This is a genomic window from Achromobacter sp. 18P8.1.1 (assembly GCF_057799415.1).
This window is the reverse complement of record NZ_JBYOKH010000047.1, coordinates 1-52324: the sequence shown is the minus strand read 5'-3', so window position 1 is coordinate 52324 and position 52324 is coordinate 1. Positions and strand designations below refer to the sequence as shown.

Genomic DNA, 52324 nt, shown 5'->3' with positions numbered 1-52324 from the left:
GCGGGGCCATCAGCAAACCACTCCCTGCAAGCGCGCAAGCGACCACTGCCCCGACGCCCCACACCGCGTATGCCGACTGCAGCCGCCCGCGCGGCTGCAATCGGCGGGCAACGCAGCACTCGGCATTAAGCACAGATCTAGCAGTGCCCCAGGCCGAGACGGCGACAGCTCGTCGGCGGTGTCGGCATGACGGCGCGCAACCTTGATGCGCCCGAGGGAATCCGAAGGGAGCCGAAGGCGGACGAGGATGACAACGGGGGAGTCCGGAGCGAACGCTCCGGACCGCAATCGTGGGCGCGCGCCGGCATGGCGACGGCGACGATGGGCGACCTACGAAGCCACCCCAGCCGCCACAAATCCCCCTCAGCCAAGGCCGTTTTGCTTGAACCAATCCAGCATCCGCGTCCACGCCTGCTCCGCTTCCGCCTTCCGATAAGACGGCCGATAATCCGCATGGAATGCGTGCGGCGCCTCCGGGTACACGTCGATTCTTGACGCCTTTGCCGGCGCCGGCCCCTTCGCCAGTTCGATCCGCATGCGGTCCACGTCGGTTAGCGGGATGCCGGCGTCTTTGCCGCCGTACGCCCCCAAGACCGGCGCCTTCAGCTCATTCACCAGGCTCAGCACCGACTTCGGCTTCAGCTCGCTGGGCTCGCCACCAAGTTGGCCGTAGAACGCCGCGCCGGCCTTGAGTTTCGGGTTGTGGGCGGCGTAGAGCCAGACCTGGCGGCCGCCCCAGCAGAAACCTACGATGCCCAGCTTGTCCGCATCGCCGCCGTTGGCCGCCGCCCATTTGGCGGTGGCGTCCAGGTCGCCCTGGACTTGCACATCAGGCACCTTGCCGATGATCTCGGCCTGCAGCTTCGGGATCTCGGTGTACTTCGACGGGTCGCCCTGGCGCGCGAACAATTCGGGCGCGATGGCCAGATAGCCCAGATGGGCCAGCCGGCGGCACACGTCCTGGATGTACTCGTGCACGCCGAAAATCTCGGACACCACGATCACGGTCGGCAGATTCTTCTTGCCTTGCGGCGCCGCACGATAGGCGGGCATCTTGCCGTCCGTCGTGGGGATGTCGATCTTGCCGGCGGTGAGCCCCTTGGCGTCCGTGGCGATGGCGGTCTGAGCCACGGCGGGCCCGGCCGCAAGCGAGAAGCCCGCGGCGACCGTCGTGGCGATGAAGCCTCGACGGTCCAGCCGCAGCGGCGGCAACAGGCTGTCGAAGTGCGCGTCCTGATCTTTCATCGAAAATCTCCTGGCAAAAGCGGGGCCGGGGACGCAACGCGTACCCTCTGGCGGCCCGCCGGGTTCACTTCAGGGAGAAGTCCACGCGCGAGGGCTGCCCCTCGTCCTTGATGCCGTCCGCGTCCAGCTGCGGCGCAACGATGAACACACGGTCCGCGAGTCCTTCCTGGGCTTGCAACTTCTCATACACCGCCTGTGCGCGTGCATCGGCCAATTGGCGCAACTGCTCGTCGCCCACCGGCGCCACGCTGCGCAGCATGGCTTCCATCTGATCCGCCGGCACGGACTTGGCCATGCCGATGAAATTGCGCGGTTTGTCCTTGATGTCGGCGTCGTCATAGACGTCTTCCAGGTACTTGGCCCGCTCGGCGGCAGACACCTTCACGCCCGCCGCATCCGGCTTCTTGCCGCGCGGCGTGGTGGCCGCGGCCTTGGCGGCGCGGATCTGGCCTTCGACCCAGGCTTGGCGCAGGCCTTCCATGTCGGTCTTGGGATCAGCGCGGCCGCTGATGTCCATCTTCAGCGCCGGACGGTCCGTCAGCGCCTTGGTCAGCGTGTCGATGCGCTGCTGCGAATCTTCGGTCAGCACCGCGCTGCCCGGCTTGAACTCGACGTAGGACAGTTCTTCGCCGCCGCCGAAGGCCGAGGCCAGCAGGCTGAACGGCGACGTCACGGCCTTGACCACCAGGTTCAGCAGCACGCGCACGACGATGCCGCCGACCGAGAATTCAGGGTCGTCCAGCGAACCCGAGATCGGCAGGTTGATGTCGATGTTGCCGCGCGAGTCCTTCAACAGCGCCACGGCCAGCAGCACCGGCAACTTGGTGGCGTCCGGGCTGTTGGTCTTATCGCCAAAGGTCAGCTGGTTCAGCACCACGTGGTTGGACGCCTGCAGCGCGCGGTCCTTGATCTTGTATTCCAGGTCCACCGAGAGCTTGCCGCGCTTGATCGGATACCCCACGTACTTGGCCGAATACGTGTTGAAGCGCGGCAGGTCCACGCCCTTGGCCGAGGCCTTCAGGTCCAGCGTCAGGAACTTGGCGAACGGCTGCACGATGCCGCTAATGGACAGCGGCGCCGTGGTGTAGACGCGGCCCGTGACCTTGACCTTGGCCGGTTGGGGATTGGTGGACGACACCGCCGTGATCGCGCCTTCGATCGCCGACAGTTCGGCCACGTAATTGGGTTTGACGAAGCGGTCGGTGAAGGTCATGCGGCCGCGCGACAAGGTGACGCTGTTGACCGAGATATCCGGCATGCCCGCGCCTGTGCTGCCTTTCGCGGCAGGAGCCGGCGCGGGCGCCGCGGCCTGACGGCCCGGCGTCTGCGTGTCCTGCGTAATGGAGCCGCCGGCCTGCCCGGGCGCGGCCACCAGGTCCATGACGTTCAGGCGGCCCTGCGCATTCAGCAGGATGCGGCCGTAGAAGTCTTCCAGCGCGATGTCGCCCAGCTTGGCGCCGATCTTGTCGCCCGCGACCGAGATGTCCATGCCGGAAAAACCCAGCCGCTTCCAGTTCAGGAAGTCGTCGTTGTTCACCTTGTCTTGCAGGTCGACGCCCGTGACCTCGACGCCGCCCTTCCAGTTGACCTTCATCGGCGCGCTGCCGGCTGCGGCGGTGAAGGCCACGTCGCCCTTGGCGCCCAGCGTAATGGCGCGCACGGTGGCGTTCAGGCTGGAGGCCGCATAAGGCGCGAACGTCGCGACATTGAGCTCGGACAGGTCCACCGACGATTTCAGCGTCAGCGGTTGCGGCGTGAACATGCCTTTCAGGTCCAGCTTGCCGTTGCCCTGGATGCCCGAAGCGGCCAGGGTGAAGTTGCTTTGCCCCGGCCCCATCGCCAGCCGGTCGGCAGTGACGTGCAGGCTCTGCAGCGCGACGTCCAGCGCAGGCTTGAGCGATTCGTCGCGCGCCTTGAACTGCGTCAGGTCGGCCTGGACGGCCGTGGCAGAGGCGTCCACCGCGCCGTTCTTCTCCAGCACGTGCACCTGGGCGGAGGCGCCCAGGCGGCCGTCCAGCAGCACGATCGGGGCCGCACTGCGCACGGCCGGCGCCAAGGGCGCCAGGGCCACGTTGCCCAGCCGCACGCCCAGTTCCAGCGACAACGGCTTCAAGACCAGCGGCCCCTTGGCGCGGATCCAGCCCCCATCGGTACTGTTGTCGACCGTCAGCCACAGGTTGACGGGCTGGTCCTTGACCTCGGGGATCGCGACGCCTTCGACGGTCACGGCCATGCCGGTCATGACGTAGTCCAGCTTGCTGATCGCATCCGTGATGTAGAGCTCGCCCTCGTGCAGGTTGAAGGCGTCCAGCGTGACCTTCCATTCCTCGGGGGCCGCAGGCGGCGGAGGGGCGGCGGTGTCCGTGCCCGGTGCGGCGGGCGTAGCGGGTGCGCCTGTTGTGGCGGTGTCGGGTTTGGCCGGATCGGACGTCGCGGCACCCGGCTTGGCAGGGTCCGGCTTTGCGGCATCCACCTTGGCGACCTCGGTCTTTGGCGCCACCTTCAATCCGACGTCCCGCTTCAACTTGTCGGCCACGGGCGTCTCGTTGGGCGCCACGCCGCCCAGTTCCTTCAGCTTGGCCACCACGTCCTGCCAGTTCAGGTGCTGGTTGGCGTAGCGGCGCACGTGGATCTGCGGCGCCCACAGGCCCACTTCGCCCACATATACCTGGCGCGCGATCGGCTCGAGTTCCAGCCGGGTGACGGTCAGGGCGCTCCAGGCGGCCAGGCCTTCGCCTGCCGTGTCGCGCAGATCGAAGCGCCGCAGGCCCAGGTCGCCCACCACGCGGATCTTGGGCGCGGCGTCCTTGGGCTGCTCGAACACGACTTGCAGGTTGGAATCCAGCAGCGCGCTTTCCAGCTTGAAGGGCAGCGGCATCGGCCAGACGTCGGCCCACTTTTCCAGTTGCAGGCCGTTGAACGCGACGCGCAGGGTCGACGACGGCACCTTGTCGAACGGGCGCGCCACGCCGGTCAGGTCGAACGGGCTGCCGTTGATGCGCAGGTGCAGCCGGGGCTGCACATCGATATCGGTGGCGTAGCCGAAGTTCGAGATGAACGGCACCCCGACGCCCAGCTCGTCCACCACCTGCTTGCGGCCGGTGACCTTGTCGTCCAGCGTGATGCTGCCGCCCTCGATCACCATGTTGTTCAGGGAAAAGCGCGGCAGGCCCTCGTCCGGCTTGGGCGGTTCGTCGGGCTTGGCGGCCGACATTTCGGCCACGCGTTGCTGTATGTCAGAGAAATTGAATCGCGTGACGTCTTCTCGGACGATGGCGATGTTAGGCTGGCGCAGCGTCAAACGATCGACAACCGGCGCGAACCAGAACAGGGAGCTCCAGGCGGCGCTGGCATTCAGTTCGGCCAGCGTCAGCAATGGCGTCTGCGAGCCGGGTTGGGCTATCGCCAGGTCGCGGGCGCGGACGGTCAGGGTGAACGGATTGAAGGTGATCTTGCCGACGGAAACCTCGCGGCCGATCATCTTGGCCACATCCCCGGTCAGGACGTTTTGCAGCACTTTGGGGACTTGCCATGCGGCAATGCCGCAAAGAATCAGCGCGACCGCAACGATGCCCAGAAGAATCTTGCCGGCGCGCCGGGTAAACCGAAGCTTTGGGCTCCGCAAGGGCATCGCGAGTCTCCTGATACGAGTTGAAGGCGATTATCGCGCCCCGGTTAGCGCTCGTCTATCATAGGCGTAACAGCGGGCCCTCCCGGCCAGCCGGGACCGCTCTTTTCAAACATTAACAATTCTCGATCCCGATTCCCATGCCACCATCCACCCCCACCTTGAGCCACCTGGATGAAGCCGGCCAGGTCCGCATGGTCGACGTCATTGCCAAGACGGATTCCGAACGCGTCGCGATCGCGACCGCCAGCGTGCGCATGAATGCGGTGGCCTACGGCCTGTTGACCCAGCCGGGCCAGGGCAAGGGCGAAGTGCTCAATACCGCGCGCGTCGCCGCCGTCCTGGCCGCCAAGCGCTGCGCCGAGCTGATTCCGCTGTGCCACAGCCTGCCGCTGGCGTTCGTGGGCGTCGACTTCTCGCTGGACGACGCCGCCCACCGCATCGACATCCTGGCCACCTGCCGCACCAGCTACAAAACGGGCGTCGAAATGGAAGCCATGATGGCGTGCAGCGTGGCCGCGCTGACGATCTACGACATGTGCAAGGCCGCGGACAAAGGCATCGTGGTCGAACAAGTACGCCTTAAGTACAAGGCGGGAGGAAAAAGCGGTGAATGGCGCAACGATTGATCTCCTGTACTTCGCCCGCGTGGCCGAACTGGTCGGCAAGCGCGCGGAAAGCTGGCCCCTGGACGGCGAGTCCACGGGTGCGCAACTGCTGGCCGCGCTGGGTGAACGCTACCCCCAGCTGGAACCCGCCAGCCGCCTGAAACTGGCCATCAACCAGACCCACTCCAAACCGACGGCCCCGATCCGCCCTGGCGACGAGGTCGCGGTGTTCGAACCCGTCACCGGAGGGTGAACGCCATGATCAGCGTCCAGGAAGCCGATTTCGACGGCGCCGCGCTGACCGCCGAGCTGCGCGAGCGCGCGGGGGCCGGCGTGGGCGGCATCGTCACCTTCGTGGGGTATGTGCGCGACTATGCGCCCGACTCGCCCACGGAAACGCTCTTTCTAGAGCACTACCCCGGCATGTGCGAGCGTGAGCTTGAAACCATCGCCGAAACCGCGCGGGCACGCTGGAACCTGGACGGCACGGTGATCGTGCACCGGGTTGGCGCCTTGTCCCGCAACGCCCAGATCGTGTTCGTGGCGGCGGCCAGCGCGCACCGCGGCGACGCCTTCCGCGGCTGCGAATACATCATCGACGCGCTCAAGACCCGCGCGCCCTTCTGGAAGCGCGAAACGCTCTCGGGCGGCAGCAGCTTCTGGGTCGAACAACGCCAATCCGACCAGGACCGCACGGATGCCTGGGATGAAGACTCTGCTTCAAAGAAGGAACACCCATGAGCGAAGAAATCCCCGTTTCCGTGTCGCTGGCCTGCGCTGTACTGACCATCAGCGACACCCGCAGCGCCGGGGACGACACCTCCGGCAACCTGCTTGCCCATAGCCTGGCGCACGCGGGCCACCAGTGCGTGCGCCGCGACATCGTCCGCGACGACATCTATCAAATCCGCCGCGTCATCAGCGACTGGATTGCCGACCCCCAAGTGCAGATCATCCTGACGACGGGCGGCACGGGCTTTTCGCATCGCGACCACACGCCGGAAGCCATTCTGCCGCTGCTGGACCGCGAAATCCCCGGCTTCGGCGAGTTGTTCCGCCAGATTTCCTACACCGAGATCGGCAGTTCCACCATCCAGTCGCGCGCGTTTGCGGGATCGGCCAACCAGACGCTGATCTTCTGCCTGCCTGGTTCCAACAATGCCTGCGAAACGGCCTGGGCGCAGATCCTGCGCGAGCAGCTCGACAGCGGCCATCGGCCGTGCAATTTCGCCACGCATTTCAAGCCCAAACAAGAAGACAACTGACCCATGCTGGATTTTGACCAAGCCCAGACCCTGCTGGCCAATGCCGCAGGGCCGTTGCAGCGCCATGAAGACATCGGCCTGAACGACGCCGCCGGCCGCGTGCTGGCGGCTGACCTGACCGCCACCGTGGACATTCCGCCGGCCGACAACAGCGCCATGGACGGCTACGCCCTGCGCGTGGCCGACTGGCGTGCGGGCGGCCGATTGCCCATCCAGCAACGGTGCTATGCAGGCGACGTGCCCGAACCGCTCAAGCCCGGCCACGCGATCCGCCTGTTCACCGGCAGCCTGCTGCCGGACGGCGCCGACACCGTGGTCATGCAGGAAGACACCGTCGAAGCCGACAACCAGGTGGAGATCACCCGCCAGCCCGCGCCCAACCAGCACATCCGCCGCCGCGGCGAAGACACGATGACCGGCACGCCGCTGTTGCCCGCCGGCACGGTGCTGCAAGCCGCGCATGTGGCGCTGCTGGCCTCGCAGGGGCTTGCCCGCGTGTCCGTGGTAGCCCAGTTGCGCGTCGGCATCCTGACGACCGGCGACGAGCTGGTGCCGCCGGGCACGCCCCGCGCGCCCGAACAGATCTACAACTCGAACGGCCCGATGCTGGCGGCGCTGGTGCGCGGCCTGGGCGCCCTGCCCGTGCACGTGCTGCATGCGCGCGATACCGAAGCGGATCTGCTGGCGGCGTTCAAGACGCTCTTGGCCGATTGCGACCTGGTGCTGAGCGTGGGCGGCGTGTCGGTCGGCGAACGCGATCTGGTCAAGCCGGCCCTGGCTACGCTGGGCGGCGAACTGTCGCTATGGAAGGTGCGCATGAAACCGGGCAAGCCGGTGGCGCTGGCGCAGATCGGCGGCAAGCCGGTCGTCAGCCTGCCGGGCAATCCGGTGTCGGCGTATGCCGTGTTCGCGATGCTGGTGTCGCCGCTCGTGCGGCGCATGCAGGGCCGCGACGAGATCTTCCCGCCGATCAGCCTCCTGCCCCTGCGCACGGAACATCCGCGCCAGGACAGCCGCGAGGAATTCCTGCGCGTCCAGCGCCGCGTGGCCGACGACGGCAGTGGCGAACTGGTGGCCTACGGCCATCAGGGCTCAGGCGTGATCAGTTCGATGCCGTGGGCGACGGGCCTGGCCCGCCTGCCCGCCGATGTGCAGGTCAACGACATGGACCGCGTGCCCTACTACGACCTGCGTCACTGGCTGGCGTAGCGTTCGGCCACGGCCAGCTCTTCGGGCGTATTGACGTTCATGAAAGCGTCGGGCGCGTCGTCAAAGCGTGCCTCGACGCCGCCCGCCCGGGCCTGCCACAGGCCCACCTTGCGGTCGCCCCCCAGCAGATAGGCCCGCAAATCCGGCAGCAGCGCCGTGCGCACCGCCATGCAGGCGCTGTGGCGCTGGCCGTTGGCGGCGGCATACGCCAGCGGCGCCCGGGCCGATTCGGCCGCGCCGATCAGCCGCGCGGCCAGATCAGCCGGCAGGAATGGCGTATCGCAAGGCACGACCACCAGCCAGTCGTCTTGGGCGGCAGCGGCAAGCCCCGCCGCGATGCCCAGCAGCGGCCCCTGGAAGGCCCCAAGCTGGGGTTCGCCGTCTTCGACCACCTGTCCGTATTGCGCGTACCGGGCCTGATGACGGTTGGCGCTGATGATCAGCCGGCCCACCTGCGGGGCCAAACGGCGCGCCACGTGCGCCACCATCGGCTGCCCGTGCAGCAGCACCAGGCCCTTGTCTTGCTGGTTCATGCGTGCGCCTTGGCCGCCCGCCAGGATCAGGCCGGCAACACCTGCGCGCATTGATGCGGCGTCAACCACCGATGTAGCTCATTTCGACTTTGCGGCCCGGGTCCGGCTGGGGAGCCGCCGCGTTGCGGCCGCGCAGTTCGGAGTAGTGGTCATTGCGGGCGCCCCAGATGCCCGACACGATGCCGGCCAATTCGGCGTCGCTTGCACCTTCGCGTAGCGGCGCGCGCAAGTCGTGCCCTTCATGCGCGAACAGGCACAGGAAGAGTTTGCCTTCCGGCGACAGGCGCGCGCGCGTACAGCCGCCGCAGAACGCGTGGGTAACGCTGGAGATGACGCCGATTTCGCCGCCACCGTCCCGGTAACGCCAGCGCTCGGCCACGCGGCCCATTTCGCCGCTTTGCACGGGTTCCAGCGGATGCACGGCGCCGATGCGGTCCAGCACTTCCTGGCTGGGCACCACTTCAGCGAGGTTCCAGCCGTTGCTGTTGCCCACATCCATGTACTCGATGAAACGCAGGATATGGCCGCTGTGGCGGAAGCGTTCGGCCATGGGCAGGATCTGCCCGTCGTTCAGGCCGCGTCGCACCACCATGTTGACCTTCACGGGCGCCAGCCCCGCGCTGGCGGCAGCATTGATGCCTTGCAGCACGTCGTCCGGCGTGAAGCCGCTGTCGCTCATGTCCTGGAACATGGCGGCGTCCAGCGCGTCCAGGCTGACGGTGACGCGCGTCAGCCCCGCCGCCTTCAAGGCGGCGGCCTTGCGCGCCAGCACGCTACCGTTGGTCGTCAGGGTCAGGTCCAGCGGACGGCCGTCGGGCGTGCGCAACTGGGCCAGTTGGCCCACGAGGTTTTCGATGTGTTTGCGCAGCAGCGGCTCGCCGCCGGTCAGACGGATCTTTTCCACGCCCAGCTTCGTGAAGATGCCGGCCAGCCGGCTGATCTCTTCAAACGACAGCAAGTCCGAATGCGGCATGAAGGTGTAGCTGCTGTCGAACACTTCGCGCGGCATGCAGTAGGTGCAGCGGAAGTTGCAGCGGTCCGTGACCGAGATCCGCAGGTCGCGCAGCGGACGCGCGCGCAAGTCCAGCGCGGGCTGCCCGGCCGGCGGCAATTCGCCTGGTGCGGGCCAGGCCGCGCGGTCGGACCGGCGGTCGGCAAGGAAAATCACTTTGCTCATGGGGTCATCATATCCCGGCAGCGGCTTGAAGCCCCTACGCGAACGCCTCTTCCAAGGTTTGTAACCGCCCGGTATCCCGGGCGTCGTAGCCGACCAACTGGCCGACATAGCCCACGTAATCGGGGCTGCGCATGATGGACAGCAGATCCTGCATGGCGGGCGTCTCCAACGACGACTTGCGGATGGCGAAGAAATAGCGCTCGCGCACCAGGGGAATGAAATCCAGGCCGAAGCGGCAAGCGGCCGTCTCCACCCCCACGCCCGTGTCCGCCATGCCGCTGGCGATGTGCGCGGCAATGGCCATATGGGTGAACTCGTTGGTTTCGTAGCCCTGGACCTCGCCGATCGACACGCCGGCGCGCTGCAGCATCAGGCCCACCAGATAGCGGGTGCTGGAGCCGATCTGGCGGTTCACGAAACGGACGTCCGGGCGCGCCAGGTCCGCCATGCCGCGGATCTGCTTGGGGTTGCCGGCGGTGACGAAGAGACCCGTATTGCGCACGGCCAGATGGATGAGCACGTATTCGTCCGCATGCAGCCACTGCGCATAGCGCTCCATGATGGGCGATTCGAAGTCGCCCAGCGGCACCTGGAACCCCGCCAGGTCGCACTCATGGCGCTCCAGCGAGGCCAGCGCCTCGATCGCGGTGCGGTAGCGCAGTTCCAGCCCGGGCTTGCGGCCGCTCATGTGCTGCATCAGCGATTCCACGGCGAAGCCATGGCTGGCGTGCAGCCGCAGGTGCGGGCCGCTTTCGGGCAGCAAGCGCTCCAGTTCTTCCTGCAATTCCGAGGCCATGCTGTCCAGCGTGGGCATCAGCCGAGCCTCGATGCGGCGGTTGGCCCACAGCAGGCGCTGCGCGAACGGCGCCAACTGCGTTCCCTGACGCCGATTGGTGATCAGAAGCTGGGTGCCGAAGATGCCTTCGAAACGGCGCAGCACGCCCCAGGCATGCCGATAGGACAGGCCGCAGGCCCGACAGGCGCCGGCGATGTTGCCCGTGGCGTCGATCGCGGCCAGCAAGGCCAGCATGTCTTGCAATGGCACCGGCGCGGCATCGTCGTCGCCGCCCAAGGTCCATTGCGCCCGTAGGCCGATCCGGAACTTATATGTCATTTATTTCTTATTGAAGGCGATGAAGTACGAGGCTAGAGTACACAAATAATGCGGTGGACGGGTTCTTTTTATGTTTTAAAAAGCATATTAAAACTCACAAAACGCCACCCGACACAACGACCCCGACGAGGGGCCCAGCACTACTGGAGGAGACCACCGTGCATCAGCGCGAGGCAAAATCCGACTTGGCGTCCAGCGGCGGAGCGCGGGGCGGCAAACTGGCCCTGGCCGCGGCCCAGGCATCGCCCACCCCCGCCATTGCGGCCACCGCCCGCATCGTGGCCCGGCTGAAAGACCTGCCCGGCCCCTTGCTGCCGGTCCTGCATGAGGTCCAGCATGAATTGGGCTGTATTCCGGCCGAGGCGGTGCAAACCATCGCCGAGGCCCTGAACCTGTCCCGCGCCGAAGTCCACGGCGTCATCACCTTCTACCCCCACTTCCGCAGCGAACCGGCCGCGCGCCATACGCTTGAAGTCTGCCGCGCCGAATCCTGTCAGGCCATGGGCGGCGAACACCTTGCTGCCCATGCGCGCACCAAGCTGGGCTGCGATTTCCACGCCAGCACCGCGGACGGGAATTTCACGCTGGAACCCGTGTATTGCCTGGGCCTGTGCGCGCAATCTCCCGCCGTGATGATCGACGGCCAGCCGCATGCCCGGGTCACGCCCGACAAGCTGGACCGGCTGCTGACCCGCACGCTGGAGGCTTCGTCATGAGCGCCCCCGTCATCATCTACGTGCCGCGCGACGCCGCGGCGCTAGCCATGGACGCCGACGTGGTGGCGCGCGATATCGAACGCATCGCCGAGGAGCGCGGCCTGCCCGTGCAAGTGGTGCGCAATGGGTCGCGCGGGCTGCTGTGGCTGGAACCCATGGTGGAGATCGCCACGCCGGACGGACGCGTGGCCTACGGCCCGGTCGCGCCCGAAGACGTGCCTGCGCTGTTCGATGCCGGCTGGCTGACGGGCGGCGCGCATGCGCTGCACCTGGGCCTGACCGAAGACATCCCATACCTGAAACACCAGGAACGGCTGACCTTCGCCCGCGTCGGCGTGATCGATCCCCTGTCCTTGCAGGATTACGCCGCGCACGGCGGCCTGGCGGGGCTGAAGCGGGCGCTGGCGATGGAACCGGCGCAGATCGTCGAAGAAATGGTCACCTCGGGCCTGCGCGGCCGCGGTGGCGCGGCGTTTCCTACCGGCGTCAAATGGAAGACGGTGGCCGGGTCGCCCAGCGACCAGAAATACATCGTCTGCAACGCCGACGAAGGCGATTCGGGCACCTTTGCCGACCGCCTGCTGATGGAAGGCGACCCCTATGTGCTGATCGAGGGCATGACCATTGCCGGCCTGGCGGTGGGCGCGACCTACGGCTACATCTACGTGCGCTCGGAGTATCCGCATGCCATCGCCACGCTGGAGGCCGCCATTGCGCGGGCGCGCAGCGTGGGCTGGCTGGGGCGCGACGTGCACGGCAGCGGCCGCCAGTTCGACCTGGAAGTGCGCACGGGCGCGGGCGCCTATATCTGCGGCGAGGAAACCTCCCTGCTGGAAAGCCTGGAAGGCAAACGCGGCGTGGTGCGCGCCAAACCGCCGCTGCCCGCCATCTCGGGCCTGTTCGGCAAGCCCACCGTCATCAACAACGTGATCTCGCTGGCCACGGTACCGATCATCATGGCCAAGGGCGCGGCGTACTACCGCGACTACGGCGTGGGCCGTTCGCACGGCACGCTGCCCTTCCAGCTGGCCGGCAACTTGAAACAAGGCGGGCTGGTGGAAAAGGCTTTCGGGCTGAGCCTGCGCGACCTGCTCTATGAATTCGGTGGCGGCAGCGCCTCGGGACGCCCCTTGCGCGCCGTGCAGGTGGGCGGCCCCTTGGGCGCCTATCTGCCGGAATCGCAATGGGACGTGCCGCTGGACTACGAAGCCTATATCCAGATTTCGGCCATGATCGGCCACGGCGGGCTGGTGGCGTTTGACGACACCGTCGACATGGCGCGCATGGCGCGCTATGCCATGGAATTCTGTGCGATCGAATCCTGCGGCAAATGCACGCCCTGCCGCATCGGTTCCACGCGCGGCGTCGAAACCATCGACAAGATCGCGGCCGGCGGCGCCGACACGAAACAGCGCGAACAGCAGGTCCACCTGCTGCGCGATCTGTGCGACACGATGATGGGCGGTTCGCTGTGCGCGCTGGGGGGCATGGCGCCCTACCCGGTGCTGTCCGCGCTGAACCACTTTCCGCAGGACTTCGGCATCGAGTCCTCGCAGTCTGCCGCGCACGCGGCCTGAACCCGAGAGACCGACATGCTAGAAACCGTCATCAAACGCGACCGCGACCTGGGCACGCCCGAACGCGTCTCGGAAAAAACCGTCACCCTGACCATCGACGGCCAGGAAATCAGCGTCGCCGAGGGCACGTCCCTGATGCGCGCCGCCGCCGAGGCCGGTATCAACATCCCCAAGCTGTGCGCCACCGACAGCCTGGAACCGTTCGGTTCCTGCCGGCTTTGCCTGGTGCAGATCGAAGGCCGCCGCGGCTATCCGGCCTCGTGCACCACCCCGGCCGAAAACGGCATGGTGGTGTACACCGAAACGCCCAAGCTGCACGACCTGCGCCGCGGCGTCATGGAACTGTACATCTCGGACCATCCGCTGGACTGCCTGACCTGCCCGGCCAACGGCGACTGCGAACTGCAGGACATGGCAGGCGTGGTGGGCCTGCGCAACGTGCGCTACGGCTACGACGGCGCCAACCACCTGAAGGCCAAGACCGACGACTCCAACCCGTATTTCAGCTACGACGCGTCCAAGTGCATCGTCTGCAACCGGTGCGTGCGCGCCTGCGAAGAAACGCAGGGCACGTTTGCGCTGACGATTTCGGGCAAAGGCTTCGAGTCGCGCGTGTCGCCGGGGCAGGACCAGCCGTTCCTGGACAGCGAATGCGTGTCCTGCGGCGCGTGCGTGCAGGCCTGTCCGACCTCTACCCTGCAGGAAAAGACGGTCATCATGATGGGCCAGGCCGAGCACTCGGTCGTGACCACCTGCGCCTATTGCGGCGTGGGCTGCGGGTTCAAGGCCGAAATGAAGGGCCAGGAAGTCGTGCGCATGGTGCCGTGGAAAGACGGCCAGGCCAACCGCGGGCATTCCTGCGTGAAGGGCCGCTTCGCCTGGGGCTACGCGACGCACAAGGAACGCGTGCTCAAGCCCATGATCCGCAAGCACATCACCGATTCCTGGAAGGAAGTGTCCTGGGACGAGGCGATCAACTACGCGGCGTCCGAATTCCGCCGCATCCAAAGCCAGTACGGCCGCGACGCGGTGGGCGGCATCACGTCATCGCGCTGCACCAACGAAGAGACCTGGCTGGTGCAGAAGCTGGTGCGGGCGGCGTTCGGCACCAATAACGTCGACACCTGCGCGCGGGTGTGCCATTCGCCCACCGGCTACGGCCTGAAACAGACGCTGGGCGAATCCGCCGGCACGCAGACCTTCGATTCGGTCATGCATACCGACGTCGTCATCGTGATGGGCGCCAACCCCAGCAGCGGCCACCCAGTATTTGCATCGCGCCTGAAGCGCCGGCTGCGCCAGGGTGCGCGCCTGATCGTGATCGATCCGCGCCGCATCGAACTGGTGAGCTCGCCGCACATCAAGGCCGACTTCCACCTGCAGGTACGCCCCGGCACCAACACGGCGCTGCTGTCGTCGCTGGCGCACGTGATCGCCACCGAAGGATTGATCGACGAGGCCTTCGTGGCCGAACGCTGCGAGACCAAGGCGTTCAACGAATGGCGCGACTTCGTGTCGCTGCCCGAGAATTCGCCCGAAGCCATGGAAGAGATCACCGGCGTGCCGGCGCAGGCCGTGCGCGGCGCGGCGCGCCTGTTCGCCACCGGCGGCAACGGGTCCATCTACTACGGCCTGGGCGTGACCGAACACAGCCAGGGGTCCACCACCGTGATGGGTATCGCCAACCTGGCGATGGCCACCGGCAACATCGGCCGCGAGGGCGTGGGCGTGAACCCGCTGCGCGGGCAGAACAACGTGCAGGGCTCGTGCGACATGGGTTCGTTCCCGCACGAACTGCCCGGCTACCGGCACATCTCTGACAACGTGGTGCGCGCCCAGTTCGAAAAGGATTGGGGCGTGACGCTGCAGCCCGAACCCGGCCTGCGCATTCCGAACATGTTCGAAGCCGCGCTGGGCGGTTCGTTCAAGGGCCTGTACTGCCAGGGCGAAGACATCGTGCAGTCCGACCCCAACACGCAGCACGTGGCGGCGTCCCTGGCGGCGATGGAGTGCATCGTCGTGCAGGACCTGTTCCTGAACGAGACCGCCAAGTACGCGCACGTGTTCCTGCCGGGCTCGTCGTTCCTGGAAAAGGACGGCACCTTCACCAATGCCGAACGCCGCATCTCCCGCGTGCGCAAGGTGATGGAACCCAAGAACGGCAAGTCGGACTGGGAAGTGACGGTGGCGCTGTCGAACGCGCTGGGCTACCCCATGAACTACAAGCACCCGCGCGAGATCATGGAAGAGATCGCCCGGCTGACGCCGACGTTCTCGGGCGTCAGCTACGAGAAGCTGGACAAGCTGGGCAGCCTGCAGTGGCCCTGCAACGACAATGCGCCGGAAGGCACGCCCATCATGCACATCGACGCCTTCGTGCGCGGCAAGGGCAAGTTCATGATCACCAAGTACGTGCCCACCGACGAACGCAGCACACGGCACTTCCCGCTGCTGTTGACCACGGGCCGCATCCTGTCGCAATACAACGTGGGCGCGCAGACCCGACGCACGCCAAACGTCATGTGGCATGGCGAAGACGTCTTGGAACTGCATCCGCAGGACGCCGAAGACCGGGGCGTGGCAGAAGGCGATTGGGTGGGCATCCAGAGCCGCGCGGGCGAAACCGTGCTGCGTGCGACGCTGACCGACCGGGTGCAGCCGGGCGTGGTATACACCACGTTCCACTTTCCCGAGTCCGGCGCCAACGTCGTCACGACGGACGCCTCCGACTGGGCGACCAACTGCCCCGAATACAAGGTGACGGCCGTGCAGGTCACGCGCGTGTCCCAGCCTTCGGAATGGCAGCGCCAATGGTCGCGCTTTGCCGACATCCAGCAAAAGCTGCTGCGCGAGCGATCGCGCGAAAGCGAAGCGGCGCTGACCGGGAAGTAACCCCCTGCCGGCCACGACCGCCCTGGATGCCATGACCACGCCCCCGTCCTCCCGCCCCGATTGCACGCAGACCCAGGTCAAGCGCGTGCGGGGCGGCGCCATCGCCCCCGCCGCCGAAACCGACTTCGTCGCCGAGGAAACCCCGGTGGCGCTGGAGTTCAACGGCATCAGCCACGCCACGATGCTGGCCACGCCTGCCGACCTGGAAGACTTCGCCGTGGGCTTCGCCCTGTCGGAAGGCATCATCGACGGCGTCAGCGACGTGCGCGGCATCGACCTGCTGCCGCAATGCGACGGCATCGTGATCCAGCTGGAAATCTCCAGCGCCTGCGAGGTGCGGCTGAAAACGCGACGCCGCGCCATGGCCGGACGCACGGGCTGCGGCTTGTGCGGCGTGGAAACGCTGCCGGAAGTGCTGCGCCCCGTGGCGCCGGTGACGAACGGAGCGCCCGTGCGCATCGCCTCGGTGCTGGCGGCCATGCGCGACATGCGCGCCCGCCAGGCGCTGCACGACATCACGGGCGCCACCCATGCGGCGGGCTGGGCCGGCGCCGACGGCGCCGTGGCCCTGGTGCGCGAAGACGTGGGCCGGCACAACGCGCTGGACAAGCTTGTCGGCGCGCTGGCGCGCCAGGCCATGCATGCCGGCGACGGCATCGTGCTGGTGTCCAGCCGGGCCAGCTTTGAAATGGTGCAGAAGACGGCGGCCGCCGGTGTGGCGGTGCTGGCGGCGGTATCCGCCCCCACGGCGCTGGCCATCCGCCTGGCGCGCGACGCCAATGTCAGCCTGGTGGGCTTTTTGCGCAACGACGACGCCACGCTCTATTCCCACCCCGACCGACTCATCCCCTGAACCGGACCCCGACACGCAATGGAAATTGGCAACCTCATCCGCATGGCCAACCGCATCGGCCAGTTCTTCGACGCCATGCCGGACCGGCACGAAGCACTGGAAGGCGTGGCCAACCATATCCACAAGTTTTGGGAACCTCGCATGCGCAACGAGCTGCTGGGGTTCCTGGAGCAACGCCCCGACGGCGATGCCGGCGAAGAACAGTTGCATCCCCTGGTGCTGGACGCGGTGACGCAAAACCGCCAGCGCCTGACGCCCGCGCCCCGCGTGGGATAGCCGGGAACCACCGCTTTACCGCAGTCAGCAAGCAGTGACGGATTCAAAAAGAGGCCGCGCCACCGTTTCAGTTCCGGTTGGCGCGCGCTATAAAGCCGCACCCCTGAGGAGACGACATGGAAAGCACCGCCACCCTGGACCTGCCCGGCTCAAGGCCGGGTTTTTTTGACAAAGAACGCACCATCGCCGGCCCGGGATTCTCGCGCTGGCTCGTGCCGCCGGCCGCCCTGGCCATCCATTTGTGCATCGGCATGGCCTACGGTTTTTCGGTCTTCTGGCTGCCGCTGTCCAAAATGGTGGGCGGCGCCAAGCCGCTGGCCTGCCCGGCCGACATGAGCCTGGCCGCCGAGCTGTTCACGACCAGCTGCGACTGGAAGATTTCGACCATGGGGTGGATGTACACCCTGTTCTTCGTGCTGCTGGGCTGCTCGGCCGCGCTGTGGGGCGGCTGGCTGGAACGCGCCGGCCCCCGCAAGGCCGGCGTGGTGTCGGCCCTGTGCTGGTGCGGCGGCCTGGTCATCTCGGCGATCGGCGTGTATCTGCACCAGATGTGGATGCTGTGGCTGGGGTCCGGCGTCATCGGCGGCATCGGGCTGGGGCTGGGCTATATCTCGCCCGTCAGCACCCTCATCAAATGGTTTCCGGACCGTCGCGGCATGGCGACCGGTATGGCCATCATGGGCTTCGGCGGCGGCGCGATGATCGGCGCCCCGCTTGCCGACCTGCTGATGCGCCACTTCGCCACGCCGACCTCGCCGGGGGTCTGGCAGACCTTCGTGACGATGGCGGTGGTGTACTTCATCTTCATGATGTCCGGCGCGCTGGGTTACCGCGTGCCGCCCACGGGCTGGAAGCCGGAAGGCTGGACGGCCCCGGCCAAGCAGGCCAACAACGCGATGATCACCAAGGGCCACGTCCACGTGAAGCGCGTCTGGGGCGTGCCGCAGTTCTGGCTGGTGTGGCTGGTGCTGTGCCTGAACGTGACGGCGGGCATCGGCATCCTGGGCATGGCGTCGCCTTTGCTGCAAGAGGTGTTCGGCGGCGGCCTGATCAACAAGCCGGAGCTGGGCTTTGCCCAATTGGACAAGGACCAGCTGGCCGCCATCGCCGCCATCGCGGCGGGCTTCACCGGCCTGCTCAGCCTATTCAACATCGGCGGCCGCTTCTTCTGGGCAAGCCTGTCCGACAAGCTGGGGCGCAAGACGACCTACCTGATCTTCCTGGTCCTGGGCTTCGTCCTGTATTCCGCCATCCCGTGGACCGCGCACATCGGCGCCCTGGCGCTGTTCGTGGCGGCGTTCTGCGTGATCCTGTCCATGTACGGCGGCGGGTTCGCCACGGTGCCGGCCTACCTGGCCGACCTGTTCGGCACGCAGATGGTGGGCGCCATCCACGGCCGCCTGCTGACGGCATGGTCGGCGGCGGGCATCTTCGGCCCCGTGCTGGTGAACTACATCCGCGAGTACCAGCTGTCGATCGGCGTGCCGCGCGCGCAGGTCTACGACATCACCATGTACATCCTGGCGGGCATGCTGGTCGTGGGCTTCCTGTGCAACCTGGCGATCCGGCCGGTGAACTCGAAGTACTTCATGACCGACGAGGAACTCGCGCAGGAAAAAGCGCTGGCGCACGAACGCGCGGCTGCCGCCGAAACCCATGGGGTCGGCACCTCCACGTTCCGCACGCCGGTTGCCCTGGTGCTGTTCGCCTGGGCATGCGTAGGCATTCCGCTGGCCTGGGGCATCTGGATCACGCTGCAGAAGGCGGTCGTCCTGTTCCACTAGAAGCCGGTCCGGCCGCGCGGCGCCTTGGGGCCTCTTGAGGCGCCGGGCAACGTCCAAGGGCGCGAAACTGCTACATTGGCAGCCCGCGCCCTTTCTTTTTATCTCTTCTGCCCATGATCCTGCCCCGTCCCCCCGTCTTTACCGGAGCGCCGTATTGACCGCCCCTGAATTGCACTGGGAAGAAAACAATGTCCCCCATTCCGCCCGCTGGCGCTCTGAAACCGGCGCGACGCCGCCCAAGCGCGTGGTGGTGGTGGACGACACCCTGACCGCGGACATGGCCTATCGCCAGGCCTGCGAAGGCGTGGGCCTGCTGTGGCGCGGCGACTTCCAGAACGCCCGCCTGCTGCTGCAGGCGATGACCCGGCGCGTGGACAAGCGTCCCCGCAAACCCGTGGAAACCTTGCTGGAAGCATTCAACCAGCACCGCCAGATCCAGTCGCAGCGCGCCCGCATCCTGGGCATGCTGCTGATTCCGTTCGACGCCGGCCACGGCATTTCGCTGCGCCGCGCGCCTGACGCCCGCCAAGCCTGCGAAGAAGTTCACGGCCCGGCTGACGAACCTTATGTGGCGTCGCTGCGCGAATTGCTGGGCCTGATCGGCGCCTTTGAATGGCGCAAGAAGGGCGTGGAGATTCCCGCCCTGAACAACCGCATCCATCCGCACTACGGCGTGTTTTCCCCGCTGCGCGGCGAATACGTGGAACTGGTGGCTAACACCCCGATGCCGCGCGGCGGCGTCGCCTTCGACATCGGCACCGGCACCGGCGTGCTGGCCGCGGTAATCGCGCGCCGTGGTGGCAAGCGCGTCATCGCCACCGACCAGGATCCGCGCGCACTGGCTTGCGCCCGTGAAAACCTGGAACGCCTGGGCCTGGCCAAGCAGGTCGACGTGGTCGAAGCCGACCTGTTTCCCGAAGGCCGGGTATCGCTGATCGTCTGCAACCCGCCGTGGCTGCCCGCCCGCCCCAGCTCCCCCGTCGAGCATGCCGTCTATGACCCCGACAGCCGCATGCTGCGCGGTTTCCTGAACGGCCTGACCGCCCACCTGACGCCTAACGGCGAAGGCTGGCTGATCCTGTCGGACCTGGCCGAGCATCTGGGCCTGCGCACCCGCGAACAGTTGATGGAAATGATCGAGACGGCCGGGCTGCGCGTCATCGAACGCATCGACACCCGCCCCACGCACGCCCGCGCCAAGGACCCGAGTGACCCGCTGTACGCGGCGCGCTCGAAGGAAGTCACGTCCTTGTGGAGATTGGGCGCCGCCGCCTGATCACTGCGAGGCGCGCCGCGCAAGCGGCATGAAAAAAGCGGACCCGAAAAATTCTCGGGTCCGATTTTTTTTCAGGCTTTCCCGGCTGCCACGTTCACGCTGATCGCGATGATGAACACGTTGAAAAAGAACGCGATCACGCTGTGCATCAGCGCCATGCGGCGCACGCGCCGGTTGACGATCTGCACGTCCGACACCTGGAACGTCATCCCCAGCACCAGTGCGAAATACGCGAAATCCCAGTAGTCGGGTTCTTGCGTGCCCGGAAAATCCAGGCCCTTGTGCGTGCCCGAGCGGTGGCCGTAATAGCCATGCGCGTAATGCAGGGCGAAGATCATGTTCATGTACAGCCACGACAGCACGATGGTGGCGGCCGCGGCCAGCATGTCCACCACGCCGCCCGCATTGCTTTCGCCGCGCAGTTCCACCCATAGCGCCACCATCACCATGCAGGACAGCGCCACGCTGCTCCACAGCACGCCCATGCGCCCCACGTCCTGCTGCTTGGCGTGCACGCGCATGGACGCCGGGCTGGCCTGGCCGAACGCGCGGGCCGTCACCACCAGGAACACCAGCGCAGCCGCATCGAAGCCCAGCAGCAGCGCCAGGCTGGGCGAGCGGCCCAGCACGTAGGCGACGCCGCCCGCCACCACGAACAGCAGGCCGCACAGCACCAGCCGCCGGTGCGCATGGAAGAAGGGCAGGCTTTCGACGGACGCCGCGGGGTCTTCGGCTTGCGGATCGTCCGGAATGGGCTTCGTCATGGGAGCTCCTACGCGGCAAGAGCCCTACGCTAACCGATCGCCAGCAAACCCACCAGCGCGCCGCCGAACAGCAGCCACAAAGGATGAATGCGCGTGGCGCTGCCCAGCAACGCCACCACGGCGGTGATCGCCCCCAGCAGCCAGCTGTGCACCGATGCCTCGGTGATCAACGCGGCGCTGGCCGCAACCAACCCGACGGTCATCGGGAAAATGCCGGCCTGGATGACGCCGCGCCACGGGCGGTCCTTGAACCGTTCCCACAAGCCCAGCGCCAGGATGGTGATGAGGGACGAGGGGCCGAACTTGGCGATGGTCGTCACCAGCATGCCCCACCCGCCCGCCACATGCCAGCCGACCAGCGTGACCACCATCAGGTTGGGGCCGGGCGCGGCCTGGCCCAAGGCGAACAGGGCGGAAAAGTCCGCGGCCGTCATCCAGCCGTGCACGTCCACGACCTGACGCTGCATTTCGGGCAGGATGGTGTTGCCGCCTCCGAACGCCAGCACCGACAGCTGGGAGAAGATCAGGGCCAGCGAGATCAGGGTCTGGATCATCGACGTTGCCTCCAGACCAGCAGGATGCTCAGCGGCGTCAGCACCGCCATCGTCGGCAGCAGCGGAATGCGCAGCACGGCGATCGCCACGAAACAGAGCGTGGCCACGACGCCGGCCAGCCAGTCGCGGCGCTTGATCACGGGCACCCCGATCTTGACCGCCATGGAAATCAGCAAGCCCGCGGCGGCCGCCGCCAGCCCGGCGAACAGATGCTGGATGTGGGGATCGTTCTGGAACCGGTCGTACACCATGCCCAGCAGGATGACGATGGCGGAGGGCGCCAGGATCAGGCCCATCAGCGCGGCGAACGCGCCCCGGGGGCCGCGGAACTTCATGCCGAGCGCCACCGACAGGTTGATGATGTTGCCGCCCGGCAGGAACTGGCAGAGTCCCAGCAGATCGGTGAATTCGGACCCGCTCAGCCAGCGGTGCTTTTCGACCACCATGCGGCGCGCCAGGGGCAGTGCGCCGCCGAACGCCGTCAGGCCAAGCATCAGGAAACCGTAGAACAACTGCCCGCAAGTGGGGGGAGGCCGAAGATCGGCCTCGGAGGTGGAAAGTGCTGCATTCATGTTGTTATGGCCGGTCCGGGGACCGGTGGGCGAAGGCCGGCGCGTCGCCGCGCCAAGAGAAAGATAACGAGATGGCAGCCTACTCTTCGCCTCAGATAATGTCTAATATATGACTACTTAACCAATCATATTCATCGCATATGGCATCAGTCGATCTGCGTCTTCTGCGCTACTTCCTGGCCGTGGCCGAGGAATCCCATCTGACCAAGGCCGCGGCCCGGCTGGGCATCCGCCAGCCGCCGCTCAGCCAGCAGATCCGCGTGCTGGAACAGGAACTGGGCGTAACGCTCTTTCACCGCTTGCCGCGCGGCATGGAACTCACCGAAAGCGGCCGGGCACTGGTCGACGACGCGCGCAACATCATCGCGCTGGTGGACCAGGCAGTGGACGGGGTGCGCCGCGTCTCGCAAGGCGAAGCCGGCCGGTTGACGGTCGGCTTCACCGGATCGGCGGCGTTCCATCCCTTCGTGCCGACGGTCATTCGGCGATTCCGCGAAAGCGCGCCCAACGTGCGGCTGGTGCTTGAGGAAAGCAGCACCGGCGAACTGCGCGAAGCCGTCAGCGAAGGCCGGGTAGACGTGGCGTTCATCCGGGGCTCGTACGGACCCGGCCCGGGCGTGGTCGAGGAAACCGTGCTGGAAGAAACCATGCTGGCGGCGTTTCCGGCGGACCATCCTGCGGTCAAGGGCCGCACGCGGCGGCACATCGCGCTGTCCGAGCTGGCCGAGGAGTCCCTGATTCTGTACCGCCGCCACAGCGGCCCCGGGCTGTACGACGCCATCATCACGGCGTGCAGTGCATCCGGCTTCAGCCCCCGCATCGCGCAGGAGGCGCCGCGCATGCTGTCCACGCTGAGCCTGGTGGCGGCCGGGCTGGGCGTGTCGCTGGTGCCCGCATCGCTGCGCCGCGTGAACATCGAAGGCGTGGTGTACGTCAGCGTGACCGATCCGGTCGAGCTGCGCGCCCCGCTGAACCTGATCTGGCGCGACGCACCGCAGTCCGGCGCCACCCGCAAGCTGATCGAAGAGGTACGCCGCCACCGCGAGCAACAAGCGAACTAGGGCCGGCGCTACACTGCCCGGCATCCGCATCCCGCACTTCCGACCATGTTTTCCGAATCCCCTATCGGCATCTACGACTCCGGCGTTGGCGGCCTGAGCGTGCTGCGCGCCATCCGCGACGCGCTGCCCCATGAATCGCTGCTGTACGTGGCCGACTCGGCCCATGTGCCTTACGGCGAAAAAACGCAGGCCTTCGTCGAGCAACGCGCCCAGGCGCTGACCGATTATTTCGTGTCGCGCCAGGCCAAGGCCGTGGTGGTGGCGTGCAACACCGCCACCGCCGCCGCCATCGCGCCATTGCGGCGCCGCCACCCCGACCTGATCATCATCGGCGTGGAGCCCGCCATCAAGCCCGCCGCCCACCTGACGCACAGCGGCGTCGTGGGCGTGTTCGCCACCACCGGCACCCTGGCCAGCCCCAAATTCGCCACGCTGGTCCAACGCGAAGCGCCCGAAGTGCGCATCCTGCTGCGGCCGTGCCCGGAGTGGGTCACGCTGGTCGAACAAGGCGAACTGTCAGGCCCTCGGGTTGAGGCTGCCGTGCGCGCCCCTGTCGCAGAACTGCGCGCAGCTGGCGCCGATGTGCTGGTGCTGGGCTGCACGCATTTCCCGTTCTTGCGCGACGCGATCCAGGCTGCCGCCGGCCCCGGCGTTCCCTTGCTGGAAACCGGTACCCCCGTGGCGCGCTGGCTGCGGCACCAGTTGCAGGAACGCGGCCTGCTGCGCGAGGCTGGCCCGGGCGAACTACGGCTGGAGACCACCGGCAGCGCCCCCGCGCTGGCGACGCTGGCCAGCCGCCTGCTGGGCACGACGCTGGAGGCGGCGGCCACGCCCGAGCGCTGGCGCTGACCCGGCACTGGCAACAGGCGGGCGGGTTGATCCGGCGCATGACCGGGCGGGCAAAACAGGCGAATAATTCGAATACAGTAGAAGCCACCGCCTCCCGCGGCTCGCACACAATAAGGAGACGACGATGAAACGCATCCTGATTCCCGTGGATGGCTCGCAACCCGCCATCCACGCCGTCCAGGCCATGCTGACGGCACGCGCCTATGACCCGGTCGAACGCGTCGACCTGCTCAGCGTCCAGATCCCCCTGAAATCCGGCAAGATCGGCCGCGGCCTGTCGCAAGCCGAGATCGACGCCTATTACCAGGACGAGGGGCGCGCCGCGCTGGAGGAAGCCAGCCGCCTGTTGTCGCAGGCCGGCGTGCCCTTCGAGGCGCGCGTCGAAGTCGGTGCCGCCGCCGACACCATCGCCCGCATCGCCGACGAAACGGGCGCGGATGAGATCTACATGGGCTCGCGCGGCCTGGGTTCGGTCTCGTCGCTGTTCATGGGATCCGTCGCCACCCGCGTCCTGCACCTGACGGAATTGCCCGTCACGCTGGTCAAGTAACGCATCAAGGAGCATCCATGCTGAACATCCTGGTCCCCGTCGACGGCTCCGACAATGCCAACCGCGCCGTGCTGCATGCCCGCCAATTGGCCGCCGGCGCCGCATCCGCACGCATCCACCTTCTGAATGTCCAGACGCCCACGCAAGGGCGCGCCGGCCTGTCGAGGCTGATCACGCAAGACATGATCGACGAGTTCTACGCCCGCGAAGGCCAGGAAGCCACCAACGAGGCGCGCCAGTTGCTGGACGTGGCGGGCGTGGACTACACGAGCCACGTCGAGTTCGGCCATGCCGCCACCGAAATCGCAGGCTATGCCCGCGACCACGGTTGCGCCCGCATCGTGATGGGCACGCGCGGTAACGGCACGCTGGCCAACATCCTGATCGGCTCGGTCGCCAATCAGGTGCTGCAGTTGGCGGAAGCGCCCGTCACGCTGGTGAAGTAAGGCCCGCGCGGGCGCTCAGGCCGAAGGCAGCCACAACGACACCCGCAACCCGCCCAGCGGCGAGCGTCCTGCACGGACCTCGCCGCCGTAGGTGCCGGCCAGATCGCGCACGATATCCAGGCCCAGGCCCGAACCCGGCAACTGTTCGTCCATGCGCACGCCGCGCAGGAAAATGCGTTCGCGCTCGTGGTCTTCGATACCCGGGCCATCGTCGTCGATATGCAGCAGCAAGCGTCCGGCAGCGGCCGGCTCTGCCGTGATCCGCACCTGGCTGGCCGCCCACTTGCAGGCGTTGTCGAGCAGATTGCCCAGCATCTCCTGCAAGTCCTGCTGTTCACCGCGAAAGACCAGCCCCGGGGACATGCCCGCCGCCTCGATGCGCAGGCCGCGCTGCGCGTACAGGCGCTGCATGACACGCACCAGCCCCTGCACCGCATCCAGCAACGGGGCGCGGCCGTCGGCGGCGCCCGATGACGCGGCGGCCCGGGCGCGCGCCAGGTGATAGTCGATCTGGCGATTCGCCATCCCCACCTGCTCTTGCACCAACGAGGCCGGCACGCTGCCGTCGCGCGTCGCCGCGTTGGCCAGGATGGTCAGCGGCGTCTTGACCGCATGCGCCAGATTGCCCGCCTGCGTGCGCGCGCGCTGCACGATCTCGGCGTTCATCGCCAGCACCTTGTTGAAATCGTCGACCAGCGGCTGGATCTCGCTGGGAAAGCGGCCTTCGATGCGGCTGCTGTCGCCCGCGTTCTGCTTGGCCAATTGACGCCGCAGGCGCGCCAGCGGCCGCAACCCGACCACCACCTGGACCACCGCCGCCGCCGTCAGTCCGGCGGCAAGCGCGCCCAGCGCAATGGCCAGCATATGGTTGAAGCGGCTGATGGGTTCGGCCAGCACGCGGCGGTCGGCTGCCACCACCAGCCGCAGCGGCGCGGCGTCGTCTTCCGCCGGAGTCAGAATGCGCGCCACCGCCTCCAGGCCGCGCCCGCCCGGCCCCGCGATGTCATAAGTCTGATCGCCTGCCTCGGCACCCTGCTGCGGCGTGGACGGCACCTCAAGCGTCTGGTCCCACAGGGACCGCGAGCGTGCCGCGCCGGTCATCGCTGGCCGGCCGCCGTCGGCCAGCCGGTCGACTTGCCAGTACAGGCCGGACAGCGGCTGCTCCAGACGCGGATCGTTCGGCGGCGGATCCACCACCGGGCGGCCGTCCGGGCCGGCATTGACCGCCGCGGTCAGCTGATTCAGATGCAAGGTCAGTTCGGCCTGCAGTTGCTGGGTGATGTGCTGGCGGAACAGGCTGGCCAGCCCCCAGCCGGCCAGGGCCACGGACACGAGGATCCAGGCCAGCGTACCGGCAAGCAGGCGCAGCCGCAGCGAGCCCAGCATGCCTTCGCGCACCGGCATCATCCCTGCGCCGCCAGCCGGTAGCCCAGCCCGCGCACGGTTTCGATGGTGTCGGGCGGCAGTTTCTTGCGCAGGCGGCCAATGAAGACCTCGATCGTGTTGGAATCGCGGTCGAAGTCCTGCGCGTAGATGTGCTCGATCAGTTCCGTGCGCGACACGACTTCACCAGCGCGCTGCATCAGCACCGTCAGCACCTTGAATTCGTGGCTGGTGAGCGTCAGTGCCTGGCCGTCGATCGTGACCTTGGCTTGCCGGGTGTCCAGCATGAGCGGGCCGCAGCGCCATTGCGCGCTGGAATGCGACGTGCTGCGCCGCAACAGCGCGCGCACCCGCGCCAGCAGTTCTTCCATGTGGAAGGGCTTGGTCAGGTAGTCATCCGCACCGGCGTCGATGCCGGCGACCTTTTCGTGCCAGTTGTCGCGCGCGGTCAGGATCAGCACGGGCATGTCACGCTGCGCGGCGCGCCACTGCTTCAGCACGGTCAAGCCGTCCATGACGGGCAGCCCCAGATCCAGCACCACCGCATCGAACGCTTCCACGTCGCCCAGGAAACGCGCCGACTCGCCGTCGCCGGACACGTCCACGGTGTAGCCCGCGCCGCGCAACGCCTCGGCCAACTGGCCGGCCAGCGTGGGTTCGTCTTCCACCACGAGTATGCGCATCAGTCCTTGCCCTTGAATTTGATATCGCGGCCCTTGACGGCCAGCAAGGCGCCGTCGCGCGCGTCGATCTTCAGCTTGAGGATGCCGCCGCCGCTTTGCAGCACGCGGATCTCGTAGATGAATTCGTCGTCGTCCTCTTCGAACTCGACCTTGACCACCTGCCCGGGAAAATCACGTTCTACGATATCCAGCACCGCGCCCAGCGGCAAGACCTTGCCGGCTTCCAGGGCCTGGCGTGCGCGCTCGTGGTCGCTATCGCCGGCCAGTCCGCTGACCGGCCCCACGGCCAGCGCAAGCGCCAGCACGCAGGCCGACAACAGGATGCCGCCGCGTTTGCGCCGGGTCGTAAGGGGCTGCCGCAATACCGGACCTCTTGGAAAAATTGGGGGATGGATCATCTTTTATACCCCGCAACGGATGAACCTGACATGAACGGCGGCTTCAGAAAAGGTTCATGCGCCAACCCGAATAATGGGCACAGGGTCGCAACAACGGCCTGCTTTTTTCCCCTTCACCCTAGGAGCTACCCATCATGACGCGTATTCAGAAAACCTTGGCCGCCCTGGCAATCGGCGCTTCCTCCCTGGTCGCGGGCACCGCGGTCCATGCCCAGGCCGCTGCGCCGGCCGCCAACGCCCCCGCAGCCGCCGTCACCCCGGCCTCGCCGATGCTGACGATCCGCCAGGTGTACGACAAGATGGAAGCCGCCGGCTATCGCAATATCTCCGAGATCGAACGCTCCAGCAAGCACGGTTACGAGGTCAAGGCGTATGACCCGCAAGGCCAGCGCGTGAAGCTGTATGTCGATCCGCAATCGGGCGCGGTCACGCGCAGCCGCTTCGACGACTGAATCCGGCGTACCGCAGGCGGGCCGTGTGAGTATGATGGAACGCACAGATAGCCCTGGAGTCGCATCATGCCTGTCCTGCGTATCCTGGCGGCGGCCAGCCTCGCCCTGGCCGCGCTAAGCGCCTGCGGCGAAGTCGCCACCTTGCCCGTCGAAGCCGGCATGGGTCCGACGCCGAAGCTGCCCCCACCCAACACCACCCTGATCCCCACCGTCAATACGGCGAAGGCGGTCGGCTGGATTGCGGGCGCCCAACCCGTGGCGGCGGACGGCCTGGCCGTCAATGCCTTTGCCAGTGGCCTGGACCATCCCCGCTGGCTCTACGTGCTGCCCAACGGCGACGTGCTGGTCGCCGAGACCAATGCGCCGCCCAAACCCGAAGAAGCCTCCGGTGGACTGAAGGACTGGGCGGCCGGCCTCGTCATGAAACGCGCCGGCGCCCGCACCGCCAGCGCCAACCGCATCACCTTGTTGCGCGATGTCGACCACGACGGCGTTGCGGAAACGCGCAGCGTGCTGCTGCAGGGCCTGAACTCGCCCTTCGGCATGGCGCTGATCGGCAATCAGCTGTACGTGGCCAATGCCGACGCCGTCCTGCGCTTTCCGTACGAAACCGGCCAGACGCAGATCTCGGCCGCGGGCGTGAAAGTCACGGACCTGCCCGCCGGCATCAACCACCACTGGACCAAGAACCTGATCGCCAGCCCTGACGGGCGCAAGCTGTACGTCTCGGTGGGGTCGAACAGCAACGTCGCCGAAAACGGCATGGAGATCGAGGAAGGCCGCGCCGCCATCTGGGAAATCGACGTAGCAAGCGGCGCGAAGCGCCTGTACGCCACGGGTCTGCGCAACCCGGTCGGCATGGCCTGGGCGCCCGACGGCAAGACCTTGTGGACCGCCGTGAACGAACGCGACGAGCTGGGCAGCGACCTGGTACCCGACTACATGACGTCGGTGCGCGACGGCGGTTTCTATGGCTGGCCGTACAGCTATTTCGGGCAGCACGTGGATACCCGCGTCACGCCGCCGCGGCCGGACCTGGTGGCGCGCGCCATCGTGCCTGACTACGCGCTGGGGCCGCACACCGCGTCGCTGGGCCTGGCCTGGTCGGGCAACACCCGGCTGCCCGCCCCCTACGCGGGTGGCATGTTCGTGGGCCAGCACGGCTCGTGGAACCGCGACCCGCGCAGCGGCTACAAGGTCATCGTCGTGCCGTTCGCGGGCAATGCGCCCGCAGGCGAGGCCCGCGACGTGCTGACGGGCTTCTTGAACGAAAGCGGGCAGGCGCAGGGCCGGCCCGTGGGCGTGATCATCGACAGCCAGGGCGACCTGCTGGTGGCGGACGATGTCGGCAACGTGATCTGGCGCGTCAGCCCGAAACTGTGACGTTTTCGGAGCCGCCGGCGCAAGCCAATGCCGGCGCCCTTGCGTTCGGTCAAACCCCTTGCGGGTGGCGTTGCGCGTTCTGGCGTACAGTGGGGCGAGAATGTGGTGTCGCCGGTCGGCCGCAGCTTGCGCTGGCCGGAAATTCCGCTCCCCTCGAAACATTGGAGGCATGAATATGATGTTCAAGAAACTCTGCGTCGCGGCGGTCCTCGCCGTCGCGTCCGCCCCGGTCCTGGCCGCCGAGTGCTCGGTCGATATCGCCGGCAATGATCAGATGCAGTTCGACAAGAAGGAAATCACGGTCAGCAAGAGCTGCAAGCAGTTCACCGTGAACCTGAAGCACCCTGGCACCCTGGCCAAGAACGTCATGGGCCATAACTGGGTCCTGACCACCACGGCCGACATGCAAGGCGCGGTGAACGACGGCATGGCTGCCGGCCTGGACAACGACTACGTCAAGAAAGACGACGCCCGCGTCATCGCCCACACCAAGGTCATCGGCGGCGGTCAGACGGATTCCGTCACGTTCGACGTCAGCAAACTTGCCGCCGGCACCGACTACACCTACTTTTGCTCCTTCCCCGGCCACTTCGCGCTGATGAAGGGCACGCTGAAGCTGGTCGACTGACCCACCCGGGGCGGTACGCCGCCCTGACTGTTGCCTGCACGGGCCCCGCGCCCCTGGTTCGCCAGGGTTGCGGGGCCCGTTTCCGTGAGGGGCGCGGGCGACATCGCCGCGCCCCTGCCGCCAACGCGGGAACCTGCCCGCGGCGCGATCCGCCCCCCTACAATGGCCGCTTCCTCGACAACACGGAAAAGGAGCAGGCATGAGCACGGAAAAGGTAGCAATCGTGACGGCGGGCGGTAGCGGCATGGGCGCCGCGGCAGCGCGCAAGCTGGCGGCCGACGGATACCGCGTGGCCATCTTGTCTTCGTCCGGCAAAGGCGAAACCCTGGCGCAGGAACTGGGCGGCCTGGGCGTCACCGGCTCCAACCGTTCGCCTGAAGACCTGGCCCGCCTGGTGGAAACCACCTTGCAGAAATGGGGCCGCGTGGACGCCGTGGTCAACAGCGCCGGCCACGGCCCGAAAGGCCCGCTGCTGGAAATCAGCGATGACGACTGGCATCTGGGCATGGAGTTCTATCTGCTGAACGTGGTGCGCATCACGCGCCTGGTCGCGCCGGTGATGAAGCAGCAGAAATCGGGCGCCATCGTCAACATCTCCACCTACGCCACCTTCGAACCCGAAGCGCTGTTCCCGACCTCGGGCGTGTTCCGCGCCGGCCTGGCCGCTTTCACCAAAGTGTTCTCGGACGAATACGCCGAACACAATGTGCGGATGAACAATGTGCTGCCGGGCTTTATCGACAGCCTGCCGGAAAAGGAAGACCGCCGCGTGCGCATCCCGATGGGGCGTTACGGCACCGCCGAGGAAGTGGCCGACCTGATCGCGTTCCTGGCCTCTGACGCGTCTTCCTACATCACCGGCCAGAACATCCGCATCGACGGCGGCATCACGCGCTCGGTCTGAGCCTCATGCTTTTGGATTAAGCCTCTCGTCCGAATGACGGTATTGAACGCCGCCCGGCGCTTTTAGTACCGTAGGTTTTCGCATTCGACGAGAGGCTTGCGATGACCGTCACCCCAGGCCAGGCGTCGCGCTTTCTGGCGCAAGCCACCTTCGGGCCCACGCCGTCCCAGATCGACGCCGTGGTGCGCGACGGGTATGCCGCGTGGCTGGACGCGCAGTTGGCGATGCCGCCATCGCAGACCCATTTCGACTGGCTGCTGCAACAGAGAAAAAACACCGAAGCCTTCAAGGGCAACGGCATCAACGCCCCCCTGGAATCCACGCTGTGGCGCAAGTTCATCAGCGCGGAAGATCAGGTGCGCACGCGCGTGGCGTTCGCGCTGTCCGAGATCTTTGTCGTGGGGGTGCAATCCATCACGGCGTCGTGGCCGCTGTTCGGCGCGGCGGGTTTCATGGACCTGCTGGCCGAGCACGCATTGGGCAACTACCAGGATCTGCTGACCGCCGTCACCAGGAACCTGTCGATGGGTTGCATGCTGACCTATCGCGGCAACCGCAAGGAAGACCCCAAGACCGGGCGCCACCCGGACGAGAACTACGCGCGCGAGGTCATGCAGCTGTTCAGCATCGGCCTGCTGGAACTAGCCCCGGACGGCACGGTCAGAAAGGTGGACGGCGCACCCGTCGAAACGTACACAAATGCCGATGTCCAGGGGCTGGCCAAGGTGTTCACGGGATGGGACATCAACGGGCCGGAGACGGATGTGGAATTCCACCGGCGGCCGATGGCGCTGAACAACGCGCTGCACTCGATGGCCGAAAAGCGCTTCCTGGGCGCCGTGATCCCCCCGGGCACGGACGGGCACCTGTCGCTCAAGCGCGCCATGGACGCCATCTGCGCGCATCCGAACGTGGGCCCGTTCATCGGCATGCAGCTGATCCAACGGCTGGTGACCAGCAATCCCAGCCCCGCGTACGTCGGCCGCGTGTCGGCGGTCTTCAACGATGATGGGCAAGGCCGGCGCGGCAATCTCAAGGCGGTCGTGCGCGCGATCCTGCTGGACCCCGACGCGCGCAACCCCGACCTGGGCGATCCCGGCTGGGGCAAGGTGCGTGAACCCATCCTGCGCTTCTCGGGCTGGGCGCGGGCCTTCGGGGCGACCTCCACCAACGGCGCCTGGGCCATGCCCGACACGACGGACAACACCATACGGCTGGCGCAAAGCCCGATGCGGTCCGCCACCGTGTTCAATTTCTTCCGCCCCCGCTACACGCCGCCCGTCACGGAGCTGGCCAGACGGCATCTGGTGGCGCCGGAGCTGCAGATCACGGACGAGACCAGCATCGCCGGCTATTTGAACTTTCTGGCCATCTACGCCGACCGGGGCTGGGAAGACCTGCAGACGACCTATGCGCCGGAAGTCGCGCTGGCGCACGATCCGCAGGCGCTAGTGGCGCGCGTGGTGCTGCTGTTGGCCGGCGACGCGTTCAGCGCGCAAACGGCCAGCGCCATCGCCAACGCCGTCACCACCCTGCCCGCCAGCCGGCCGCGCGACCGCGTGCGCGCCGCCATCCTGCTGGTTGCCGCCACCCCTGAATACCTGGTGCAGAAATGACGCGATCCCACGATGCCGACCGCCGCGCCTTTCTGTTGCGAGCCTGCGCGCTGGGCGCAACAGGCGCCGCCGCGCCGCTGGCCTTGAACCTGGCGGCGCTGGGCGCGGCCGCCGCCCAGTCCGCACCGCCCTCGTACAAGGCGCTGGTCTGCGTGTTCCTGTACGGCGGCAACGATCCCTACAACACGCTGGTGCCCTTTGACGATGCCGCGTACCGCGCCTATGCCGCCGCCCGCGGCGACATCGCGCTGCCCCGCGAGGCCTTGCGTGCCACGGCCTTGCGCGGCAAGGTTGCGGCCGCAGGCGGCGGGCAGTTCGCGCTGGCGCCCGCACTGGCACCGCTGGCGCCGCTGTACGAGAACGGCCAGATGGCGGCGCTGCTGAACGTCGGGCCGCTGGTGGTGCCGACCTCGAAGGCCGACTACATCAGCGCCCGCGTGCCGCTGCCGCCCAAGCTGTTTTCCCATAACGACCAGCAATCGTATTGGCAGGCGCTTGCGCCGGAAGGCGCGGCGTCGGGTTGGGGCGGCCGATTGACCGATCTTTTCGCGGGCGCCAATGCGCAGCGCACGTTTACCGGCATCACAGCCGGCGGCAGCACGGTGCTGCTGGCCGGCCGCAAAGTCGCGGGCTATCGGGTGGGCATCAACGGGTCCACCCCGATAGAGCTTCTGTACCGCGACATGTACGGATCCAGCGCCTGCACCGCCCTGCTGCGCCAGCTGATCACGCAACCGCGCGAACACCTGATGGAACGCGAGTTGTCGCGCATCGCCGCGCAGTCCATCAACGCCGATACCCAGCTGCGCGCCGCGCTGGCCGACGTGGCCGTGCCGGGAGATTTCAATTCGCCGCTGGCGCAGCAACTGAAGATCGTGGCGCGCATCATCGGCGCGCGTCAGGCCCTGGGCGCGCGGCGCCAGGTGTTCTTCGTGTCCCAGAACGGCTACGACAACCACACGGGCCTGAACGACACGCATCCCGCGCTGTTGCGGGAACTGGGGCAATCGTTGGCCGTGTTCCAGGCGGCGCTGTCGTCGCTGGGCGTGGCGGACCAGGTGACGACATTCACGGCGTCCGAATTCGGCCGCACGCTGGGATCCAACGGCAACGGCTCGGACCACGGCTGGGGCTCACATCACCTGGTGCTGGGCGGCGCGGTCAACGGCGGCCGCTACTACGGCACCCACCCCGAAATCGCCCTGGACGGCCCGGGGTTCGTCGACAACGGGCGACTGCTGCCCACGCTGGCGGTGGACCAGTTAGGGGCATCGCTAGGCGCCTGGTTCGGCGCCGGCCGCGATGAGCTGGGGATGGTGTTTCCCAATTTGCGGAATTTCGATGCGGACGGTCTGAATGTCATGCGGGCGTGACGTTGGGGGGATCGGCGGGTCGAGTGTATTGGGATGGGGGCATGATGGGTTGCGCGCGTTTGAGAGTGGAGTGCTAGCCGGAGAATCCTCGCGCTTCACCCATCCTACGGTGTAGCGGACGTCGTGGATCTGTAGGATGGGTGAAGCGCGAGGATTCTCCGAATAAGGACGCTGACAGACCACGCGCGTAACCCATCGGCCACCCCCAACCGTGCTCGATTCATCCCTACCCGACCCACGACCATCGCCCTTTTCCCTATGCTTCACCTTCACTTGGGAGAAGAACATGACTTCATACCGGCGGTTGTACATCCCGGGCGCCACCTACTTTTTCACCGTCGCCGCGTACTCGCGCTTCAACCAGGACCTGACGCTCCACGCCGACCTTTTGAAGGCATGCATACGCACCGAGCAACACGCAGCGCCCTTCTCGGTCCTTGCCGCCGTGCTGTTGCCTGACCATCTGCATATGATCTGGCGGCTGCCTGACCACGACGCTGACTACTCGACCCGTTGGCGCAGGATAAAAGCTCGGTTTTCCCGATCGATCCCCAGAGAAAACCGCCATCTCGGTTCCAGCACCAGACGAAAAGGCGAACGAGGGATCTGGCAACGGCGCTTTTGGGAGCATGTGGTTCGTGACGAGGAGGAGCTTTCCTCTTGCATCCGCTACGTGCATATGAACCCAGTCAAGCATGGCTACGTCCAGAAGCCGGAAGCGTGGCCGCACTCGACGTTCCACGCCTGGACCAGGCGCCAAATCAGGGACACGGCCTGCTGACGGCCCCGTCCCCCCCTGGCGCTGGCAGCGCAACCGCTCTATAACCTGATCCATCAGGTAAACCGGCGCCAGCCGCTCTTTCACCCTGATCGATCAGGCCGCCGGCAAATCGGCCGAATGCCAACCCGCCTTTTCCATCGCCCCATGACCCCGACCCACTCCCTGGCGTTGCAGCCCGCCACCGACGACGATCTGCCCTTCTTGCTGACGCTGCGCAAGTCCACCATGCAGGCGCATCTGCAGCGCGCTGGCGCGCCGCTGGATGACGAGCACCATCTGGCCCGCATCCGATACCACTTCGACGACGCGCAGATCGTGTGGCTGGACGGGCGGCCTGCCGGCCTGTTCAAACATTACCGCGATCCGGCCGGCTGGCGCATCGTGCAGATCCAGATCGATCCGGCTTTCCAGGGCCGGGGGCTGGGCCGGCACCTGTTGGAAGGCGTGCTGGACCAGGCGGACGCGGAAGGCGCGCCCGTCACCCTGAGCGTGTTGAAAGGCAACCCCGCCCAACGCCTTTACGAGTCGCTGGGCTTCACCCCCGTCGAGGAGACCCCGCTGGAATTTGAAATGCGTTACGAACCCGGCGCTGTCCGGCCGGCCGGCTGACCTTTGCAAATTCTTTTGGCCTGGGCGGAATAACGCCGCGCCGGCCGGCGTCTGTAGAGGGCAGTCCCCCACTCTCCTATCTACGAGGCACAACATGCGCAATCACATCGCCGCCGCCCTGGTTCTCGGTTCCGCCGCCCTGTTCTCGGCTGGCGCCCACGCCCAGGCCGTCAAGACCCAGGATGGCATCCTGGTCAACAGCGCGGGCATGACGCTCTACACCTTCGACAAGGACGCCGGAGGCAAAAGCGCCTGCAACGACCAGTGCGCCAAGATCTGGCCCCCCGTCACCGCCGCCGCCGACGCCAAACCCATGGGCGACCTGACCGTCATTACCCGTGACGACGGCTCCAAGCAGTGGGCCCATAAGGGCAAGCCCATCTACCTGTATGCCAAGGATGCCAAGCCGGGCGACAAGACCGGCGACAACTTCAAGGAAGTCTGGCACGTCATCAAGCCCTGAGCCGGCCTGCCCCGCCCCGTTGTCCCAGAGACCATGCGCGCCGAAAACGAAGCCCTGATCCTGGCTTGCATCCCCAGCCTGCGGCGTTACGCCCGCGGGCTGACGGGCGACCCCCACCGGGCCGACGACCTGGTTCAGGACACGCTCGAGCGCGCATGGAGCCGCTATTCGCGATGGCAACGGCGCGGAGAACTCCGCGCCTGGATGTTCGGCATCATGCATAACCATTTCATCGACGGCGTGCGCGCCAGCAACCGGCGGGCGGATCAGACCGCTCCGGGCGACCTGCCCGACGTCCCGGTGCGCGCCACGCAGACCGACCACCTGGAGGTGCGCGACCTGGACCGCTGCCTGCAAGCCCTGCCGGCCGAGCAGCGGGAAGTGCTGTTGCTGATTTGCGTGGAAGACCTGTCCTATCAGGAGACCGCCCAGGTATTGGACGTGCCCATCGGCACGGTCATGTCCCGGCTGTCGCGCGCCCGTGAAAAACTGGGCGCACTGATACAAGGGCGCGACACCGTCAGCCGGCTGCATCGCGTGAAATGACATGAACGACAAACACCTCCATCCCGTCCCCGGCACGGGCACCCCCATCACCGAAGCCGATCTGCATGCCTATGCGGACGGCCAGTTGGCCCCTGCCCGGCGCGCGGAAGTCGACGCCTTCCTGGCGGCCCACCCGCAGGATCAGACCCGCGTGGACGACTGGCAGGCGCAACGCCGCGCGCTGCATGCCCTGTTGGATCCGGTCCTGGACGAACCCCTGCCGTTGCGGCTGCCGCTGAAAGCGCCCGCGCGCCATTTCCCGTGGCGCGCCCTGGCTGCCAGCGTGGCGATCGCCGCCGTCAGCGCCAGCGCGGCCTGGATCACCCGGGGCGCGATGGATGCGCGCCACCTGCAGACCGCGCTGGCCACCGCCAGCCCGGAACGTGCTGCTGGCGGCTATGCCCAACGCGCGGCCATCGCGCACGCGGTGTATGCGCCCGACATGGGGCGCCCCGTGGAAGTCAGCGCCGAAAACGAAAAAGGCCTGGTCACGTGGCTGACCAAGCGCATGGGTGCGCCGATGCGTGCGCCGTCGCTGACGCAAGCGGGTTATGAACTGGTGGGCGGCCGACTGTTGCCGGGCGGCGCCGGGCCCGTGGCCCTGTTCATGTATGGCGCGGCCGACGGCCAGCGCCTGACGCTGTACGTGACCCGCGAAGCCGCCGGCGGACAGACCGCCTTCCAGTTCACGCAGGAAGGCCCGGTGCGGGTGTTCTACTGGGTTGAAGGACAGTTCGGCTACGCGCTATCGGGCGCCGTCAGCCGGGATGAGCTGCAACGGGTGTCGCAAGAGGTCTATAAGCAATTGCAGGGGTAAGGGTCATCCTCCCACCCCGGTTTCCCTGGCCTCGTGCAGCATGTGCAGCGTGATCTTGCGCACTTCGGCCTTGCTCATTTCGATATGCGAACGCAGCATGCGCGTGGCCTCGTCCGCGCGGCGCGCCAACACGGCGCGCAGGATGGCGGCGTGTTCGTCATAGGTGGCGTCCACGCGGAAATCCTTGGTGAAGTCCAGCCGCCGCACGATGCGGATCTTCTCGGTGACGTCGCGGTGGATCTGCGCCATCTCGGGGTTGCCGGCGGCGGCTACCAGCGAACAATGGAACGCCTCGTCCAGCTGCGCCACCAGCCTGCCATCCAGGATGCGTTGCGGCGGCGGCACCAGCCACACGTCGGTCAACGCGCCCAGGATGCCGGCGTCGTCCATGTTTTCCCGCGCGCACAGCTTGTCGACCGCCGCCTGCTCAAGCACCACGCGCACATCGTAGAGCGCTTCGAAACGTTCGAAGTCGAACGGCCGCACTTGCCAGCCGCTGCGCGGGCGCGCCAACACGAAGCCTTCGCGTTCCAGCCGGACCAGGCCCAGCCGCACCGGCGTGCGGCTGACGCCCAGCCGCGCCACCAGATCGGCCTCGGTGAAACGTTCGCCCGGCAGCATGCGGAAGTCGAACAGGTCATCCTTGATGCGCTGGTAGACCTGGTCGGCCAGCGACCCGGCCAGCGCCGGCGCCTGCCGGATGGCCGGGCTGACCTGAACGGATTCCAGGCGCATCATCCGGCCACGGTGCAGGTGGCGTCTTCGGCCAGCACGATCAGCGGATCGCCCGCATTCACGGGCTTGCCCGGCACGCAGCGGATGGCCGTGACGGTGCCCGAGGCCGGGGCGATGACGGATAGCTCCATCTTCATCGCCTCGACGACGACCAGCGTGTCGCCCGCAGATACGCTCTGGCCCACCTGGACGGGGATCTTCCAGATGTTGCCGCACATGTCGGCGCTGACCAGCCGTTCGCCGTCGCGCAGCGCTGTCTCGGCCTCGGGTTCGGCGACGGCGAGCTCCACCACCGCATCCTCGGTTTTCCACAGCGCCACTTCGGCGTCGAAGGCGCTCTTCTGGCGCGTCTGGAACACGGCGATGCTATCGGCCTGGTCCTCCAGAAAGCGCTGGTGCGCGGCGAAGTCGAACACTTCCTCCTCGATGCGGACCGTGGCCCGGCCTTCACGGAAGTCTTCGCGCAACACGTCCAGTTCGGCCTCCGTCACCGGATAGAAGCGCACCTGATCGAAAAAGCGCAGCAGCCAGGGCTTGCCGTCCTGGAACACGGGGTTCTTCAGGAACTTGTTCCAGATGGGCAGGGTGCGGCCCACCAATTGATAACCGCCGGGCGAGTCCATGCCGTAGATGCACATGTACACGCCGCCGATACCCACCGTGCCCTCGGCCGTGAAGGTGCGGGCGGGGTTGTATTTGGACGTCAGCAGGCGGTGGCGCGGGTCGATCGGTACGGCGCAAGGCGCGCCCAGGTACACGTCGCCCAGGCCCATGATCAGATAGCTGGCGTCGAACACGATGTCGCGGACATCATCGCGGCTGGCCAGGCCGTTGATGCGCTGGATGAAGTCCACATTGTTCGGCAGCCACGGGGCGCTGGCGCGCACGGTTTCCTGATAGCGCTGCACGGCGCCCAGGGTGGCCGAATCCTCGAAGGCCATCGGCAGGTAGACCACGCGCGTGGGCACTTTCAGCGTGGCCACGTCAGCCAGGCCTTCCTCGATTTCCAGCAGGCGCGCGATCAGCGCGCCTTGCAGGATCAACCGGCTGTCGTAGCGGATCTGCAGCGACCGCACGCCGGGCGACAGTTCCTGAACGCCCGCTATCGGGTGGGCGTTCAGCGCTTCCATCAACAGGTGGATGCGCATGCGCAGCGCCAGGTCGAGCACGTTGTCGCCGTACTCCAGCAGCAGGTAACCGTCGCCCGCCTGGCGGTACGACACGGAGGGGCGCGAACCGGCCGCCGGCAACGCCGCGACGATGGTCTCGGATACCGTCGCGGGAACCGGCGACGGCTCGGTCACAGCAGGCGCCGCCGCCGACAGCGCGGCCACGCTCTGGTCCTGCGCGGCTTCCAGCGCCACGGCCTGCGGGTAGTCGATGCGGACGAAGCGGATGCGGTCGCCCGGCTTGACCTGCCCCACCTTCCAGAGTTCTGCCCGCGCAATGGTGACGGGGCAGACGAAGCCGCCCAGGCTGGGGCCGTCGCGCGTCAGGATGACGGGGCTGTCGCCCGTGAAATTGATGCTGCCGATGGCGTATTCGCAATCGTGGATGTTGGAGGGATGCAGGCCGGCTTCGCCGCCGTTCTCGCGGGCCCAGGTGGGCTTGGGGCCGATCAGTCGCACGCCCAGCCGGTTGGAGTTGTAGTGCACCTCCCAATCGGCGGCGAAGAAGGTCTCGATGGCTTCGGGCTGGAAGAAGTCCGGTGCACCGTGCGGGCCGTACAGCACGCCGATCTGCCACGTGTTGCCGTAGACGGGAATCATGTCGGCCGGCGCTGCCTGCGGCGCGGCCGCGGGCGCTTGCCCGTCGCTCAGTTCCGGCCGCACCACCGGCAGCATGTCGCCCACGCGCAGCGTGCGCCCGGCGTGGCCGCCGAACTGGCCCAGCGCGAACGTCGACCGGCTGCCCAGGTAGACCGGCACGTCCAGGCCGTTGCGCACGGCCAGATAGCTGCGGCAGCCCGACAGCGCGCGGCCGGTGGCCAGCACCTGGCCCGAGCGCACGGCAATGGGCTGCCACATCGGCACCGGCTCGCCGTCCAGCGTGGCAGCGCACTCGGCGCCCGTCAGCGCCACGATGGTGTCGCCATGAAAGCGCAGCGTGGGGCCGACCAGCGTGGCCTCGATGCCCGCGGCGTCCGGCGCGTTGCCGACGATGCGGTTGGCCATGCGAAACGCGTAGTCGTCCATCGGGCCGGAAGGCGGCACGCCGATATCCCAATAGCCGACGCGGCCCGGGTAGTCCTGCACGCTGGTGTACGTGCCGGCCTCCAGCACTTCGATGGCGGCCGGCCGGTAGGCAAAGCTTTCCAGGAACCGCGTGGACAGCTTGCCCGCGCGGAAGCGTTCGTCGGCCACGATCTGGCGCAGGTAGTCCAGGTTGGTGGCGATGCCGTGCAGCCGCGTGCAGGCCAGCGCATCCGCCAGCTTGTCCAGCGCGGCCTCGCGCGATTCCGCATGCACGATCAGCTTGGCCAGCATGGGGTCATAGAAGGCCGGCACCTCGGTGCCGGTGGCGACCCAGCCATCCACCCGCACGCCGTCGGGAAAGGACACATCGGTCAGCACCCCGGGCGACGGCTGGAACTGGCGAAGCGGGTCTTCGGCGTACAGCCGCACTTCGATCGATGCGCCTTGCGGTGCGCGCGACATAGCGGCGAGGTCCAGCGGTTCGCCCGCGGCCACGCGCAGCATGCATTCCACCAGGTCCAGGCCCGTCACGGCTTCCGTCACCGGGTGCTCCACCTGCAGCCGCGTGTTGACCTCCAGGAAATAGAAGCTGTCGCGTGCCGGGTCGTAGATGAATTCCACCGTGCCGGCCGACCGGTAGTTCACGGACTCACCCAACTGTACGGCCGCCGCCAGCAGCGCCTTGCGGGTCGCTGCGGGCAGCAGGGGCGCTGGCGTTTCTTCGATGACTTTCTGGTTGCGCCGCTGCACCGAGCAGTCGCGCTCACCCAGCGCCAGCACGCGACCGGCGCCGTCGCCGAAGATCTGCACTTCCACGTGCCGCGCGTTATCCACATAGCGTTCGATGAACGCGCCGCCGTCGCGAAAGAAGTGCTCGCCCATGCGTTGCACGCTGTCGAACGCCACCGTCAGTTCAGCTTCGTTCTCGCAGCGCGACAGGCCGATGCCCCCGCCGCCCGCGGTGCTCTTGAGCATTACCGGGTAGCCGATGCGCTCGGCCTGCGTCAGCGCTTCGCCCAGGCTGGCCAGCAGGCCCGTGCCGGGTGTCATCGGCACGCCTGCTTGCGCCGCCAATTCACGCGACCGGTGCTTCAGGCCGAACTCGCGGATCTGCAACGGCGTAGGGCCCACGAAGGCGATGCCCGCGGCTTCGCAAGCGTCGGCGAACTCCGCGCTTTCGGACAGGAATCCGTACCCGGGATAGATGGCCTGCGCGCCGTGCTCGCGGGCTGCGGCCAGCAGCAGGTCCATGCGCAGATAGCTGTCGGCGGCTTTCTCGCCGCCCAGCGCAACGGCCACGTCGGCTTCGCGCACGTGCGCGGCGTTGCGGTCGGGGTCGGAATACACCGCCACGCTGCGGATGCCCAGCCGCTTCAGGGTGCGGATGGCGCGGACGGCGATCTCGCCGCGGTTGGCAATCAGAACGGTATCGAACACGATGCGACTCCCTTAGGGTCTGGCAGTTATCGGGGGGTGGCGTTCAGGCTGGCCAGGTAGGCGCGCCAGCCGCCAAAGGCGGTGATGTCCCGCGCACCCGCCAGGCCGCGCGGTTCGCAGATGAATCCCTTGACCAGGCGGCCGTCTTCCAGCTCCAGCGTGCCGATGCCCAGGGGCGCGGGAATCTCGGCGACGAAGGCGCCGAACGCCGTCACCGGCACATCCCAGAGCTCGACCTCGATGGGCGCACCGGATTCGGACTTGACCAGGCCGGGCTTGGGCGGCGTCGTGTTGGCCAGCGCATACAGGCGGTAGTCGGCGGCCGTGCGGGTCTTCTCGGCCAATACCGCATGGCGCGACGACAGTTGGTGGTTCAGCGGCATGCCCGTCAAGTGGGCGCCCACCACGGCCACGCGTATCGTGTCCGCCGGCGCCTGGCTGGCGGCGATGCCGGCAGGCAACGGTGCGCCGGTGGCGCCCAACGGCAGACCACGCTGCGCTTGCCAAAGCTTGCCGAACTGCGCCAGCGCGCGGTCCTGCCAGGCCAGGCCGATCAGCGTGATGCCGGACGGCAAGCCGTCGGCGCGCATGCCCGCCGGCACCGCCAGCGCCGACAGGTCGGCCAGGTTGGCAAAGTTGGTGTAGACGCCCAGCCGCGAATTCAAGGTGACCGGATCGGCCTCCAGTTGGGCGATCGTGTAGATGGAGGGGGATGTCGGCACGACCAGCGCGTCGAATCCCGCCAGGGTCTGATGGATCTGGCGCGTCAGCTCGGCGCGGCGGTACTCGGCCTTGAAGGCGTCCAGCGCGCTGTAGTTCGCCGCCTGCTCCACGATGCCCCGCACCACGGGGTTGATGACGTCCGGCGTGTCCTTCCACAACGCTTCCACGGCGGCGAAACGCTCGGCCACCCACGGCCCTTGATACAGCAGCGCGGCCAGCTCGTTGAACGGCGCGAAGTCGATGGTGGCCACTTCCGCGCCGGTGGCTTGCAAGGCGCGCACCGCATCATCGAAGACGGCGGCGGCCTGCGCGTCGCCAAAGAATTCCAGCGTGGCGGGGATTGCGATCCGGGGCGCCGTGGGCCACGGCAGCGACGCGCCGGCCGGCATGGCGCGCGAATACGGGTCGCGCTCGTCAAAGCCGCCGGCCACTTCCGCCACCAGCGCGGCGTCGGCCACGGTCAATGCAAAGATCGACACGCAGTCCAGCGTGCGGCAGGCGGGCACCACGCCCGCCGTGCTGAACCAGCCCTTGGTCGGCTTCAAGCCGACGATGTTGTTGAACCCTGCCGGCACGCGGCCCGAACCCGCGGTATCCGTTCCCAGCGAGAACGCCGCCAGGCCGCGCGCCACCACCGACGCCGACCCGGAGCTGGATCCGCCGCTGACGTAGTCAGGGTTGAAGGTATTGGCCACGGCGCCGTGCGGCGAACGCGTGCCCACAAGGCCAGTGGCGAATTGGTCCAGGTTGGTCTTGCCGACCAGGATGGCCCCGGCGGCCCGCAGGCGCTGCACCACGGTCGCGTCCTCGCCCGGCGTGTATGCGAATTCGGGGCATGCGGCCGTCGTCGGCCAGCCTGCGGCGTCGATGTTGTCCTTGATGGCGAATGGCACGCCATACAGCGGCAGGCGCGCCAGGTCGCCACCCGCGGCTTCCCGCAGCAGCTGCAGCCCTTCCAGTTGCTCGTCCAGCGTGTCGCGGTCTACCCGCCGTATCCAGGCGTTGTCCGCCGGATCGTCAGGCGTGGCGGCGTAGTGCCCCAGCAGCGTTTCGGGTTGCGCCCCGCCTTCGCGATAGGCGGCCTGCCATTGCGCAATCGTCCAACCGACGGGGTGCTTCTGCGTTGCTGCGGCATTCATGCTGGAATCCTTTCTTGTATACAAGTACGGATTCCCAAGCAATCGCCGTGCCATGTTGGCCGGCTTTTCCGTTTCCCCTCTGAGGCTGCCCGCAAGAACGCGTCAAACGCGGTTTGCCGGCGGGATCAGCGCGGCCACGCGCGCACCGCAAGCGGGCAGGCGCCGCACCTGTTTTGTGCATGCGGCACTGTTTTGATCCGGGCCCGCCCGCCACGCGGCCGCCCTGCGCATTCGCGTAAACACCCCCTCTTCATACAGCGGCATGACCCTGCCTGCGCACTTGGCACGCCTTTTGCTTTGAAGTCCAGGTTGTCGGGTGTTGTTCAGATCGTTCCTGCCGGCCAGGCCGGCACATTCCATCCAGGAGTCACCATGAATCGCAGACTAGCCGTAAAGCAACTGACCGCCTTGAGCCTGTTGGCCATGTCCGGGTGGATGCCGCAGGTATTCGCCGCCGAAGACACCATCAAGGTCGGCATCCTGCATTCCCTGTCGGGCACGATGGCCATCTCGGAGACGTCGCTCAAGGACGTTGCGCTGATGACCATCGACGAAATCAACGCCGCAGGCGGCGTGATGGGCAAGAAGCTGGAAGCCGTGGTGGTGGACCCCGCGTCGAACTGGCCGCTGTTCGCCGAGAAATCGCGCCAACTGCTGTCGCAGGACAAGGTGGCGGTCGTCTTCGGTTGCTGGACCTCGGTGTCGCGCAAGTCGGTGCTGCCGGTGTTCAAGGAATTGAACGGGCTGCTGTTCTATCCCGTGCAATATGAAGGCGAAGAGCTGGAGAAGAACGTGTTCTACACGGGTGCCGCGCCCAACCAGCAAGCGATTCCCGCGGTGGAATACCTGATGAGCGAAGACGGCGGCGGCGCCAAGCGCTTCGTGCTGCTGGGCACCGATTACGTCTACCCGCGCACCACCAACAAGATCCTGCGCGCCTTCCTGCATTCCAAGGGCGTCAAGGACAGCGACATCGACGAGGTCTACACCCCCTTCGGCCATTCCGACTATCAGACCATCGTGGCCAACATCAAGAAGTTCGCCACGGGCGGCAAGACGGCCGTCATCTCCACCATCAACGGCGACTCGAACGTGCCCTTCTACAAGGAATTGGGCAACGCCGGCCTGAAGGCCACCGACGTGCCGGTCGTGGCGTTCTCGGTGGGCGAAGAAGAACTGCGTGGCGTCGACACCAAGCCGCTGGTCGGCCACCTGGCCGCCTGGAACTACTTCGAATCGGTGAAGAACCCGGTCAACGAGGAATTCATCAAGAAGTGGAAGTCCTATGCGAAGGCTAAGAACCTGCCCAATTCCAGCACGGTCGTGACGAACGATCCGATGGAAGCCACCTACGTCGGCATCCACATGTGGAAGCAAGCCGTCGAGCAGGCCAAGACCACCGACGTGGACAAGGTGATCGCGGCCATGGGCGGCCAGAAGTTCAACGCGCCGGACGGCTACACCATCGAAATGGACAAGACCAACCACCACCTGCACAAGCCGGTCTACATCGGCGAGATCAAGGCGGATGGCCAGTTCAATGTGGTGTGGAAGAGCAAGGGCCCGATCCGCGCCCAACCCTGGAGCCCGTACATCCCGGGTAACGAAAGCAAGCAAGGCCTCTAAGGGGAAAAGCAGCCATGCTCATCGCGGCAATCACACGCTTCTTGCGTCGTTCCCTTCTTGCGTGGCTGCTTGCCATGCCGCTGCTGGCCGCCCCGGCGGCCGCGGCCGGCGTGGATCCGGCCCTGCTTGCGCCGCTGGCCGGCGACGACACCGACGCCAAGCTGCAAGCGATTGCCGCGTTGGGCCAACTGCCTGATCCCGGCGCGGCAGCCGTCCTGCAAGCGCTGGGCAATGACCAGCTGTATGCGACGGCCGACGGCCGCGTGCTGATCGGCGCGGGCGGCACGCGCGCCACCGATCCCGCCACCGGCGCGGCCGTTGACCTGCCCGCAGGCGCCGGCACCGTCACCATCAACAACCGCCTGCGCCGCGCCATCGAGGCCGCGCTGGCAGGTTCCCGCTTGTTCTCCGACAAGCCCAATGAACGCCTGGACGCCGCCCGACGCCTGCAGCAGACCGGCGATCCCGCCCGCCTGCCCATGCTGGAAAAAGCGCTGGCGTCCGAAAAGAACGAGGCCGTGCGCGACGCGCTGCTGATCGCGCAGGCCAATCTGGAATTGAAGAGCGCCGACCCGGCCAAGCGGCGCCATGCCGTCGAATTGCTGGGCGCCACCAGCAATGCCGCCTTCCGCCCCACGCTTGCGGCGCTGACGCAGGAACAAGGCGGCGTATACGCCGAACCCGATGCCGGCGTGCGCGAGGCCGCCGCCAACGCCTTGAAGCGGATCGATCGCCACCTGGCCACCATCGAATGGGCAGGCAACCTTTTCTACGGCATCAGCCTGGGCAGCGTGCTGCTGCTGGCCGCGTTGGGGCTGGCCATCACCTTCGGCCTGATGGGCGTCATCAACATGGCGCATGGCGAACTGCTGATGATCGGCGCCTATGTGACGTATGTGGTGCAGACACTGTTCCGCGCCTGGCTGCCGGGCTGGCTGGACTGGTATGTGGTGGCGGCGCTGCCGCTGGCCTTCGTCGTGACCGCGCTGGTCGGCATGGCGCTGGAACGCACCGTCATCCGCTGGCTCTATGGCCGCCCGCTGGAAACGCTGCTGGCCACCTGGGGCATCAGCCTGATGCTGATGCAGGGCGTACGCACGCTGTTCGGCGCGCAGAACGTGGAAGTGGGCAACCCCAGCTGGATGTCGGGCGGGATCACGGTGCTGGGCGGCCTGGTGCTGACCTACAACCGCTTGGTGATCATCGGCTTCGCATTCTTCGTCGTGTTCCTGGTGTGGGTGCTGTTGAACCACACGCGGCTGGGTCTCTTCGTACGGGCCATCACGCAGAACCGGCGCATGGCTGACTGCGTGGGCGTGCCGACCGGGCGCGTGGACATGCTGGCCTTCGGGCTGGGCTCGGGCATCGCGGGACTGGCCGGCGTGGCCCTGTCGCAGCTGGGCAACGTGGGCCCCGACCTTGGCCGCGGCTACATCGTCGATTCCTTCATGGTGGTGGTGCTGGGCGGCGTGGGCCAGTTGGCCGGCACCGTCATCGCTGCGATGGGCCTGGGCGGCGTCAACAAATTCCTGGAGCCCTACGCGGGCGCCGTCATGGCCAAGATCACCATCCTGGTGCTCATCGTGCTGTTTGTCCAAAAACGGCCGCAAGGCCTGTTCGCCCCCCGCGGCCGGAGCGTTGAATGAAACAGACCGCGCTGACCGATCTGAACCTGCTGGCCCGACGCCCCCTGTTCTCGGGCCGCGTCTGGACGGCGCTGGCCGTGGCCGTCGCGCTGCTTGCGTTGCTGCCCCTGCTGAACCTCGTCTTCCCGCCCGGACACGCGTTGCACGTGTCAGCCTATGCCGTGGCGCTGCTGGGCAAGTTCATGTGCTACGCGATGGCCGCGCTGGCGCTGGACCTGGTGTGGGGCTACGCCGGCATCCTGTCACTGGGCCACGGCCTGTTCTTCGCGCTGGGCGGCTATGCGCACGGCATGTACCTGATGCGCGCCATCGGCCGCGACGGCGTCTACCAGAGCAACCTGCCCGACTTCATGGTGTTCCTGGACTGGAAGCGCTACCCCTGGTACTGGTCCTTCACCGAGCACTTCTGGTACGCCATGCTGCTGGTGGTGCTGGTACCGGGCGTGCTGGCGTTCGTCTTCGGCTACTTCGCTTTCCGCTCGCGCATCAAGGGCGTGTACTTTTCGATCATCACGCAGGCGCTGACGTTCGCCGCCATGCTGCTGTTCTTCCGCAACGACACAGGCTTCGGCGGCAACAACGGCTTTACCGACTTCAAGCGCATCCTGGGCTTCGACATCACGGCGCCCGGCACGCGCGCCACGCTGTACTGGATCACGCTGGCGGCGCTGGCAGGCGCCTTGGTCGTGGCGCGCATGGTCACGCAATCGAAGCTGGGCCGCGTGCTGACCGCCGTGCGCGACGCTGAAAGCCGGCTGCGCTTCATCGGTTACGACCCGCTGGGATTCAAGCTCTTCGTCTGGACCTTGTCGGCCGTGCTGTGCGGCATCGCGGGGGCTTTGTACGTGCCGCAAGTGGGCATCATCAACCCCAGCGAGATGTCCACCGAGACCTCCATCGAAATGGTGATCTGGGTGGCCACCGGCGGGCGCGGCACCTTGATTGGCCCCATCATCGGCGCGGGCGCGGTCAATGGCTTGAAGACCTGGTTCACCAGCGTGCTGCCCGAATACTGGCTGTACGCGCTGGGCCTGATCTTCGTGCTGGTGACGCTGTTCCTGCCCACCGGCATCGTCGGCCTGGCCCGCCGCGTGGCGGCCCGCTTCCAGGAGAACAAGGCATGACCAGCACGCACACCGAATCCGCCATGCTGGACGGCGGCCCCAGCGGCGAAGCCGGATACGGCCGCGTCAGCCCCAAAGGCCTGGACACCAGCCACGGCGCCATCCTGTACCTGGAAGGCATCACCGTCAGCTTCGACGGATTCAAGGCGCTGAACGACCTGACGCTGGACATCGGCGTGGGCGAGCTACGCTGCATCATCGGCCCCAATGGCGCGGGCAAGACCACGATGATGGACGTCATCACCGGCAAGACGCGGCCAACGGCGGGCACCGCCTTCTTCGGCCAGAGCATCGACCTTGCGACCTTGAACGAGGCGCAGATCGCGCATGCGGGCATCGGCCGCAAGTTCCAGCGGCCTACGGTGTTCGAACAGCACACCGTGTTCGAAAACCTGGAACTGGCGATGAAGACCGACAAGCGCGTGCGGCCCACGCTGTTCTCGCGGCTGACCGGCGAACAGGCCGACAAGATCGGCGAAACGCTGGACCTGATCAGGCTGCGGCCCGAGGTGTGGCGGCCCGCCGGCCTGCTGTCGCATGGCCAGAAGCAATGGCTGGAGATCGGCATGCTGCTGATGCAGGAACCCCAGTTGCTGCTGCTGGACGAACCCGTGGCGGGCATGACCGACGCCGAGACCGAACGCACCGGCGAACTGTTGAACGAATTGCGCGGACGACATTCGTTGATGGTGGTCGAACACGATATGGATTTCGTCAACCAGATCGCGGGCGACGGCAAAGTGACGGTGCTGCATGAAGGCTCGGTGCTGGCCGAAGGGCCGATGAGCAAGGTGCAGGCCGACCCGCGCGTGATCGAAGTCTATCTGGGGCGCTGAGATGCTGGACGTAAGCACGATCAACCAATACTACGGCGGCAGCCACACGCTGCGCGGCGTATCGCTGTCGGTGCGCCAGGGCGAGTGCCTGGCATTGCTGGGCCGCAATGGCGTGGGCAAGACCACGCTGCTGAAATGCGTGATGGGGGTGCTGCCGGTCGCCAGCGGCGGCATCGCGTTCGACGGCGCGGACATCACGCGCCTGGCGCCCCACCAGCGCGCCGCGCGCGGCATGGCCTATGTGCCGCAGGGCCGCGACATCTTCGCCCGGCTGACCGTCGAGGAAAATATCCTGATGGGCATGGCGACCCGGCCGGCGTCGCGGGCGCGCCGCATCAAGGAAGAAGTGTTCGAGCTCTTCCCGGTGCTGAAAAGCATGCTGTCGCGGCGCGGCGGCGACCTGTCCGGCGGGCAGCAGCAACAGCTGGCGATCGCGCGGGCGCTGGTGGCCGAACCCAAGCTCATCATCCTGGACGAACCCACCGAAGGCATCCAGCCGTCCATCATCAAGGACATCGCCCGGGTGATCCACATGCTGCGCCAACGCGGCGACATCGCCATCCTGCTGTGCGAGCAATATTTCGATTTCGCCCGCGAACTGGCGGACCAGTTCGTCGTCCTGTCACGCGGCGAAGTGGTGGCCAGCGGCGACCGCAGCGCCATCGACGGCGAAGACGTGCGACGGCACCTGTCGGTCTGAGCCTGCGGCGAAATGCCGCAGGCGGGCCGGGATTTCGCGTGCGGACCGCCGATCTGCTCCGATATAATCCGGCTCCATGTGCTTCGCTTCCTTCCTGACCCGCCCCACCTTGTGGATCGCGCTTGCCGCGATCCTGTGGGCGTCGTTGGCGCCGTCGCTTGCACATGCCCTGAGCCTGTCTCCGGGCGGCCACCACGCCCACCGCATCAGCGTCGACTACTGCGCCAGCGAAGGCGAAGCGCCGTCCACCCTGACGCTGGAAGTGCAGCACGACGGCAGCGACGACACGCAGGCCGACGCCCATGGCGACGGCCACCATTGCCCGCTTTGCCGCAACCCTCAGGCCGACGTGGGCATCCTGCCTGCCCCCGTGCCCGTGGTGCCCGCCCCCGTCGGCCGCGCCATCACGTACCCGCCGCTGTTCTTCCTGGCGGCCAATCCCCTTCATGCCTGGAGCGCGGCCCAGCCGCGCGCACCGCCCGCGAACTGAGTCGACGCCGCATTGCCGCCTGATGGCGGCATCTGTCCGCGTCTGCCCGCCTTCGCCGCCGGCACGTTGCGCCCGCGCGCTTTGCGCGCCCGCTCGCGTGCCGTCACCCAGACCCTTGCGACCTGCCTTGTGATCCGTCGTGCCCCGCCTGTCCCAGGCGGCGTACCGGGCGCCTTGGCCGGTCCCCCGGTTCCAGACATGAAAAAGACCACTCGCTACACCCTGCTGCTCGGCGCGCTTGCCAGCGGCTCTGCCCAGGCCCTCACCACCGAACCTGCCGTGGAAACGCTGGCCCCCACCACCGTCTACGGCGCCGGCCAGGCCGACCCCGCCCCCAACGGCCCGATCGATCTGGACGCCCGCGACAGCACCGGCAGCCGCCTGGGGCTCACCCTGCGCGAAACGCCGGCCAGCGTCACGGTGATCTCGCGTGAACAGATCGACGCGCGCGGCTCATTGACCACCCAGGACATCGCGCGCAGCATCCCCGGCGTGGACAACGCGTCGCCCCCCGGCAACGCCGGCGCCGTCAGCTACCGGGGCTTTTCCGGCGGCCAGGTCACGCAATTGTTCAACGGCATCTCGGTGCAGTACGACTCGGTGGCCGGGCGTCCGGTGGACAGCTGGATCTACGATCGCGTCGAGGCCATCGGCGGCCCCTCGACCTTCCTGTTCGGCGCAGGCGCGGTCGGCGGCGCGATCAACTACGTGACCAAGCTGCCCCAGCGCGACACCTTCTACGACGGCCAGTTCCGGCTGGGCTCGTTCGACAGCCGTCAGATCTCGGCGGGATTGAACCAGCAACTGGCTGGCGACCCCGGTGGCCGCGGCCACTATCTGCGCATCGACGCCAACACCGGGTCGAGCCACGGCTGGGTCGACGGCAACCATTCCCGCGCCAGCCAGATCGCCGCCTCGCTGCTGTCCGACCTGGGCGACGACTTGACCCAGACCTTCGCCTTCGAGTACCAGCGCGAGCAGGTCGACCGCCCCTATTGGGGCACGCCGCTGAAAACCGACTCGCGCGGCGTGGTGCAGGGCGCGGGCCGCATCCTGGATGGCACGCGGTTCAAGAACTACAACGTGAACGACGGCCTGTACGAGCAGTCCGTGCTGTGGGCGCGGTCCATGACCGAATGGCGCGCAGGCTCGAACCTGACGCTCAAGAACACGCTGTACTACTACCGCGCCGAGCGCGATTTCCGCAATCTGGAGAACTATCGCTTCAATGCCGGCAACAGCCTGGTATTGCGGTCCGGCGCGCTGTTGCAACGCCACGAGCAAAGCCTGGTGGGCAACCGCGTGGAAGGCGTCGTCCGTTCGACGCTTGCCGGCCTGCCCAGCGACTGGTCGTTTGGCGCCGACATCAGCCAGAACAAGATCACCCGCTATCCCACCAGCCTGCCCGCCCAGGTAGATGCCGTGGACCCCTACGACTTTTCCCCCGGTGATTTCTATGACATCCCCGGCATGACGCGTGGCCACAGCGCCGACCGCGACAACCGCATCCGCACGGTCGCCCTGACGCTGGAGAATCGCACCGAAGTGCTGCCCGGCGTGGCGATCGTGTCGGCCCTGCGCAAGGACTTCATCGACCTGGACCTGACCAACCGCCGCGCCGTCACGGCAGCGTCGCCCGCCAGCGCGTCGCGCCGCTACTCGCCCCTGACCGGGCGCCTGGGCGTGAACTGGGAGGTCACTCCCGAGGCCTCGCTGTATGCGCAGTACGCCACCGCCGCGGATCCCCCGTCGGGCCTGCTGGCCACCGCGTCATTCGCCGATGTGTTGAACAACGACAAGCTCACCACGGGCACGCAAGCCGAAGTGGGCGGCAAGTTCAACTTCTGGGACGGCCGCGGTTCCGCCACGGTGTCGGTCTATGAGATCAAGCGCAAGAACATGGCCACGTCCGACCCGGACAACCCCGGCGTCAGCGTGCCCGTCGGCGCGCAATCGGCGCGCGGCATCGAATTGGCCGGCGGCCTGCAGTTGACGCCCAAGCTGTCCCTGCAAGGCAACGTGGCGTTCGTGGATCCGAAGTACGACGATTTCTCGCAATCGGTGGGTGGCGTCGCGGTCTCACGCAATGGCAATGTGCCGACCAACACGCCCCGCCGCCTCGCCAACGTCTGGCTGGACTACGCCTTCGTGCCCGACTGGAACGCCAGCGTGGCCGCACGCCACGTCGGCCGCGCCTACGCGGACGCCGCCAACACGGTCTGGGCGCCGTCCTACACGGTGTTCGACGCCGCGCTGTCCCACCGGATCAACCGCAACCTGAACGTGACGGCCCGCGTTCGCAACCTGACCGACAAGGTCTACGCCGCGAACGCGACCCCCACGATGTTCTACCTGGGCGCGCCGCGCTCGGTGGAACTGACGGTACAGGCCCGCTTCTGACCGACCGCCATCCAGATGCCATGAGCGCCACCTCGACAAGATCGCCCGCCCGTCCGGCCGGCCCGCCGCTATCCACCCGCGCCAAGCGCTGGCTGTACCTGATCCACCGCTGGGCCGGCATCGTGCTGTGCCTGTTCTTCGCCATGTGGTTCATAAGCGGCGTGGTGATGATGTACGTGGGTTATCCCAAGCTGACGCCGCAGGAACGCCTGACGCACCTGGCGCCGCTGGATGCCGCCGCCATCGCCGTCACGCCCGCCCAGGCGCTGGCGGCGGCAGGCGCCGACG

The 52324-nt window shown here is 67.1% G+C and carries 48 protein-coding genes and 1 pseudogene; 35 read left to right on the top strand and 14 right to left on the bottom strand.

Features of this window, described 5'->3' with window-relative positions:
- Positions 1-363: 363 nt before the first annotated feature.
- Both AC27VE_RS24165 and AC27VE_RS24160 read right to left on the bottom strand, forming a co-directional pair.
- The gene (locus AC27VE_RS24165; RefSeq protein ID WP_488705199.1) at positions 364-1245 is read right to left on the bottom strand and encodes a dienelactone hydrolase family protein; all 882 of its coding nucleotides are present in this window, start codon (positions 1243-1245) and stop codon (positions 364-366) included.
- A 64-nt stretch (positions 1246-1309) separates the two neighbouring features.
- A complete protein-coding gene (locus tag AC27VE_RS24160; protein WP_488705198.1) occupies positions 1310-4876 on the bottom strand; it encodes a DUF748 domain-containing protein in 3567 nt (1188 codons plus the stop codon).
- Positions 4877-5013: 137 nt separating this feature from the next.
- On the opposite strand from AC27VE_RS24160, the gene moaC reads away from it, so the two are divergent.
- The 5 genes from moaC to AC27VE_RS24135 are packed head-to-tail and all read left to right on the top strand — an operon-like array spanning position 5014 to position 7955.
- A complete protein-coding gene (gene moaC, locus AC27VE_RS24155; RefSeq protein WP_280026611.1) occupies positions 5014-5502 on the top strand; it encodes a cyclic pyranopterin monophosphate synthase MoaC in 489 nt (162 codons plus the stop codon).
- Positions 5483-5734 (top strand): MoaD/ThiS family protein, encoded by a 252-nt coding sequence (locus AC27VE_RS24150; RefSeq protein ID WP_006222691.1) that lies wholly within the window; start codon positions 5483-5485, stop codon positions 5732-5734. Before moaC ends, AC27VE_RS24150 begins: the two co-directional genes overlap by 20 nt.
- A gap of 5 nt (positions 5735-5739) precedes the next feature.
- Positions 5740-6222 (top strand): molybdenum cofactor biosynthesis protein MoaE, encoded by a 483-nt coding sequence (locus tag AC27VE_RS24145; protein ID WP_006222690.1) that lies wholly within the window; start codon positions 5740-5742, stop codon positions 6220-6222.
- Positions 6219-6746: a molybdenum cofactor biosynthesis protein B gene (moaB, locus tag AC27VE_RS24140; RefSeq protein ID WP_488705197.1), complete on the top strand. Its 528-nt coding sequence runs from the start codon at positions 6219-6221 to the stop codon at positions 6744-6746. Before AC27VE_RS24145 ends, moaB begins: the two co-directional genes overlap by 4 nt.
- A 3-nt stretch (positions 6747-6749) precedes the next feature.
- Positions 6750-7955, top strand: a complete 1206-nt coding sequence (locus AC27VE_RS24135) for a molybdopterin molybdotransferase MoeA (RefSeq protein WP_280026608.1) — start codon at positions 6750-6752, stop codon at positions 7953-7955.
- Here AC27VE_RS24135 and mobA read toward each other — a convergent pair.
- Genes mobA through AC27VE_RS24120 form a run of 3 tightly spaced genes read right to left on the bottom strand, consistent with a single transcriptional unit; the run spans position 7940 to position 10779 of the window.
- Entirely contained in the window at positions 7940-8539 is a 600-nt protein-coding gene (gene mobA, locus AC27VE_RS24130) for a molybdenum cofactor guanylyltransferase MobA (RefSeq protein ID WP_488705196.1), read from the bottom strand. The genes AC27VE_RS24135 and mobA overlap by 16 nt on opposite strands.
- Before the next feature lie 10 nt (positions 8540-8549).
- Positions 8550-9665 carry a GTP 3',8-cyclase MoaA gene (moaA, locus tag AC27VE_RS24125; protein ID WP_488705195.1) on the bottom strand — a complete coding sequence of 372 codons (1116 nt, stop codon included), beginning with the start codon at positions 9663-9665 and terminating at the stop codon, positions 8550-8552.
- Between the two features lie 34 nt (positions 9666-9699).
- Positions 9700-10779: a substrate-binding domain-containing protein gene (locus tag AC27VE_RS24120; protein ID WP_006222685.1), complete on the bottom strand. Its 1080-nt coding sequence runs from the start codon at positions 10777-10779 to the stop codon at positions 9700-9702.
- Between the two features lie 158 nt (positions 10780-10937).
- Between AC27VE_RS24120 and AC27VE_RS24115 the strand changes: the two genes are divergently transcribed.
- The 7 genes from AC27VE_RS24115 (at position 10938) to AC27VE_RS24085 (ending at position 20153) form a co-directional block, all read left to right on the top strand.
- A complete protein-coding gene (locus AC27VE_RS24115; RefSeq protein WP_488705194.1) occupies positions 10938-11495 on the top strand; it encodes a formate dehydrogenase subunit gamma in 558 nt (185 codons plus the stop codon).
- A complete protein-coding gene (locus tag AC27VE_RS24110) occupies positions 11492-13072 on the top strand; it encodes a formate dehydrogenase beta subunit (RefSeq protein WP_488705193.1) in 1581 nt (526 codons plus the stop codon). Before AC27VE_RS24115 ends, AC27VE_RS24110 begins: the two co-directional genes overlap by 4 nt.
- Positions 13073-13087: 15 nt before the next feature.
- Positions 13088-15964: a formate dehydrogenase subunit alpha gene (gene fdhF / locus AC27VE_RS24105; protein WP_488705192.1), complete on the top strand. Its 2877-nt coding sequence runs from the start codon at positions 13088-13090 to the stop codon at positions 15962-15964.
- A gap of 31 nt (positions 15965-15995) precedes the next feature.
- Positions 15996-16817 (top strand): formate dehydrogenase accessory sulfurtransferase FdhD, encoded by an 822-nt coding sequence (gene fdhD / locus AC27VE_RS24100; RefSeq protein WP_006222681.1) that lies wholly within the window; start codon positions 15996-15998, stop codon positions 16815-16817.
- A gap of 18 nt (positions 16818-16835) precedes the next feature.
- Positions 16836-17093: a formate dehydrogenase subunit delta gene (locus AC27VE_RS24095; protein WP_006222680.1), complete on the top strand. Its 258-nt coding sequence runs from the start codon at positions 16836-16838 to the stop codon at positions 17091-17093.
- Positions 17094-17209: 116 nt separating this feature from the next.
- Entirely contained in the window at positions 17210-18877 is a 1668-nt protein-coding gene (locus AC27VE_RS24090; RefSeq protein ID WP_488705191.1) for an OFA family MFS transporter, read from the top strand.
- 154 nt (positions 18878-19031) lie between these two features.
- On the top strand, positions 19032-20153 hold the full coding sequence (locus tag AC27VE_RS24085) for a methyltransferase (protein WP_006222678.1): 1122 nt from the start codon (positions 19032-19034) through the stop codon (positions 20151-20153).
- Positions 20154-20224: 71 nt separating this feature from the next.
- On the opposite strand, the gene AC27VE_RS24080 is transcribed toward AC27VE_RS24085, so the two are convergent.
- The 3 genes from AC27VE_RS24080 to AC27VE_RS24070 are packed head-to-tail and all read right to left on the bottom strand — an operon-like array spanning position 20225 to position 22043.
- Positions 20225-20917 (bottom strand): DUF1345 domain-containing protein, encoded by a 693-nt coding sequence (locus tag AC27VE_RS24080; RefSeq protein WP_006222677.1) that lies wholly within the window; start codon positions 20915-20917, stop codon positions 20225-20227.
- Positions 20918-20946: 29 nt separating this feature from the next.
- Entirely contained in the window at positions 20947-21471 is a 525-nt protein-coding gene (locus tag AC27VE_RS24075) for a chromate transporter (RefSeq protein ID WP_006222676.1), read from the bottom strand.
- On the bottom strand, positions 21468-22043 hold the full coding sequence (locus AC27VE_RS24070) for a chromate transporter (RefSeq protein WP_315845158.1): 576 nt from the start codon (positions 22041-22043) through the stop codon (positions 21468-21470). The genes AC27VE_RS24075 and AC27VE_RS24070 overlap by 4 nt, the downstream gene beginning before the upstream one ends.
- A 140-nt stretch (positions 22044-22183) precedes the next feature.
- Between AC27VE_RS24070 and AC27VE_RS24065 the strand changes: the two genes are divergently transcribed.
- The 4 genes from AC27VE_RS24065 (at position 22184) to AC27VE_RS24050 (ending at position 24949) form a co-directional block, all read left to right on the top strand.
- Complete coding sequence (locus AC27VE_RS24065; RefSeq protein WP_035212332.1) at positions 22184-23104, top strand: LysR family transcriptional regulator; 921 nt, start codon at positions 22184-22186, stop codon at positions 23102-23104.
- 45 nt (positions 23105-23149) lie between these two features.
- The gene (murI, locus tag AC27VE_RS24060) at positions 23150-23953 is read left to right on the top strand and encodes a glutamate racemase (RefSeq protein WP_427958094.1); all 804 of its coding nucleotides are present in this window, start codon (positions 23150-23152) and stop codon (positions 23951-23953) included.
- A 124-nt stretch (positions 23954-24077) separates the two neighbouring features.
- The gene (locus AC27VE_RS24055) at positions 24078-24503 is read left to right on the top strand and encodes a universal stress protein (protein WP_088589576.1); all 426 of its coding nucleotides are present in this window, start codon (positions 24078-24080) and stop codon (positions 24501-24503) included.
- A 17-nt stretch (positions 24504-24520) separates the two neighbouring features.
- Positions 24521-24949 (top strand): universal stress protein, encoded by a 429-nt coding sequence (locus tag AC27VE_RS24050; RefSeq protein ID WP_427958092.1) that lies wholly within the window; start codon positions 24521-24523, stop codon positions 24947-24949.
- Positions 24950-24964: 15 nt separating this feature from the next.
- Here AC27VE_RS24050 and AC27VE_RS24045 read toward each other — a convergent pair whose 3' ends face one another.
- Genes AC27VE_RS24045 through AC27VE_RS24035 form a run of 3 tightly spaced genes read right to left on the bottom strand, consistent with a single transcriptional unit; the run spans position 24965 to position 27377 of the window.
- Positions 24965-26356: a sensor histidine kinase gene (locus AC27VE_RS24045; protein ID WP_488705190.1), complete on the bottom strand. Its 1392-nt coding sequence runs from the start codon at positions 26354-26356 to the stop codon at positions 24965-24967.
- The gene (locus AC27VE_RS24040; protein WP_488705189.1) at positions 26353-27015 is read right to left on the bottom strand and encodes a response regulator transcription factor; all 663 of its coding nucleotides are present in this window, start codon (positions 27013-27015) and stop codon (positions 26353-26355) included. Before AC27VE_RS24040 ends, AC27VE_RS24045 begins: the two co-directional genes overlap by 4 nt.
- Positions 27015-27377: a PepSY domain-containing protein gene (locus AC27VE_RS24035; protein ID WP_006222668.1), complete on the bottom strand. Its 363-nt coding sequence runs from the start codon at positions 27375-27377 to the stop codon at positions 27015-27017. Before AC27VE_RS24035 ends, AC27VE_RS24040 begins: the two co-directional genes overlap by 1 nt.
- 170 nt (positions 27378-27547) lie before the next feature.
- On the opposite strand from AC27VE_RS24035, the gene AC27VE_RS24030 reads away from it, so the two are divergent.
- The 11 genes from AC27VE_RS24030 (at position 27548) to AC27VE_RS23980 (ending at position 36985) form a co-directional block, all read left to right on the top strand.
- Positions 27548-27865 carry a PepSY domain-containing protein gene (locus AC27VE_RS24030; RefSeq protein WP_427958086.1) on the top strand — a complete coding sequence of 106 codons (318 nt, stop codon included), beginning with the start codon at positions 27548-27550 and terminating at the stop codon, positions 27863-27865.
- Positions 27866-27931: 66 nt separating this feature from the next.
- The gene (locus AC27VE_RS24025; RefSeq protein WP_488705188.1) at positions 27932-29248 is read left to right on the top strand and encodes a PQQ-dependent sugar dehydrogenase; all 1317 of its coding nucleotides are present in this window, start codon (positions 27932-27934) and stop codon (positions 29246-29248) included.
- Between the two features lie 178 nt (positions 29249-29426).
- Complete coding sequence (gene azu / locus AC27VE_RS24020; protein ID WP_006222664.1) at positions 29427-29876, top strand: azurin; 450 nt, start codon at positions 29427-29429, stop codon at positions 29874-29876.
- A 199-nt stretch (positions 29877-30075) separates the two neighbouring features.
- A complete protein-coding gene (locus AC27VE_RS24015) occupies positions 30076-30780 on the top strand; it encodes an SDR family oxidoreductase (protein ID WP_088589571.1) in 705 nt (234 codons plus the stop codon).
- A gap of 101 nt (positions 30781-30881) precedes the next feature.
- Positions 30882-32396 (top strand): DUF1800 domain-containing protein, encoded by a 1515-nt coding sequence (locus AC27VE_RS24010; protein ID WP_488705187.1) that lies wholly within the window; start codon positions 30882-30884, stop codon positions 32394-32396.
- Complete coding sequence (locus tag AC27VE_RS24005; RefSeq protein ID WP_488705186.1) at positions 32393-33769, top strand: DUF1501 domain-containing protein; 1377 nt, start codon at positions 32393-32395, stop codon at positions 33767-33769. The genes AC27VE_RS24010 and AC27VE_RS24005 overlap by 4 nt, the downstream gene beginning before the upstream one ends.
- 286 nt (positions 33770-34055) lie before the next feature.
- Complete coding sequence (locus tag AC27VE_RS24000) at positions 34056-34550, top strand: REP-associated tyrosine transposase (protein ID WP_488705185.1); 495 nt, start codon at positions 34056-34058, stop codon at positions 34548-34550.
- Between the two features lie 144 nt (positions 34551-34694).
- Positions 34695-35159, top strand: a complete 465-nt coding sequence (locus tag AC27VE_RS23995; protein ID WP_488705184.1) for a GNAT family N-acetyltransferase — start codon at positions 34695-34697, stop codon at positions 35157-35159.
- Between the two features lie 94 nt (positions 35160-35253).
- On the top strand, positions 35254-35622 hold the full coding sequence (locus tag AC27VE_RS23990; RefSeq protein ID WP_006222657.1) for a COG4315 family predicted lipoprotein: 369 nt from the start codon (positions 35254-35256) through the stop codon (positions 35620-35622).
- A gap of 33 nt (positions 35623-35655) precedes the next feature.
- Positions 35656-36168, top strand: a complete 513-nt coding sequence (locus AC27VE_RS23985) for an RNA polymerase sigma factor (RefSeq protein WP_488705183.1) — start codon at positions 35656-35658, stop codon at positions 36166-36168.
- A gap of 1 nt (position 36169) precedes the next feature.
- Positions 36170-36985, top strand: coding sequence for an anti-sigma factor family protein (locus tag AC27VE_RS23980; protein WP_488705182.1), 816 nt, complete (start codon positions 36170-36172; stop codon positions 36983-36985).
- 3 nt (positions 36986-36988) lie between these two features.
- Here AC27VE_RS23980 and AC27VE_RS23975 read toward each other — a convergent pair whose 3' ends face one another.
- Genes AC27VE_RS23975 through atzF form a run of 3 tightly spaced genes read right to left on the bottom strand, consistent with a single transcriptional unit; the run spans position 36989 to position 43214 of the window.
- Positions 36989-37723: a GntR family transcriptional regulator gene (locus AC27VE_RS23975; protein ID WP_006222654.1), complete on the bottom strand. Its 735-nt coding sequence runs from the start codon at positions 37721-37723 to the stop codon at positions 36989-36991.
- Positions 37720-41352 (bottom strand): urea carboxylase, encoded by a 3633-nt coding sequence (uca, locus tag AC27VE_RS23970; RefSeq protein ID WP_488705181.1) that lies wholly within the window; start codon positions 41350-41352, stop codon positions 37720-37722. The genes AC27VE_RS23975 and uca overlap by 4 nt, the downstream gene beginning before the upstream one ends.
- Positions 41353-41378: 26 nt before the next feature.
- Complete coding sequence (gene atzF / locus AC27VE_RS23965; RefSeq protein ID WP_488705180.1) at positions 41379-43214, bottom strand: allophanate hydrolase; 1836 nt, start codon at positions 43212-43214, stop codon at positions 41379-41381.
- Positions 43215-43586: 372 nt separating this feature from the next.
- On the opposite strand from atzF, the gene urtA reads away from it, so the two are divergent.
- The 8 genes and pseudogenes from urtA to AC27VE_RS23925 form a co-directional block, all read left to right on the top strand.
- The gene (gene urtA / locus AC27VE_RS23960) at positions 43587-44840 is read left to right on the top strand and encodes an urea ABC transporter substrate-binding protein (RefSeq protein WP_488705179.1); all 1254 of its coding nucleotides are present in this window, start codon (positions 43587-43589) and stop codon (positions 44838-44840) included.
- Between the two features lie 14 nt (positions 44841-44854).
- Complete coding sequence (gene urtB, locus AC27VE_RS23955) at positions 44855-46486, top strand: urea ABC transporter permease subunit UrtB (RefSeq protein ID WP_006222650.1); 1632 nt, start codon at positions 44855-44857, stop codon at positions 46484-46486.
- Positions 46483-47610 carry an urea ABC transporter permease subunit UrtC gene (gene urtC / locus AC27VE_RS23950; RefSeq protein WP_006222649.1) on the top strand — a complete coding sequence of 376 codons (1128 nt, stop codon included), beginning with the start codon at positions 46483-46485 and terminating at the stop codon, positions 47608-47610. Before urtB ends, urtC begins: the two co-directional genes overlap by 4 nt.
- Positions 47607-48446: an urea ABC transporter ATP-binding protein UrtD gene (gene urtD, locus AC27VE_RS23945; RefSeq protein ID WP_088589558.1), complete on the top strand. Its 840-nt coding sequence runs from the start codon at positions 47607-47609 to the stop codon at positions 48444-48446. Before urtC ends, urtD begins: the two co-directional genes overlap by 4 nt.
- Position 48447: 1 nt before the next feature.
- On the top strand, positions 48448-49146 hold the full coding sequence (gene urtE, locus AC27VE_RS23940) for an urea ABC transporter ATP-binding subunit UrtE (protein WP_006222647.1): 699 nt from the start codon (positions 48448-48450) through the stop codon (positions 49144-49146).
- 76 nt (positions 49147-49222) lie between these two features.
- Positions 49223-49636, top strand: a complete 414-nt coding sequence (locus tag AC27VE_RS23935) for a DUF2946 domain-containing protein (RefSeq protein WP_315845135.1) — start codon at positions 49223-49225, stop codon at positions 49634-49636.
- Between the two features lie 198 nt (positions 49637-49834).
- On the top strand, positions 49835-52036 hold the full coding sequence (locus AC27VE_RS23930) for a TonB-dependent receptor (RefSeq protein WP_488705178.1): 2202 nt from the start codon (positions 49835-49837) through the stop codon (positions 52034-52036).
- Between the two features lie 20 nt (positions 52037-52056).
- A pseudogene (locus AC27VE_RS23925) lies at positions 52057-52324 on the top strand (PepSY domain-containing protein); the annotation flags it as partial.

Coding starts and splice junctions, on each gene's coding strand:
- moaC (WP_280026611.1), top strand. CDS start 5,014: ATGCCACCATCCACCCCCACCTTGAGCCACCTGGATGAAGCCGGCCAG.
- fdhF (WP_488705192.1), top strand. CDS start 13,088: ATGCTAGAAACCGTCATCAAACGCGACCGCGACCTGGGCACGCCCGAA.
- mobA (WP_488705196.1), bottom strand. CDS start 8,539: ATGCGCGCAGGTGTTGCCGGCCTGATCCTGGCGGGCGGCCAAGGCGCA.
- AC27VE_RS23980 (WP_488705182.1), top strand. CDS start 36,170: ATGAACGACAAACACCTCCATCCCGTCCCCGGCACGGGCACCCCCATC.
- AC27VE_RS24045 (WP_488705190.1), bottom strand. CDS start 26,356: ATGATGCCGGTGCGCGAAGGCATGCTGGGCTCGCTGCGGCTGCGCCTG.
- moaB (WP_488705197.1), top strand. CDS start 6,219: ATGAGCGAAGAAATCCCCGTTTCCGTGTCGCTGGCCTGCGCTGTACTG.
- AC27VE_RS24025 (WP_488705188.1), top strand. CDS start 27,932: ATGCCTGTCCTGCGTATCCTGGCGGCGGCCAGCCTCGCCCTGGCCGCG.
- AC27VE_RS24120 (WP_006222685.1), bottom strand. CDS start 10,779: ATGACATATAAGTTCCGGATCGGCCTACGGGCGCAATGGACCTTGGGC.
- urtB (WP_006222650.1), top strand. CDS start 44,855: ATGCTCATCGCGGCAATCACACGCTTCTTGCGTCGTTCCCTTCTTGCG.
- urtE (WP_006222647.1), top strand. CDS start 48,448: ATGCTGGACGTAAGCACGATCAACCAATACTACGGCGGCAGCCACACG.
- AC27VE_RS24145 (WP_006222690.1), top strand. CDS start 5,740: ATGATCAGCGTCCAGGAAGCCGATTTCGACGGCGCCGCGCTGACCGCC.
- moaA (WP_488705195.1), bottom strand. CDS start 9,665: ATGAGCAAAGTGATTTTCCTTGCCGACCGCCGGTCCGACCGCGCGGCC.
- AC27VE_RS24160 (WP_488705198.1), bottom strand. CDS start 4,876: ATGCCCTTGCGGAGCCCAAAGCTTCGGTTTACCCGGCGCGCCGGCAAG.
- AC27VE_RS24080 (WP_006222677.1), bottom strand. CDS start 20,917: ATGACGAAGCCCATTCCGGACGATCCGCAAGCCGAAGACCCCGCGGCG.
- fdhD (WP_006222681.1), top strand. CDS start 15,996: ATGACCACGCCCCCGTCCTCCCGCCCCGATTGCACGCAGACCCAGGTC.
- azu (WP_006222664.1), top strand. CDS start 29,427: ATGTTCAAGAAACTCTGCGTCGCGGCGGTCCTCGCCGTCGCGTCCGCC.
- AC27VE_RS24000 (WP_488705185.1), top strand. CDS start 34,056: ATGACTTCATACCGGCGGTTGTACATCCCGGGCGCCACCTACTTTTTC.
- AC27VE_RS24005 (WP_488705186.1), top strand. CDS start 32,393: ATGACGCGATCCCACGATGCCGACCGCCGCGCCTTTCTGTTGCGAGCC.
- AC27VE_RS24110 (WP_488705193.1), top strand. CDS start 11,492: ATGAGCGCCCCCGTCATCATCTACGTGCCGCGCGACGCCGCGGCGCTA.
- urtC (WP_006222649.1), top strand. CDS start 46,483: ATGAAACAGACCGCGCTGACCGATCTGAACCTGCTGGCCCGACGCCCC.
- AC27VE_RS23995 (WP_488705184.1), top strand. CDS start 34,695: ATGACCCCGACCCACTCCCTGGCGTTGCAGCCCGCCACCGACGACGAT.
- AC27VE_RS24090 (WP_488705191.1), top strand. CDS start 17,210: ATGGAAAGCACCGCCACCCTGGACCTGCCCGGCTCAAGGCCGGGTTTT.
- AC27VE_RS24095 (WP_006222680.1), top strand. CDS start 16,836: ATGGAAATTGGCAACCTCATCCGCATGGCCAACCGCATCGGCCAGTTC.
- urtD (WP_088589558.1), top strand. CDS start 47,607: ATGACCAGCACGCACACCGAATCCGCCATGCTGGACGGCGGCCCCAGC.
- AC27VE_RS24135 (WP_280026608.1), top strand. CDS start 6,750: ATGCTGGATTTTGACCAAGCCCAGACCCTGCTGGCCAATGCCGCAGGG.
- AC27VE_RS24055 (WP_088589576.1), top strand. CDS start 24,078: ATGAAACGCATCCTGATTCCCGTGGATGGCTCGCAACCCGCCATCCAC.
- AC27VE_RS23975 (WP_006222654.1), bottom strand. CDS start 37,723: ATGATGCGCCTGGAATCCGTTCAGGTCAGCCCGGCCATCCGGCAGGCG.
- AC27VE_RS24075 (WP_006222676.1), bottom strand. CDS start 21,471: ATGATCCAGACCCTGATCTCGCTGGCCCTGATCTTCTCCCAGCTGTCG.
- AC27VE_RS24010 (WP_488705187.1), top strand. CDS start 30,882: ATGACCGTCACCCCAGGCCAGGCGTCGCGCTTTCTGGCGCAAGCCACC.
- AC27VE_RS24040 (WP_488705189.1), bottom strand. CDS start 27,015: ATGCGCATACTCGTGGTGGAAGACGAACCCACGCTGGCCGGCCAGTTG.
- AC27VE_RS23930 (WP_488705178.1), top strand. CDS start 49,835: ATGAAAAAGACCACTCGCTACACCCTGCTGCTCGGCGCGCTTGCCAGC.
- AC27VE_RS24050 (WP_427958092.1), top strand. CDS start 24,521: ATGCTGAACATCCTGGTCCCCGTCGACGGCTCCGACAATGCCAACCGC.
- AC27VE_RS24065 (WP_035212332.1), top strand. CDS start 22,184: ATGGCATCAGTCGATCTGCGTCTTCTGCGCTACTTCCTGGCCGTGGCC.
- AC27VE_RS24030 (WP_427958086.1), top strand. CDS start 27,548: ATGACGCGTATTCAGAAAACCTTGGCCGCCCTGGCAATCGGCGCTTCC.
- AC27VE_RS24165 (WP_488705199.1), bottom strand. CDS start 1,245: ATGAAAGATCAGGACGCGCACTTCGACAGCCTGTTGCCGCCGCTGCGG.
- AC27VE_RS23935 (WP_315845135.1), top strand. CDS start 49,223: ATGTGCTTCGCTTCCTTCCTGACCCGCCCCACCTTGTGGATCGCGCTT.
- urtA (WP_488705179.1), top strand. CDS start 43,587: ATGAATCGCAGACTAGCCGTAAAGCAACTGACCGCCTTGAGCCTGTTG.
- AC27VE_RS23985 (WP_488705183.1), top strand. CDS start 35,656: ATGCGCGCCGAAAACGAAGCCCTGATCCTGGCTTGCATCCCCAGCCTG.
- AC27VE_RS24070 (WP_315845158.1), bottom strand. CDS start 22,043: ATGAATGCAGCACTTTCCACCTCCGAGGCCGATCTTCGGCCTCCCCCC.
- murI (WP_427958094.1), top strand. CDS start 23,150: ATGTTTTCCGAATCCCCTATCGGCATCTACGACTCCGGCGTTGGCGGC.
- atzF (WP_488705180.1), bottom strand. CDS start 43,214: ATGAATGCCGCAGCAACGCAGAAGCACCCCGTCGGTTGGACGATTGCG.
- AC27VE_RS23990 (WP_006222657.1), top strand. CDS start 35,254: ATGCGCAATCACATCGCCGCCGCCCTGGTTCTCGGTTCCGCCGCCCTG.
- AC27VE_RS24015 (WP_088589571.1), top strand. CDS start 30,076: ATGAGCACGGAAAAGGTAGCAATCGTGACGGCGGGCGGTAGCGGCATG.